The organism is Micromonospora sp. NPDC053740 (assembly GCF_040677775.1).
Lineage (GTDB): Bacteria > Actinomycetota > Actinomycetes > Mycobacteriales > Micromonosporaceae > Micromonospora > Micromonospora alfalfae.
Genome location: NZ_JBFASO010000003.1, coordinates 339264 through 394304, shown reverse-complemented (window position 1 = coordinate 394304; position 55041 = coordinate 339264). Strand labels below are relative to the sequence as shown.

The following is a 55041-nucleotide window of genomic DNA, read 5'->3' as shown; positions in this document are numbered from 1 at the left end:
CGCCCCCGGTGCCCTGTCGGCGGCGGGTGCCAGCACTGTGGACGGGCCTCGGCACCGCACCGAGCGCAAGCCGACCGACGTCGCCGCGGGCGAGGTCACCCTGGACATCGTCTTCACCCCGGCGCCGGGGCAGAAGCTTGACGAGACGTACGGGCCGTCGACCCGGCTGGTGGTCTCCGCGTCCCCGCCGGAGCTGCTGGTGGACGGTGCCGGCACGGGCACCGAGCTGTCCCGCCGGCTGGTGCTCAACGGCGAGGTCACCGCGGGCGTGCTTCAGGTGACAGCGCAGGCGGCGACCTGTGACGCGGACGTCGAGCACGCGGCGTGCCACCTGACCCGGCAGGACTGGGGAGTACCGGTCCGGGTGGTCGACGGCGCGGTGACCCGGCTGCCGCTGGTGCTTCGCGGCCTGGACGCCTGACCTGATCGGAGGGGCCCGGCGGGCCCCTCCGATCAGGCGAAGGGGGCCAGTGTGATGTCGGCGTCGATCAGGGTGGCGCGGACGAGTTCGGCGGCGGAGACCGCACCCGGGGTGTCGCCGTGCACGCAGATCGAGTCGACCGAGCACGGGATGACGGTGCCGTCGACCGCCACCACGCTGCGTTCGGTGGCCATCCGCGCCGCCCGTTCGGCGACCTGCTCGGGGTCGGTGATCACCGCGCCGGGGGTGCCGCGCGGCACCAGCGCCCCGTTGGGCAGGTAGGCGCGGTCGGCGAACGCCTCGGCAACCACCGGCAGGCCCGCGCCCACTGCGAGTTGGGCGAGCGTCGAGCCGGGAAGGCAGAGTACGGGCAACTCGGCGTCGTAACCGCTGACGGCGGCGACCACGGCCGCCGCCTGGGACTCGTCGGTGCTGGCCGCGTGGTAGAGCGCGCCGTGCGGCTTGAGGTAGCGGACCCGGGTGCGGAACAACCGGCAGAACGCGTCCAGCGCCCCCAACTGGTAGGTCACCTCGTCGCGTAGCTCGGCGAAGTCGTACGCGATGTGCCGCCGGCCGAAGCCGGCCAGGTCCCGGTAGCCGACCTGCGCGCCCACCGCGACCCCCCGTCGCGCGGCGCCCTCGACGACCCGCCGCATGGTGGACGGGTCGCCGCCGTGGAAGCCGCAGGCGACGTTGGCGGAGGTGACGAGGCTCAGCAGCGCCTCGTCGTCACCGAGTCGCCAGATGCCGAATCCTTCGCCCAGGTCAGCGTTGAGGTCCATGGAATCTGACGGTAGTACCTGGCCGGGCCTGCGCGAGCGGGGTCACGTCGGTGACCACCCCGATGACTGGGTATCCACCGGTGGTCGGATGGTCCGCGAGGAAGATCAGGGGTTGCCCGTCCGCCGGCACCTGCACCGCGCCGAGCACGATGCCCTCGCTGGGGAGTTCGCCGGCGACCGCGCGGGGCAGCGCCGCGCCGGCGAGCCGCGCGCCGACCCGGTTGCTCACCGGGCTGATGGTGTACGCGCTGCCGAAGAGCCTGTCGAACGCTGTTGGCGTGAACCAGTCCTCGCGAGGACCGGGGCCCAGCGTCAGGTGCAGCTCTTCAGGCGGCGTGGGGCACACGGTCAGGTCCACCGGTGCGGGGGTGCCGACCTGATCACCGACCGGCAGCAGGTCGCCGTCCCGCAACGGAGGTGGGCCGAGCCCGGAGAGGGTGTCGGTGGCCCGGCTACCGAGCACTGGTGACACCTCGATGCCGCCCGCCACCGCCAGCCAACTCCGTACGCCCCGCCGGGCAGGACCGATCCGCAGCACCGTTCCGGCCGGCACGCTGAGTGGGCGCCCGGTGTCACCGGGCCGGACACCCGCCTGGACGGGGACCTCGGCGCCGGTGACCGCCACCGTGGCGGCCCGGGTCAGCCGTAGGGTGCAGCCGGTCAGGGTGATCTCCAGGCCGGCCGCGTGCTCCGGATTGCCGACCAGCCGGTTGGCCAACCGCAGGGCAGCCGGGTCGAGGGCGCCGGACCGGGGCACCCCCAGGTGCGCCCAGCCGGGCCGGCCCAGGTCCTGCACTGTGGTGAGCGCACCGGCGCGGAGCACCTCGATGGCGGCCGGGTGGGTCACGCCGCCACCATCCGCACCTTGGTGCCCGGGCCGAGTCGGGTCGGCGGGTCGGCTGCCACGTCGAACAGCACCAGGTCGGTCCGACCGACCAGCAGCCAGCCGCCCGGGGAAGCGCCCGGGTAGATGCCGGCGTACGGGCCGGCCAATGCGACCGAGCCGGCCGGCACCCGGGGACGGGGCGTGGCCAGCCGGGGCAGCGCCAACTCGGCGGGCAGCCCGGTCAGGTAGGGGAATCCGGGGGCGAATCCGCAGAAGGCGACCCGGAACCGGGTGCTGGTCAACCGGTGTCGCACTGCCGACACGTCCACGCCCCAGTGTTCCGCCACCGCCGGCAGGTCCGGCCCGTCGAAGGTGACAGGCACCAACACGTCCGCCGCGTCGTCGGCTCCGTCTTCGGCTGAGGCGTTGTGGTCTTGATCTTGGGCGTCGACATTGGCTGTGGCGTGGGCGTCGGCCTGGTTGGAGCGGGTGGTCGCGGCGGTGACGGCGGACGCCCATCGGGTCAGCTGCTCGGCCGTTGTGGTCGGGTCGGGCAGGCCGTCGAGCAGCACGGTCCGGGCCGCTGGCACGATCTCCACGGCGATCAGGTCGCCCCGCTCCCGACGCCGCCACAGCTCGGCCCGCCACGCTTCGACGAACGCGGCCTCAGGGACGTCGGCGACGGCCTCGGGGGTGTCGGTGGGGGCGGTGCAGTCGAGTAGCAGGGCGTGCGCCCCGACGGGTCGGATCCGCATCCGCTCATCCTCGCCGATGTCGTGCCGATCCGGTGTTCACGTTGACGGTGCCGGGTGTCACCAACGCCACTACTTACAAGTAACCTACGGTGCCGTAACCTGACTGGGTGACCACCTCCGCCCCGCTTCGCCTGAAGCCGGTCGACATCGGTAAGCCCCGGATGCGCGGCTGGCTGCACACGTACGCCTTCTTCGTCGCAGTGGTCTGCGGCATCGTGCTCTGCTCGATCGCCGCGACCCGGCCGGGGTGGGCACCGCTGGTGAGCTGCCTCATCTACAGCCTGACGGTCTGCGGGCTCTTCGGCACGAGCGCGCTGTACCACCGTCGTGTGTGGTCAGAGCGCGGCTACCAGGTGATGCGCCGGATGGACCACTGCATGATCTTCGTGTTCATCGCCGGCACGTACACACCGCTCTGCGCGATGCTGCTCGCGCCCCGGCCGGCCACCGTGATGCTGGCCCTGGTCTGGGGCGGCGCGCTGGCCGGCGTGGCGATCAAGGTGGTCTGGCCGCACGCGCCGCGCTGGGTGTCCGCGCCGCTCTACCTGGCGCTGGGCTGGGTGGCGGTGGCCATGCTGCCGGAGATCCTGCACGGGGGCGGCGTCGCCGCATTGGTGCTGCTGATCGTCGGTGGCGCGATCTACAGCGTCGGCGCGGTCTTCTACGCGTTGCGCCGCCCCAATCCGTGGCCGACCGTCTTCGGCCACCACGAGTTCTTCCACGCCTGCACGCTGCTGGCGGCGCTCTGTCATCACATCGCGATCTACTTCGCGCTGTTCGCCTGACCCAGCAGTCCGGGGCGAACGGGCGCGGCCCACACCCGTCCATGCCGACGCTCCATGATCGTGCTCGATCCAGGATGTAGTGGCCTCGTTCGCCCCCGAGAGCCCTGTTTCCTGGATCGAGCACGATCATCGGGATCGGGCACCCACCTCAAGATCCGCGAGGGCGCGCGGGCACCGAGGCCCGGCCCGGACGCAAGCCGGGGCCCCGCGACGCTGCGGGACCCCGGAGTGTGTGGGCGAGGATCAGACCGGCCGGCCCGGCCGACGCACCTCGCGGTACTCCTGCACGACCTGGTCGTTCTGGACCGGAACGACCCGGTCGGCCACCACGCGCTCCTCGCGCACCGGCGCGGCGACCACCGCGCGGCGGCGGTTGCTCCAGAAGTAGAGGGTGGCGAGCAGGCCGGCGACGCCGGCGAGCATCAGCACCCAGCCGACGACTGACAGGTCCAGCCAGCCCAGGTCGGCTTCCACTGCGAACGCGAAGATCGCGCCTAGCGCGATCAAGAAGATGCTGCCACCAATGCCCATGTCTCGCTCCTCGGCTCTAACCTGGCGTACGTCGCGCCGCGGCCGTCGGTAGGGGTGCGGCATCCATCGACTTACCCAGGCACGGAGATCGCCAATCGGGCAAGCTGGGGGCATGACGGACGCCGACCCCGACACACGGACTCTGGTGTTGCTGCGGCACGCGAAGGCCGAGCAGGGCAGCGACGCGGCGGACGACGCGGAACGGCCGCTGAGCGCACGCGGGAACGCCGACGCGGCTGCGGCTGGGGCGTGGTTGGCGCACCAGGGGCTGCTGCCCGACGTGGTGATCTGCTCGACGGCCCGACGCACCCGCCAGACCTGGCACGGGGTGGCGATGGGGATGACCGGTTCACCGCCGGAGGGTGGCCCGACCGGTCCTCGCCCGACCGTCCGTTATGAGCCGGGTGCGTACGACGCGCATCCCGAGGAGTTGTTGTCGCTGGTCCGCACTGTGGATCCGGCGGCCCGCACGGCGTTGCTCATTGCCCACAATCCGGGCATCTCTCTGCTCTCCGCGTTCCTCGATCCCGAGGGAGTGGGCGACGAGGGTTTGCGCACCGCCGAGTTGGCGGTGCACCGCTGCCCACCCGGCTGGGTGGAGTTGAGCAGGGCGGGAGCGCCGCTCGCGGCTCGACACACCGCACGCGACTGAGCCACCCGCCGATCCGACGGGTGGCTCAGGGGTACGCGTTGCGCGGGGATCAGGACGGCGGCGCTGTTGGTGGCGGCGGGTCCGGCGGTGGCGGCATCATCGCCGTCGGATGAGACAGCCGGTTCTCCTCCACGATGAGGGTTCGAGCCCGCTTGCGCCGGTCCTGCCAGAACCAGACAGTGGTCAGCAGTACGGCCAGCCCGGCCAGGATGAACACCCAGCCGACAGCGCGTACGTCGATCCACCAGACGTTGGCTCTCAGCGCGAAGGTCAGGATCGCGCCGATCGCGATGAGAAAAATACCGCTTCCTACACCCATGTGCGCTGCACTCCCCCGTGCGGTGGCTCTGGGCGTTCCCTTTCGAGGTCACGCGACGGTTACCCGCCACGCCAGCGGCATACCCGACCGGGCTCGGCCAATACGTGCCGCCGCCGGGCGGAGACGGCGACGGCCGGCGGGGCAGAAGCCCCACCGGCCGTCGCGCGGTGCCGGGTGGTGCGACCCGGAACCGTCAAACGTGCCGTGGCCTGCTCAGAAGGCCTCCTCCGGGAGGTCCATGATGTCGAGGTCGGTGCCCTCGATGATCCGCCGGTCGGCGCCGATGCGGGGCAGCACCTCACGGGCGAAGAAGCGGGCAGCGGCCACCTTGCCGGTGTAGAACGCCTTGTCGCTGGCGGACACCTCGCCGGCCAGGGCCTTCAGCGCCACCTCTGCCTGCTTCTGGAGCAGCCAGCCGACCACCAGGTCGCCGATCGCCAGCAGGAACCGCCGGCTGCTCAGCCCGACCTTGTAGAGGGCGCGGGTGTCGCCACCCTGCGCCTCGCCCAGCCAGCCGGTCATCACACCGAGGATGTTCTGGACCTCGCCGAGGGCCTTGCCGAGCGCCTGCCGCTCCTCCTTGAGCTGACCGTTGCCCGCCTCGGAGGAGATGAACTCCTGGATCTCGCCGGCGACCGCCATGAGTGCCTTGCCGTTGTCCCGCACGATCTTGCGGAAGATCAGGTCGAGGCTCTGGATGGCGGTGGTGCCCTCGTATAGGGTGTCGATCTTGGCGTCGCGGACGTACTGCTCCAGCGGGTAGTCCTGGAGGAACCCGGAGCCGCCGAAGGTCTGCAGGGCCTCGTGCCCGAGCATCTCGTACGCCCGCTCCGAACCGACGCCCTTCACCAGCGGCAGCAGCAGGTCGTTGACCCGCTTGGCCAGCTTGGTGGCCTTCTCGTCGCCGGCCGCCTCGGCGATGGCGACCTTGTCCTGCCAGGTGGCGGTGTAGAGAACAAGGGCACGAAGCCCCTCGGCGTACGACTTCTGCAGCAGCAGCGAGCGGCGTACGTCCGGGTGGTGGGTGATGGTGACCCGGGGGGCGGTCTTGTCCGCCTGCTGGATCAGGTCGGCGCCCTGCACCCGGTTCTTCGCGTACTCCAGGGCGTTGAGGTAGCCGGTGGAGAGGGTGGCGATGGCCTTGGTGCCGACCAGCATCCGGGCGTACTCAATGATCATGAACATCTGCCGGATGCCGTCGTGCTTGTCGCCCAGCAGCCAACCCTTGGCCGGTACGCCGTGCTCGCCGAAGGTCAGCTCGCAGGTATTGGAGACCTTCAGGCCCATCTTGTGCTCGACGTTGGTGGTGTAGACGCCGTTGCGCTCACCCAGCTCGCCGGTGGTCTCGTCGAAGTGGAACTTCGGCACCACGAAGAGCGACAGGCCCTTGGTGCCGGGGCCACCGACGCCCTCCACGCCCACCGGGCGGGCCAGCACGTAGTGCACGATGTTGTCGCTGAGGTCGTGCTCACCGGAGGTGATGAAGCGCTTCACGCCCTCGATGTGCCACGAGCCGTCCGGCTGCTGGATGGCGCGGGCGCGGCCGGCGCCGACGTCCGAGCCGGCGTCCGGCTCGGTGAGCACCATCGTGGAGCCCCACTGCTTGTCGATGAAGAGCTTGGCCCACGCCTTCTGCCGCTCGGTGCCCTCGACGTGCAGCACGTGCGCGAAGGACGGGCCAGAGGCGTACATCCAGATGGGGGCGTTCGAGCCGAGCACCAGCTCGGCGAGGGCCCACCAGAGGACGCGGGGGGCGTTGGTGCCGCCCAGCGCCGGCGGCAGGTCCAGGCGCCAGAACTCGGAGTCCATGAACGCCTGGTAGGACTTCTTGAACGACTCCGGCAGCGGCGCGGTGTGCGTGGCCGGGTCGAAGACCGGCGGGTTGCGGTCGCTGTCCGTGTAGCTGGCGGCCAGGTCCTCGCGAGCGAGGCGATCAAGCTCGGAGAGGAAACTGCGGGCGGTGTCGGCGTCGAGTTCGGAGTACGGTTCCTGGCCGAACGCCTGGTCCGCCCCGAAGACCTCGAACAGGTTGAACTCGAGATCCCGGAGGTTGCTCTTGTAGTGGGTCATGCTCGCTGGCCCCGCTTCCGGACAGGTGTTACCGATCAGTAACCCCGACTGTATTACTCGCGGGTAGGCAGCGACAAGCGGATCACCCAAGTGACGGCGATTACACACCCGCGGGCGAGGTCGGCCGCTCAGCTCTCGGCGGCGCCGACCTCCCAGCTCGGGACGGCGACGGCAGCGCCGGTACGGGCACCCACATACTCCATCAGGACCAGCGCGATGTCGTCGTCGAGTCGACCGTGCACCCACTCGACCAGGGCGGTCTCCAGCGATGCCAGCCCGTCGGCGACAGTGCCATGGCCCAGCAGTCGCCAGGCCCGGTCGGCGGTCGGGAAGAACTCGCCGTCGCGCCGCGCCTCGCCGAGGCCATCGGTGAACAGCAGCAGCCGGTCCCCGGGCTCCAGGCGTTCGACCCGGGGGCGGACCACCGGCATGAACCCGAGCGGAGGCGCCGGGGCCGGCGGTTCCAGCGGGATCACCGCACCCCGGCGCAGCAGCAGCGGTGGCGGGTGCCCGCAGTTCACGATCGTGAGGGTGCCACCACGCTCCTCGACCAGTGCCGCCGTGACGAAGTCCTCGTCGCCGACGTTGCGGGCCACAGCGCGGTCCAGGTCGGCGACGACGGCCCGCAGGTCGGCCCGCTCGTACGCCACGTGCCGGTAGGAACCGAGGACGATGCTGGCCAGCCGGACCGCGTCCAGACCCTTGCCCCGCACGTCACCGATGATCATGCGGACGCCGTAGGGCGTGTCGATCGCCTCGTACAGGTCGCCGCCGATCTCCGCCGTCGCTGTGGAGGAGATGTAGCGTCCCGCTACCGAGAGCGTGCCGACCTGCGGCCCGAGCGGGCGCAACACCGCCTGCTGGGCCACTGCGGCGAGCTTGGTCAGCTCGACGATCCGCTCAGCCTGCCGCTGGCGAACCCACGCCACCGCCACTGCCATGCCGGTGGCGAGCGCGACCGCGACAACGTTGACCGAGGTGACCAACGAGACCTTCGGCGCGACCAGCGCGAAGCCGGCGCCGATCACCGTCGCCGCGACGCCCACCCCCAGAACCACCAGCCAGGACGCCAGGGCGGCGGCGAGAACCGGCGCGGCCGCCAGGAGCGCGACGTAGTGCACCTTGCGGCCGTCCGCCGCCTCCACCGCCGACACGATCGCGAGCAGAGCGAGGGCCGCGCCGAGGCCGGCGCGGGATCCGGGGCTCAGCGGGCGACGGCCCGACTGGAGGAGTCGCGTGGATACGACTGACAGTTTGCCTGATCCACGTGAACCGGTGAATGAACCTGACCCGTCGTCCGAGGAGGTTCTGTCCGGCCGGCCCAGTCGGCCGGCCGAATCGGCGTCGCCGGTCCCGCTCAGCCGAGGACCTCGTAGCGGACGGTGAGCGCACCCACGTCGACCGAGGCGATGCTGGCGAAGGCGGCCCGGGAGAGGTCCAGGCAGCGGCCGTCGATGAACGGGCCGCGGTCGTTGATCCGTACCGTCACCGACTTGCCGTTGGCCGGGTTGGTCACCCGGACCTTGGTGTTGAACGGCAGCGTCTTGTGCGCGGCGGTCAGCGCGTTCGGGTTGAACGACTCGCCGTTGGCGGTGAGCTGCCCGTCGGAGTAGAACGAGGCGCCGCACGAACCGCTGTCCAGGACCTTCGCCGCGGCGGTGGTCTTCTTGACTGTCGGCTTCGGCTTCGGCTTCGGCGACGAGGTGCGCTCCCTGCCCCGGGAGGCGGCCTGCTGCGACCGGGTCGCCGACGGGCTGGCGGTGACGCTGGGCGAGGCGCTGGCGCTCGGGGTGACGGCCGGGGAGCTGGGGGTGAGGCTGCTCGCGGCGGTGGTCGGGGTGAGGTCGAGAGCAACCTGCCCCGACTGGTCGGAGCCGGAAACCAACTGCACGGCACCTACGGTGCCTCCGACGGCGAGGGCGACGCCGACCGCCGCGGTGGCCACGATGCCCGCCGGGGAGGAGAAGATGCGGGTACGAGAGTGCTTGCCTACCACCGGCCCGGTCCTTTCGTCGTCTGAACAAACCGGGTCGGACCGTAACGAGAGAAGTACTTCCGACGTCAACGTGATCATGGTGGTATGCCCGTATTTGCACAGGTACGTGTAGCCGATCATCCGACCCCGGGTGGGCCGGGTGGCCCGGGTGCCACCGCGCCCGCCGCCCGTGCCGCAGGATGAGCGGATGCCCGCCGATCTGACCGAACGCCTGGCCGCCCTGTTCCAGTGGATCGACCCCGGCCCGGACACCAGTCACCTGGTCAGCGACATCTCCGGTTGGTGGCGGGACGCGGCGGTGCTGGCCGAGCTGGGGCCGGCCCTGGTGGCCCCGTACCGGGCCGCCCGGCCCACCGTGGTGCTCGCGCCGGCCGTCACCGGGCTGCTCCTCGGGCCGTTGGCCGCCACCGCCCTCGGCGTCGGCTTCGTGGCCGCCCACAAGGCCGGTGACGGACGACTGCCGGCCGGGCCGCTCACCTGGGCGCAGAGCCCACCGGACTACCGGGGTCGACGGGTGGACCTCGCCGTGCGGGACCGACACCTCGGCCCCGGCGACCGGGTGCTGGTGGTGGACGACTGGGTGCGTACCGGCGCGCAGCTACGCGCCCTCTACGACATCTGCGCCGCGCGGGGCGCCGAGGTGCTGGGCACCGCAGTGGTGGCAGTGGACTGCCCGCCCGAGGTCGCTGCCGACCTACGGATCACCGGCCTGATCGACGCCGCGGATCTGCCCGCTTGACCTGAAGCGAGGTTCAGCACCGACGATCGGCTGATGAGTGACGGAGTTCTCGACGAGGCGTACGAGCGACTGCACCGCACCGGCCCCGAATATCAGGGCTGGCTCTCCAACCACGGGCCGATGGCCGTCGAGGCGTTGGTCCGACACGGGCACCCACACCGGGTGCACCGGTGGCTCGACGACTACCTCGGCCGCCTCGACGAACTGCCCCGAGGGCTGCACCCGATCGACGACTGGCGGTCGGCGCTGGGCGATCCGAAGCGCGCCGGCGACTGGCTGGCCTACTTCGACCGGCAACTGCGCGAACACCAGTGGCGTGCGGTGCTCGGCACCTGGTGGCCCCGGCTGCTGCCGGGCATCGCCGCCGGTGCCACGCACGGTGTGATCCGGGTCGGGCACGCCGTACGCGCGCTCGACCCGGACGACGAGAACCCACAGCGGCTCACCGAGCTGGGCCAGGCCCTCGGCTACTGGGCGGCCCGCTGGCAGCCGATCCCCGGCACCGACCGGCTGCTCAGCGGCGATCCGGACCAGCCCGACACCGACGACATCGACGTGGCAGCCGCGCTGGCCGGGCTGCCCCGGATCGACGACCAGACCGGCGGCGTCCGGGATCGGCTGGACCAACTGCCGGGCGTACCCCGATGGGAGCCGGCACTCGCGACGCTGCGCCCCGCGCGTAGCCCGGCCGAGGCGGAGCGCGGGCTCACCACGCTGGTGCACCGGGCCGGCCTGAACTACCTGCGCTTCGGGCACACCGCGCCGGTCATGCTGGTGCACGCGGTCACCGCCCCGACCGCCGTGCTGCGTACCCTGCCGGCACTGGACCGTGGCCTGTGGGCGCCGAGCCTCACCGCGGCCTGGGCCGCGACGGCGGCCATGACCTCCGTGTACGCCCCAGCCCACGGCATCGCGCCACCGACAGTGACCCCCGCAACACCGGCGGAGGTCTTCGCCCGCGCGGCCCGCCACGGCGACGAGCACGTGGTCAAGCTCGCCGACGCGATCCTCGACGCGTACGCGACCAGTGCTGACGAACGGCTCCTCACCGCACCCGGCTACGCCGGCCAACTGATCTGAGCGGGGCGACGGGTATTGCGGCGGCGGGCCGGGCCGCCCTGGCCTAGCCTCGGCAGGATGTGGCCTCGGATCGGTGAACTGCGCGCCCTCGCCCTCGGCACCCCCGGTGAGTTGCGGGCAACCCTCAACACCCTGGTGCTGGCCGGTGTGAAGACAGCGACGGCCGGCCGGCTCGCCGAGTACGCGGAAGAAGGCGAGGAGTTGGAGCACGTCGGCGAACGCCTGGCGCTTGTCGACGACGACAACGCACTGGCCGGCGTCGTGGAGATCACCGGAGTCGAGGTGGTCCGCTTCGCCGACGTGCCCTGGGACTTCGCCCACGCCGAGGGCGAGGGCGACCGCTCGATCGAGGAGTGGCGGGCCGGGCACTCGACCTACTGGGCGCGGCTCGGCACCCCTGTCGACGGCGACACCCCCATCGTCTGCCTGCGCTTCCGCCTGGTTTCCGGCGGCGAGGGCGGTGTGGCCAGCGGCGACCTCGGCACCTGACCGGCCGCCCCAGCCGGTTCGGTGGCGGTCTCAGCCGCGTAGTTGTGGCAGCAACCGCGTCGCCACGTCCACCAGGATGGCCTCGTCACCGGCGTACCAACTGCTGGCGCGCGGCCAGTGCGTCACCACGTCGGTGAAGCCCAACTCGGCGGCCCGGCCGACCTGATCGGCGAAGAACTGTGCGCTGCTGAGCGAGAAGACCGGCCCAGCGTCCAGCGAGAGGTAGCGGTCCAGGCTGGCCGGGTCGCGGCCGGCCTCGTCCAGGGTCCGGTCCATCCGCGCTGACAGCGCCGACACACTGGCCCACCAACCCGCCAGGTCGTTGTCGTCACCGGTGCCGGTGGTCACCCACCCCTGCCCGAAGCGGGCCACCAACCGCATCGACCGTGGCCCGTTGGCGGCCACCACGAACGGCACCCGAGGCTGCTGCACACAGCCGGGGTTGTTGCGAGCATCCACAGCGGCGAACCAGTCGCCCCGCCAGGTGGCGCCGTCCTCCCGCAGGATCAGGTCCAACAACTCGGTGAACTCGGCGAACCGGTCGACCCGCTGACGCGGTGGCAGCGTCTCACCACCCAGCACCGCCGAGTCGAAGCCGCTGCCACCCGCTCCCAGACCGAGCAGCAGCCGGCCTGCGGAGACGTCGTCCAGGGTGGTGATCTGCCTGGCGAACGCGGCCGGGTGTCGGAAGTTCGGCGACGCCACGAGAGTGCCCAGTCGAATCCGCGAGGTCACAGTGGCGGCCGCGGTCAGCGTGGCCATCGAGTCGAACCACGGGCCGTCGACCAGGTCACGCCAACCCAGGTGGTCGTACGTCCAGGCATGGTCGAAGCCCCACTCGTCGACCTGCCGCCAGCGACGCTGCGACTCCGCCCACCGCTGGTCCGGCAGAATCACGATGCCAATCCGCATGATCACCACCCTAGCCGGGCCGGCCGCCCGCGCCCCGGCACCTCGTGGACCAGGCGATTCATCGATCAGGGCCGGCGTCTGACCGGTATCGGTCTGCGGATCGAGGCGACCATCCCCGACCGGCAGTCCTAGATCCACAGATGCGGCCGGCCCGTACTCTCCGGGGATGCCCACCGAAGCAGTTGCTGCCCGCGTATCTCCGGATCGCCGGGCCCGCCGGGTCCGCATGATCCGTACGGTGGCGTTGCTGGTCGGGGTGGTCGTTCCGTCCCTCATCCTCCGCGAGCTGATCGAGGCTCGATTCGGCCGTGGGCCGGTGGCCGACCTCAGTGCGGTCGCGATGCCGATGGCGGCGACCGCGTGGCTCGCGCCCTACGCCTCCTATCGGCGACGCGACGCCCTGCTCTGGCTGGTCGGCCCCGGCCTCTACTTCTTCGCGGTGATCGCCTGGCGGGTGGCCCTCTCGCCCTACCGGGACTGGAGCCCCCGCCCGGAGGAGAAGCCCCGGATGCGCTGGTCACGCGACCCGGAACACGCCGGGACGTGGTACCTGACCGAGCCCGCAAGTGGCACGCGTCACACTTCTTCCCGGTAGGGACATCACGTTCGGCTCCGACCCCTCGGGGAGCGGCACCCAGGCGGGGTGTCGCCCGAGGAGAGGATCGGAGCGCGATGACGAAGGTGACCGCACAACTGTCGGTGTCGGTGGACGGCTTCTACGCCGGCCCACAGTTCGACGGGAACGGCAACTGGATGGACTCGGCGGAGAGCGCGAAGTTCTTCCGGGTCACCCGGTGGGCGACCGAAGCGGCGGCCTGGCGCGAACGGCAGGGTTTTGCCGGCGGCGAGCAGGACACCAACTCCGAGGTGATCGCCGAGTCGTTCGGCGCGGCCGGCGCGTACGTGATGGGACGCCGGATGGCCGACGGGGGTGAGATCCCCTGGGGTGAGGAGCCGCCGTTTCGCGCGCCGGTCTTCGTCGTCACCCACCGTCCCCGCCAGCGGCTGCAGCGGGGAGGGGGCACCAGCTTCACCTACGTCACCGACGGCGTGGCCAGCGCCGTGGAGCAGGCGCGCGCCGCGGCCGGTGGCAAGGATGTCGCGGTGGCCGGGGGCGGCAGCCTGGTCCGGCAGGTGCTCAAGGCCGGCCTGCTCGACGAGTTGGAACTGCACGTCGTACCGGTCGTGCTCGGCACCGGCCTGCGGCTCTTCGACGCGGACCTCGACCTGGGCGATCGGGAGGGAGTCGAGCTGACGCCGACCCGCGTCCTCGCCACCCCACAGGTGACCCACATCCGGTACGCGGTGCGCGGTCGCGCCCCGCTCGTGCTCGACGACAGGGGCAGGGGAGGCGGCCCGACGGTGACCGCGAACTGAATCACTGCCCATCGAAGGAAGAGGGAGACACCATGGCGCAACTGTTGCGGGTGCAGTGCTTCAACGTTTCGCGCGACGGGTTCGGCACCGGGGAGGGGCAGAGCCTGGAACGGCCCTTCGGTCACGCGGACCCCACACCGCTGTTCTCCTGGCGTGCCGCCACCGCCAGCTTCGTGTATCGCACCGAGCCGGGGGGCACCCGTGGCCTGGACGACTACCTGACCCGTGACGCCGAGAGCAACATCGGCGCGGAGATCATGGGCCGCAACAAGTTCGGCCCCCAGCGTGGCCCCTGGGAGAACCATGACTGGCAGGGCTGGTGGGGGGACAACCCACCGTTCCACACGCCGGTCTTCGTGCTCACCCACCACGTGCGCCCGTCGTTCAGCCTGTCCGACACCACATTCCACTTCCGCGATGTCAGCCCGGCCGAGGCACTGGCCGAGGCGAAACAGGCTGCCGACGGTCGGGACGTACGCCTCGGTGGTGGGGTCGCCACCATCCGCGAGTTCATCGAGGCCGATCTGGTCGACACGATGCACATCGCAGTGGCGCCCGTCGACCTCCACCGGGGAGAGCGGTTGTGGGACAGCCCCGACGAACTGCTCGACCGCTTCCACCTCGAATCGGTGCCCAGCCCCAGCGGAGTCACCCATCTGCTGTTCTGGAGGCGATGACAGCCCTGGCGGCAGCCCGTTCGTCTAGAGCCGGGCCAGCACCAGCAACCGGTTGCCGTCGGGGTCGGTGACCCGCGCGGACCGTTCACCCCAGGGCTGGTCGACCGGCTCCTCGGTGACTGTCGCTCCACCGGTACACAGCGCGCCCACGGCTGCGTCGCAGTCGTCGGCGTAGACGCACAACTCCCAGCGGTGCGAGTCGGCCGGCCCGCCAGCCTCCGGGTTGGCGGCCAGGCCGAGCTCGCTGCTGCCCAGCCGCAGCGCGACGAACTCCGGGGCACCCTCGTCCGGGAACCGGTAGGTCAGCTCGAAGCCGACCACGTCCCGGTAGAACGCGATCAGTCGTGGCAGGTCAGGTGTCGTCACGATCGGAAAGGCTTCGGTGAACACGGACCACCTCCAAGCCGGACCCTAGCCGCTGGCGAGGCCCGGCAGGAACCACCACACCTCGCCGTGCTGGAGGAGGCCGACCTGATCCAGATCGAACGGGGCCACCACGGCCGCAGGCCCAAGACCTGGATCAGGATCAATCACCGAGCAGGTACGCCGCGGCGGAGGCCGGCGAGGACGAGGGTGATGACGCCGTCCGCGTCCGTTCGGTAGGTCGGGTGGTCGTAGGCCGCGCAGATGCCGTGGAGGGCCATCATGACGGCGCCGGCGCCCACGTCGTCGCGGATGGCTCCGGCGTTGACGGCGGCGGCCAGGAGGTCGTCGATGACCTGGCCCAGGGCCTGGGCACCCTCCGCCAGTGCGCCCGACTGGGTGGCCATGAGCGTGGCGAGTGTGCGGGCGAGGCCCTCGTGGCCGTGCAGGTGGTCCACGAAGCCACGCAGGAAGGACTCCAGCGCCTCGTCGGCGGGGAGGGTGGCGTGCAGCTCGCGGGCCCTGTCGCACATCGCTGTGAGTTCTTCGCGGTAGACCGCCTCGGCCAGGGCCTCCCGGGTGGGGAAGTGGCGGTAGAGCGTGCCGGTGCCCACGCCGGCGAGTTTGGCGAAGTCGTCGAAGCGCAGGTCGAAGCGGCCGTCGGCGAAGAGCTCGCGGGCCTTGGCGATCAGGGCGTCGCGGTTGCGGCGGGCGTCGGCGCGCAGTGGCTTGGCATCGGTCACGTGGGGCTCCATTGACAAGTGGAGACTATCTCCATATTTTAGAATCGGAGACAATCTCCAATTATAGGGTACGAGGTGCCGCGTGAAGATCTTGATGTTCGGCCGGGGCGTCATCGGCGCGATGTACGGATGGGCCCTGGAACGGGCCGGACACCACGTCGAGTTCTACGTCCGGCCGGGGCGGGCCGCTGCGTACGGCAATGCGATTGACCTTGACCTGCTCGACACCCGACGGCGACCGTGGGGGAAGCGGGTCGCCGAGAGGTGGCCGGTGCGCTATCGCGAGTCGCTGGAGCCGGACCACGACTTCGATCTGATCGTGCTGAGCGTGCAGCACTACAGCTTCGCGGAGGCCACCGCCTTCCTGGGATCGCGCGCGGGCAGAGCCACCGTGCTCGTCTTCAACAACCTCTGGGTCGAGCCGCTGACCGCGACCGAACACCTCCCCGCCGACCAGGTGGCCTGGGGCTTTCCCGGAGCCGGCGGTGGTTTCGGCGACGACGGTGTGCTGCGTGGGGCTCTGCTGCCCGTGGTCTTCTTCGGCACTCTCGATCGGCCGCCGACCGAGCGCGAGCGGGCCGTGCGCCAGGTGTTTCGTGAGGCGGGGTTCAGGCTCCAGGAGAACGACGACTTCCGTGGCTGGCTGTCGATCCACTTCGTTCAGAACGCGGGCCTGCACACGCAGAGCCTGAAGTCGGGCTCGTTGTCCAAGCTGACGTCCGGCAACGTACGCGAAGCGATCCTTGCCACCCGCGAACTCCTGCGGCTCGTCGAGGCTCGCGGCGTTGATCTGCGGCGGCACCGCAGCGAGCTGCTTCCTTTCACTGCGCCCGTCTGGCTGGCAGCACCGGCGATGGCCTGGCTGTTCAGGCACTTCCCGCCGATGCGCCTGGTCATGGAGGCCCACGCCAACCCCGAGGAGCTGCGCGCGGTCTGCCGCGACACCCTGGCGGAGGCGCGCAGGCTGGGCGTGGAGGTGCCCCGACTGGAGGCGGCCGAGCCCTACTTCGCCGCCGAGAGAACGATCCAGCCATCAGTACGCAGGTGCTGAAACGCCACAGGCGTGCGCGTTCACAGCCGCCCCAAAATGAGATGCGAACGGGCTCACGCAGCTGTTGGATCTCGACATGAAGCATGAGCTTGTTCGTCCCCGGAAGGCACGCCCGGGGGACCACCTCGCGGTCCTCTCACCGTCCTTCGCTGCGGCCGGTGCCTATCCCGGAATCCACGAGCAGGCCATGCGACGGCTTGCTGACCTGACCGGCCTCGTTCCGGTCGAATATCCCACCACCCGCCAGGTGGGCGCGAGCGCGGCGGCACGGGCGGCGGACATCAACGCCGCCTTCGCAGATCCCCAGGTACGCGGCATTCTCGCCGTCGTCGGCGGCGAGGACCAGATCACCGTCATCCCCCACCTGGACGGCGACCTGGCCCGAGCCGACCCGAAACCGTTCCTCGGCACCAGCGACAACACCAACCTGCACCACTGGCTCTGGGGCCTCGGCATCGCCAGCTTCTACGGCGGGTCCTCCCAGGTTCACCTCGGCCCCGGGCCTGCCGTCGACGACATCCACGTGCGCTCGCTGCGAGCGGCGTTGCTCACCGGGGAACGGCTGGAAATCACCGACCCGGGTGAGTCCGAGGACATCGGCATCGACTGGGCAGACCCGCAGGCGTTGAAGTCGCACGGAGAGCGCGAACCGACGGAGCCGTGGAGCTGGTACGGGCCGTCCCGCGCAGTCACCGGCCCCACCTGGGGTGGCTGCCTGGAAGTCATCCAGTGGATCCTGACGGCGGGACGCTTCCCGTTTCCCCCGGAGGTCCTGCACGGCGGGGTGCTGATCATCGAGACGTCGGAGGAACTCCTCCGCGCCCGCGAGGTTGGCTGGATCGTCCGCTCACTTGGTGAACGCGGTCTCCTCAGCGCCGTCGACGCGGTCCTGGTCGCCCGTCCGCCCGTCTCCGACCACACCCGTCGACCCCCCGCGGCGGAACGGGCGCTCCTTCGCGAGCAGCAGCGCGACACTGTCGTCGACGTGGTGACCCGCTACAACCCGGAGGCGGTCGTCTGCGTCGGCGTCCCGTTCGGCCACACCAAACCACAGTGGATCATTCCCCACGGCGGCCCGATCACCGTCGATGGTGTGCAACGTCGAATCTTCGCCGACTACCGATAGGAAGCCGCAGGTTATGGAGCCGACACAAACGGCCCTCATCGTGCCGATACCCGAGGCCGAGGAGGCGGTGGGCCGGTTCCGGGCATCGCTCGACCGGGCCGCCGGGTGGGGCGTGCCGGCGCACGTGACAGTCCTCTACCCGTTCCTGCCCCCGCAGCAGATCGATGAGCAGGTCATGGCGGTGCTGCGCGAGACCATTGTCGGGATACCGCGGTTCGACGTCGCACTGACGAACGTCGGCTGGTTTGGAGACACGGTCGTCTGGCTCGCTCCGCAGCCAGATCGTCCGTTCCGGGAGCTCACGACGGCGGTGTGGCAGCAGTTTCCCGAGGCGCCCCCGTATGCCGGAGCGCACAGCGACGTGGTGCCGCACCTGACCATCGGTCACGACGCCGCCAAGCCCACGCTGAGCCACGCCGCGGAAACCATCGCCGCGCACCTGCCGATCAACGCAACCATCGACAGGGTCCGGCTCATCGCCGGAACACCGGACATCAGTCCTTGGCGCACCGTCTGCGAGTTTCCACTGGGCAGCACACAGCCTGGGTCGGCTGGTACGGGACTCGCAGCGGCCACAGCGTGAAGCTGAGGCGCGGCCCCTGCTCCCGTGGCTGAGCCGCCGGGTCCTCGTGCCCAGGAACGTCGAAGGCCCTGACCGGGACTCATGTCCTGACCAGGGCCTTCGCAGTGGAGCGGGTGACGGGAATCGAACCCGCACTGTCAGCTTGGGAAGCTGATGTTCTGCCATTGAACTACACCCGCAAGCGGCACCACTGTACCCGAGTCGTCGAGCCTCTGCACCCAGGCACCCCCGCCGGTCGCGGCTGTCCGCGTACCCCTCGTCCGGGTTGATCCACTCGGCTTTCTGGAAGTCGGGGCATCCGGGGCGCTGGGACAGCGCGATTTCCATGAAGTCGAGTTGATCACCGCGGGCGGCCGGGTTGGTGCGTACGACCGGTGCCGGCTCCGTTACGACGGAGCCGGCACCGATGATCTTCCGGCCGTGGTCAGGCGGCAGTGCACTGGACGTCACGGCTGAGGCGGGTCGGACGCGCCTGCGGGACGGCGACGGGCGCCGCCACCGCCGACGGGGCGTTTGGGTCGAGCCAGACCCGAACGGCCGGCCGACCCGGCGCGAGGCCCGGGATGCCCGCGATGTGCTGCTCGCGGCGGGTGAGCATGGCCACGTCGACCGTGAACTCGAAGAGCCGCCAGTCGACCTGCGGCTCGGCCCGGGCGGTCTGCGCCAGCTGCGCCACCCGGACCGGATCGGTCACCGGACGGGCGCTCCCCGCCACGTACGCCTCGTCGTCGCTCTCCTCCGCAGGGAACGAGTGCAACGCGTAACGGCCGTCACGTTCGAGGTCGCGGCGCTTGGGCGAGTCGATGATGAAGCAGAACAGCCCCTCGGCGCTGATGACCGGGGAGACCGGATGGACGCGGGGCCCGCCGTCGGCACGGACCGTGGCCAGATAGCCGAAGCCCGGCCCGTATTGCTGGAGGAGAACGCGGATCCCGTCGGCGAGTCGGGGCTCGTCGGCGGCGAATTCGGACCAGGAAGCCATGTGGGCATTCTATCGAACAAATGTACGAGCAGCGACCTCGACGCGCTGGTCACCGCCACCGAATCCGGCCACCTTTGGCAACGCGGCTATGGTGGTCCGATGCTGCTCTCCGACCGCGACCTGGTCTCCGAGATCAAGGCCGGCACGCTGGGCTTGGAGCCGTTCGAGCCCACCCTGGTCCAACCCTCCAGCATCGACGTCCGACTCGACCGGCTGTTCCGGGTCTTCAACAACCACCTCTACACCCACATCGATCCGGCAATGCAGCAGGACGACCTGACCTCGGCGGTCGAGGTCCCCGACGGTGAGCCGTTCGTGCTGCACCCGGGGGAGTTCGTACTCGCCTCGACGCTGGAGGTCATCTCGCTGGGTGACCAACTCGCCGGCCGACTGGAAGGCAAGAGCTCCCTGGGCCGGCTCGGGCTGCTCACGCACTCCACAGCCGGCTTCATCGACCCGGGCTTCTCCGGTCACGTGACGCTGGAACTCTCCAACGTGGCGAACCTGCCGATCACCCTCTGGCCGGGCATGAAGATCGGGCAGCTCTGCATCTTCCGACTCTCCTCGCCGGCCGAGCACCCGTACGGCTCGGTGGTCTACGGCTCGCGCTACCAGGGCCAGCGGGGGCCGACACCCAGCCGCGCCTGGCAGCACTGGCGCACCTGGCCCACCCGCTAGAACCACGACGACGAGGGCCCGCCGCGACAGATCGCGACGGGCCCTTCGGTCGTCCGGGGTCAGCCGGGACGGCCGTAGCTGTGGATCGGCCCGTCGTCGACCTTCTTCATCTTGACCGGTTGACCGGCCTGCGAGGCGTGCACCACCCAGCCGCCGCCGACGTACATGCCGACGTGGTGGATGTCGCTGTAGTAGAAGACCAAATCGCCGGGGCGCAGGTCGCCCTTGCTGACGTTCTTGGTGACCCGGCTCTGGGCGGCGGCGTTGTGCGGCAGCGACACGCCGGCCTTCGCCCAGGCGGCCAGCATCAGCCCGGAGCAGTCGTACGAGTTCGGGCCCTCGGCACCCCAGACGTAGGGCTTGCCAATCTGCGCGCAGGCGAACTTGACAGCGGTGCCCGCGGCGCCGCCGGGATAGCTACCCGGGCAGGGCGCCGGGCGCAGCGGACCGCCGCCGCCGTTGCCGTACACCTTGAGGCGAAGCTTCTGCAGGCGGTCGATCTCTTCGTTGATCTGCTTCTTCTTCGCCGCCAGCTGAGCCTCGGTGCGGGTCAGCTGGGCCACCATCTCGTCCAGCGGCGCCTTCTGCGCGGCCAACTGGTCGCGCAGGTCGGCCACCTGGCGTACGTCCTTCTGCTGGTTGTGCGCGAAGCGGTCGAGCATTTCGAGCTGGCCGACCACCTCGCTGGGCGACCGGCTGCCCAGCACCGCGTTGACGGTCGAGACGTTCTCACCCTTGTAGGCGCGTACGGCCAGCGCGCTGACCTTGTCCATCGCGGCGTCGACCTGGCGCTCCAGCGGAGTGATCCGGGCGGCCAGGGCGTCTGCCTGCTTGCGCTTCGCGGCGAGGTCGGTGCGAGTGGCGTTGTGCCGTTCAATGATCGGTTCGAGCTTGTTCCAGTCGGCGTCGATCTGGCGCTCGATCTCGGCGACGGACGGGTCGGCGTGGGCCGCCGTGGCACTGCCGGTCAGGACGACGGCGATGCCCGCCAGCGCGGCGAGAGCGGTGGTGAAGCGGGACCAGCGTGGGCGCGGCACGATCGACGCCGGGCCGGCTGATGCCGACCGGTCGGACGACGGCCGCGGGGCATGGAGTGCCACCGGGGTCTCGTACTCCTTCTTCCTGACCGCCTACCGGGTTAGCTGACGGGTTCGGGCGGGAAGTCGGCGCCCTACCGCAGTGGCTGCGGATTCACCCCGAGGGACCTGGGTCCCCGGCTCGCTCGAAAACGACTCGGCGGTGTCGGTCCGTTACCGCCCGGGCTGGGCGGAGCTGCTGTCGGCCCGACGAATGACCAGAGTAGAGACGCCTGTTACCAATCCGCAACCCGTGCGGCAGTGACACTCCGTACCGATTGGACGACGTCACCGACCGTGTGTGAAGAATTCTTTCTGCAAGCTTCGATAGATGGAAAGGTATTGACCTGACCTCCCGGACGGCGCGATGGTGACCTGACCTCACTCCGCGAGAATCTAGGGGGTTCGATGCACCATCCAACCCTGTCGGCCGGCTGGCGCGCACTGCTCGCCGCCACTGTGGTAGCCGCCGCGACCACGGTGCCACTCTCCGCCGGCCCGGCCGCAGCCGCGCCCACCACCGACCGCCAGCAGCAGTACGCCGCAGCGGCCAGCGAGTACGGCGTGCCGGCCGTCGTGCTGCTCGGCGTCTCATACCTGGAGTCCCGTTGGGACACCAACGCCGGCACACCGAGCACCAGTGGCGGCTACGGCCCGATGCACCTGACCGATGCCCGGCACGTGGCCGCCCTCCCCGAGCGCGGCCACCACGACGCCGGCGCCGAGGACCCGCGCGGCGACGACTCCCGTTCCGCACTGGTGCCCGCGCCCCGGCCGGTCGAGGCACCCGCGCCGTCCACCGCCGCGTTGCAGACCGTCGACGCCGCCGCCACGCTGACCGGCGCCACCCCCGAGGCACTGCGCACCGACGCGGGTCTCAACATCCGGGGTGGGGCTGCGCTGCTGAGCGCGTACCAGAGGGATCTGGGCGCGCCGGTCGGCGCGGACACCGACCCGGCGGCCTGGTACGGCGCGGTGGCCCGCTACTCCGGCGCGGACAGCGCCGACGCCGCCGCGGCCTTCGCCGACGAGGTCTTCACCACCATCGGCGCGGGCGAAGCCCGGGTGACCGACGACGGCCAGCGGGTCAGCCTGCCGGCCCGCGCGGTGCGGCCCGAGCGTTCCTGGTTGGACCGGCTGGGCCTGCGCCGCCTGGCCCGCCCGGACGGGGTGGAGTGCCCGCGCAGCATCTCGTGCGAGTGGATCCCGGCGCCCTACGAGGCGTTCGGCGACGGGGACTACGGCAACCACGACCTCTCCGACCGGCCCGCACGGCAGAAGATCGAGTACATAGTCATCCACGACACCGAGGCGAGTTGGGCCACCACCCTGCAACTCGTCCAGGATCCGACCTACGTGAGCTGGCACTACTCGCTGCGGTCGGTCGACGGGCACATCGCCCAGCACGTGAAGACCAAGGATGTCGGTTGGCACGCCGGCAACTGGTACGTCAACGCGAAGTCGATCGGGTTGGAACACGAGGGCTTCGCGGCGCAGGGCACCTGGTACACCGAGGCGATGTACCGGACCTCGGCGAAGCTGGTCCGGCACCTGGCGTTGCGGTACGGCATTCCGCTGGACCGCCAGCACATCATCGGCCACGACAACGTGCCCGGCACCATTCCCTCGACAGTGCGGGGGATGCACTGGGATCCGGGCCCGTACTGGGACTGGACGCACTACTTCGACCTGCTGCACGCGCCTCGACTGGACACCGGCACCCCGGCCACCGGGCTGGTCCGGATCGACCCGGACTACGCCACCAACCAGCCGGCGTTCACCGACTGCGTCACAGCGGGCGTGCCCTGCGCGCCACGCGGCTCCTCCGCTGTGGTGCTGCGCAGCGCACCGTCGGCGGACGCGCCGCTGGTGAACGACATCGCGCTCCGTCCGGACGGCACCCCGAACACGATGTCCGTGTCCGACCACGGGGCCCGGGCATCCGCCGGGCAGACGTACGCGTTGGCCGGGCGGCAGGGTGACTGGACGGCGATCTGGTACCTCGGGCAGCGGGCCTGGTTCCACAACCCGGCGTCCGCGCCGACCGCCAGTTGGACAGTCGGCGTGGTGGCCACGCCGAAGCCCGGCCGAACCACCATTCCGGTCTACGGACGGGCGTACCCGGAGCAGTCCGCGTACCCGGAAGGGGTGCCCTACCAGGCGATCTCGCCGCTCCAGTACACCCTGGCCGCCGGGCAGCGGTACGCCGTCGGCGCGGTGCTGGCCGGCGAGTACTACCGGGCCAGCACGTTCGACGGCTCCTCACCCGGCGACTGGACGGTGATCCGCGGCAAGAACCGGTACGCGCAGATCCAGTTCGGCCACCGGATCATGTACGTCGACCTCGCCGACGTGCAGCTGTTGCCGTCCCCGGTGGGCGCGCCCCGCTGAGAACCACGACGGCCCCCGGTCGGTGACCGGGGGCCGTCGTGTCGCGCGAGGTGGATCAGCCGGGTCTGCGGAACCCGGCGATGGGCATTGTGGTGATGCTGGACACCTGCACCGGCTTACCGGCACGTGGCGCGTGCACCATCTGGTTGTTACCCAGATACAGCCCGACATGACTCAGGCCGGAGAAGAAGAAGACCAGGTCGCCGGGGCGGGCATCGCCCCGCGAGATGGCCTTGCCCTCGTTCCACTGGTCGCCGGTGTGGTGGGTGAGGTAGATCCCGGCCGCCTTGTAGGCGTACTGGGTCAGCCCCGAGCAGTCGAACGAGTTCGGGCCGGTGGCACCCCAGACGTACGGCTTGCCGACCTTGCCGCAGGCGGTCTTGATCGCGGTGCGGGCCGCCGCGCTGACCACCCCGTTGATGGTCGGGCAGGCCGCGGTCACCACAGTGGTCTTGGGCATCGACGCCTCGAGCTGCTTGATCTCGCCGTCGATCTGCTTCTTCTTCGCCGCCAGCTCATTCTGCTGCTTGGTCTGGGTGACGATCAGCGCGTCCAGCTTCTGCTTCTCGCCGTCGTACTTGGCCCGCACGGCCAGCACACCCTCGACCTCCTTGCGCTCCTGCGAAGCGAGCCGGTCGAGGATGGTGAGCTGCTCGGTGAGCGTGTCCGGCTTGGCGCTGACCAGCAGCGCGCCGATGTCGTGCGACGGGCCCGAGATGTAGTAACGGGAGGCGAGGTCGCCCACCCGGTTGAGCGCCAGCTCGCTCTGCAACGCCAGCGGCTCGATCTTCTTCTGCAGGTTCGCCGACTTCTGCCGGTTGACCTTCAGCTGCGCCCGGACCTTGTTGTACTGCTCGATGGTGGGCTCCAACTGCTCCCACTTCTTGTCGATCTGAGCCTCGATCTCGTCGACCGTGGGCGCGGCATGTGCCGGCGCGGTCAGCAGACCGGCGCCGACGGCCGCCGCGGCGACCAGGATCAGCACCCGGTGCGCGACGCGACGCAGGCCACCAGAGCGAGCAGACGCATTCAGGTCGTGACGATGAGGGGGCATGGTTGCCACCGGCACCGACTCCTTTGCAACCGACCGCCGGGCGCCTCGCGTGAGGGAAGGGCCGAGGCAGACGACCCACAGCGGTCGGTGCCCCACATTAGGGAAGCTCGGGGCGGTAATCAAGGCGAGCGCGGTAACCATCACTGTCGTGCAACCGCTTGCACACCAAGGGTATTGGTCCATCACCCAACGATTGCGGTCAATACATCGTCAAGAGTGACCACGCCGAGTGGCCGCCGCCCGTCGCTGACCAGCACCATGTGCCGCCGTTCGCGACGCATGGCCAGCAGCAGATCGGCCAGCGTACGGTCCGGCGGCACCACCGCCAGCGGCCGGTAGACGTCGGCCGGCACCGGGGACCGGCGGCCCTGCCCGGCATACCCGAGCACGTCTTTGACGTGCACAAAGCCGAGCACCCGACGGGTCGACCGCTGCACCACCGGGAACCGGGACCGGCCGGTCCGGGTCGCCAGCACCTCCAGTGACGCCGGCGAGACGTCCTCGGCCACCGTCACCACCGTCGACCACGGTTGCAGCGCGTCGGCCGCCGTCCGGGCATGCAGGGCCAGCGCTCCGGTGATCCGCGCGTGCTGCTCCGCGTCGAGCAGCCCTTCGGTCCGCGCCTGGGAGACCAACCCGGCCAACTCCTCGGCGGTGAACACCGTCTTCACCGCCTCCGACGCCTCGATCCGCCAGAACGCGAGCACCCGTCGGGCCGCCCATTTCATCGCGAGCAACAACGGTTTGGTGGCCACACAGAATGCCAGCATCGCCGGGCCGAGCCAGAGCGCGGAGACCTCCGGACCGGCAAGCGTGATGTTCTTCGGCACCATTTCACCGACGACCGTGTGCAAAAAGACCACCACGCCCAGTGCCAGCACGAACGCCACCGGGTGCACCGCCCGCTCCGGCAGGCCGGCCGCGTGGAACGGCGGCTCCAGCAGGTGAGCCAGCGCCGGTTCGGCGATCGCGCCGAGACCCAACGAGCAGACCGTGATGCCGAGCTGCGCGCCAGCGATCATCAGGGGGATCTGGTTCATCGCCGACAACGCCCAGCGGGCGCGTTTCGACCCGGCGGCCAGCGGCTCGATCACCGTCCGGCGGGACGCGATGAGCGCGAACTCGCTGCCCACGAAGAACCCGTTGCCGAGCAGCAACAGCACCGTCACCAGCAGCTCAGTCATCGTCGTCCGGATCCGCCGGGCGCAAAACCCGGACCTGCTCGATCCGGTGCCGCTCCACCTCGACCACCGTGAACTCCCAGCCGTCCGTCTCGACCGTCTCACCGGCCAGCGGGATGTGCCCGAGCTGAGCCATCAGGAACCCGGCCAACGTCTCGTACGGCCCCTCGGGCAGCCGGAAACCGGTCTGCTCGGCCACCTCGTCGGAGCGGAGCACACCGTCGACGAGCACCGTCCGTTCACCGCCCGGCACTGTCAGCTCGGCCGACCCGTTGTCGTCCACGCTCGCCGGGTCGAACTCGTCGGCGATCTCTCCGACCAACTCCTCGACGAGGTCCTCGACGGTCACCACGCCGTCCGTGCCGCCGTACTCGTCAACCACGATGGCCAGGTCGGCCCCGGCCGCCTTCAGGGCGGCCAGGACACCGTCCAGGTTCAGGCTCTCCGGCACGTACACCGGCTCGCGGGCCACCGAGCCGACCCGGGTCGACGCGCGGTCGGCCAGCGGCACGCCCAACGCGTCGGGCACGCCGGCCACACCGGTCACCAGGTCCAGGGTCTCCTCGTACACGGGGAACCGGGTCCGCCCGGTCCGCCGCGACTCCTCCAGCAGTTCCGCCACAGTGGCCGTGGAGCGCAGCGCGACCACGTCCACCCGGGGGGTCATCGCCTCCGCGGCCCGCTTGTCACCGAAGCGGATGGTGCGACGCAGCAGCATCGCGGTGTCCGTGGGCAGCGCGCCGGCCCGCGCCGAGATGCCCGCCAGCAGGCCCAACTCCTCCGGTGAGCGGGCGCTTGCCAACTCCTCCTGCGGCTCCACGCCGAGCGCGCGGACCAGTCGGTTCGCCGAGCCGTTCAACCCGCGGATCACCCAACCGAACGTCCGGGAGAAGGTGTGCATCGGGCCGGCCGTGGCCAGCGCCGCCGGCATGGGCCGGGCCAGCGCCGCGTTCTTCGGCACCAACTCGCCGAAGAGCATGGAGATCAGCGTGGCCAGGGCCAACGCGATGAACGGGGTGAGCCGCTCGGTGCTGTCTCCGGCCAGCGGGCGCAGCAGCGGGGTGAAGAGCCGGGCCAGCGCCGGCTCGGCCAGGTAGCCGGTGAGCAGCGCGGTGATGGTGATGCCGAGCTGCGCCCCGGAGAGTTGGAAGGAGAGTTCGCGCAACGCTGTGCGTACCGTCAGGGCGGCCTGGTCGCCCGCGGCGGCCCGCCTGTCGATCTCCGCCCGGTCGACTGTGACCAGGGCGAACTCGGCCGCGACGAAGAACGCGTTGCCGACGGTCAGCAGCACGAAACCGATCAGCGGCAGCAGCGCTAGAACAAAAAGTCCGTCGATGTGCGTGATTGTGACACGGGAGTGCCGGCGGCGGGCCCCCGCTAGCGTGGTGGCATGGACAGTCTGCTGCTCACCGATGAACTGGTCCTGCTCGCGTACGACGACGACGGCGCCAATCGGCTCGGACGCCCACAACTCGATTACGGCCTTGCCGGCGCGGTGCTGCTGGAACTGGCGCTCGCCGGCCGGGTGGAGGTGACGGACAAGCACCTCGTGGTGACCGATCCCACAGCGATCGGGGTGCCGCTACTGGACGAGGCCCTGACCATGCTGGCCGCCGGGCGGCCCCGCAAACCGAAGAACTGGATCGGCAAGCTGGCCAAGGGCCTGCCGGAGCGGGTGCTCGACGGCCTCGTGGAGACCGGGGTGCTGCGCCGGGAGTCAGACCGGGTGCTGCTGGTCTTCCCGCGTACCCGCTATCCCTCGCCGACCGGTGCCCCGCCGGCGGTGGAGACCGAAGTCCGGGAGCGGATGGCGGTGGCGCTGACCGGCAACGGCCCGGTCGACGCCCGGACGGCGGCGCTGCTCACCCTGACCCGGGCGGTAGGCCTGGACCGCAAGCTCTTCCGCGAGCTGCCGAAGGAGCGGGTGAAGGCCCGGATGGACGAGATCGCCACGGCCGACTGGGCCTCGGCCGCGGCCAAGAAGGCCATCGACGAGATGCAGGCCGCGCTGATGGTCGCGACCACCGCGGCCATCGTCACCACCACCACCAGCTGAACGAGCGGCGGCGGCACGGGTGCCGCCGCCGTCGTGGTTCAGCTTCCGCCGGGGGTACGCCTCAGCCTGCGGTCGGCGCGACCTCCGGCTCAGCGGTCGGGGCCGCCGGCTTCACCGAGCGCAGCAGGACGGTCGCCACGTCGATCACCTCGACCTGCTCGCCGGCGCCCTTGCCGTTGACCCCGTCGCTGAGCATCGTCGAGCAGAAGGGGCAACCAACGGCGACCGTCTTCGCCCCGGTGGCCATGGCCTCCTCGACCCGGTCCACGTTGATCCGCTTGCCGATCTTCTCCTCCATCCACATCCGGGCGCCACCGGCGCCGCAGCAGAAGGAGCGCTCGCTGTTACGCGGCATCTCGGTCAGGTCGCCCGCGATGGCGTCGCCGAGGACCTCTCGGGGGGCCGCGAAGACTCGGTTGTGCCGACCCAGGTAGCAGGGGTCGTGGTAGGTGACGCCACCGTCGACCGGCTGCACCGGCGTGAGCTTGCCGGTGGACACCAGGTGCGCGAGCAGTTGGGTGTGGTGGACCACCTCGAACTCCCCGCCGAGCTGCCCGTACTCGTTGCCCAGTGTGTTGAAGCAGTGCGGGCAGGTCGCGACGATCTTGCGCTTCGCCTTCTCGCGGCCCTCGAACGCCTCGTTCAGCGTCTCCACGTTCTGCTGGGCGAGCATCTGGAAGACGAACTCGTTGCCGATCCGTCGCGCCGGGTCGCCGGAGCAGGTCTCACCCTCGCCCAGGATCGCGAACTTCACGCCCGCCTCGTTGAGCAGCGTGGCCACCGCGCGGGTGGTCTTCTTGGCCCGGTCCTCGAACGCGCCGGCGCAGCCGACCCAGAACAGGTACTCGAAGTCGTCCACCTCGCCGACCCGGGGCACCTCGAAGTCCAGGCCCTTGGTCCAGTCCTCACGGGTGTTCTGCGGGGCACCCCACGGGTTGCCCTTGTTCTCCAGGTTGCGCAGCATCACCCCGGCCTCGGAGGGGAAGCTCGACTCGATGAGCACCTGGTAGCGGCGCATGTCGACAATGTGGTCGACGTGTTCGATGTCGACGGGGCACTGCTCGACGCAGGCACCGCAGGTGGTGCAGGACCAGAGCACGTCCGGGTCGATGACACCGCCCTCCTCGGCGGTGCCGATCAACGGCTTGTCGGCCTCGGCGAGGGCCAGCACGTCCAGGTGGGCGAGTTGGGCCTGGGTGGCCTTCTCCTCGCCGGTCAGGTCCTTGCCGCCGCCGGCCAGCAGGTAGGGCGCCTTGGCATACGCGTGGTCGCGCAGACTCAGGATGAGCAGCTTGGGCGACAGGGGCTTGCCGGTGTTCCAGGCCGGGCACTGCGACTGGCAGCGACCGCACTCGGTGCAGGTGCTGAAGTCCAGGAGGCCCTTCCAGCTGAACTGCTCGACGTGGGCGACGCCGAACTGGTCCTTCTCCGGGTCGGCCTCCTCGAAGTCGAGCGGCTTGCCCTGGCTCGTCATCGGGCGCAGCGCGCCGAGACCGGAGCCGGCCGGCCTGGCCGGCTCCCGCTTGAAGAAGATGTTGGGGAACGCCAGGAAGCGGTGCCAGGCGACGCCCATCGTGACGTTCAGGGAGATGACGATCAGCCAGGTCATCGAAATAATGATCTTGATGGCCGCGGCGACGCTGACGCCGTCCGCCCAGTCGGGCAGCACCGCACCGACCGCGTGGCTGACCGGGGTGGCCCAGAACGGGAACTCGAAGTGGTCGGTGGCGACCTTGAAGCCCCGGATCACGAAGCCGAAGATCAGGACCAGCAGCACGATCCACTCGACGAAGTAGCCCTGCCACATTGTCGAGCCGGTGAACCGGGACCGCCCACCCGGGCGGGTCGGCCGGTTGCGCAGCCGGATCGCCATCAGCACCAGGATGCCGACCAGACCCAGCACCCCGATGATCTCGGTGACCAGACCGAAGATCGTCCAGTGCCCGATGATCGGCAGACCGCCGTCGGTGGTGACCACCTCGAAGTACGCCTCGAGCACCAGCAGCGACAGCACGACAAAACCGACCATCACGAACCAGTGCGCGGCGCCCACCACGCCCCACTTGAGCATCCGGGTATGGCCGGCCGTCTCCACCAGCATCGTCCTGGCGCGGGCGACCTTGTCGGAGAACCGCTCCGGCGCGGGTTGCCCGAGCCGGATGACTGCCACCATCTTCAGGACCGCACGCACCGCAAGCCACACCGCCACGGCGGTGATGGCGGCTGCGAGGATCGTGGTGACGATCTGGACGCTGCCCATCGAGTTGGCCTCCCCGGTCTGCTGCCTGATGACCTCGCTCTGCTCGGTCATGCAGTGCAGCCTACGCGAAGGTTACCCGGCGGTAACGTGAGTCATCTCGCAGTAGGCCGCGCTGCCTGCGCACACCATAGGGGGCCCCACCCGATCCTGCTGGGCAGGGGCTCGACGGGGTGACGTGGGACCGCCGACGCGGCGGTCTGCCCGGATCAGCGCCAGCGAGAGAGCAACGCCAGCGAAGCGACCATCGCACCGAAGCCGACGGCGAGGTTCCAGTAACCCCACGCCATGACCGGGTACTCCTGCTCGGACAGGTAGTAGAGAACCAGCCAGCCGATCCCGACGACGATCAAGGCGACCGCGGTGATCGGCAACCACACCGGGCTAGGCTTGCGCGACGACGCCGTCGTCGTCGGACGAACGTCCGTCGGCGGGGTGTACACCTTCTTCTTACGGACCTGAGACTTGGGCACGGCGCTCTCCAGAGGGGTGACGACCTCGTCCGGCCTGACAACCGGGCGCGGGGGCGACGGTCCATGGCCAATAATGTTCGAGAGCTAGCGTAGTCCCGATTGGCCGCCTGGACCACGAATGGGGTCAGGCCGGTGCACGGAGTGACCGAAAGAGGCGGGACTGTTCGCATCACCGGCCCAGCCGGCACGGACCGATCCCCGACACGCGGAAGGAACGCTCGGTGGAGTACACATCCGGCGCAACCTCCTGGCAGAAGGTCCTCCGACGGGCCGCCGCCGGGCTGCTGCCCCGGCGACCGCGCCAACGCCGTCCGGGCTGGTCGATCGGGGTGCCACTGATCGCCGCAGCGGCCGGGTTGCTCTTCACCACCACCGCGACCACCGCAGGCGGCACCGCTCTCCGGGAGGACCGGCGACCCCAGCTCAACCAGCTCATCGAGGACCGCCGCGAACAGGTCGCCGCCAGCGAGCGCCGCGCCGCCACACTGCGTGGCGAGGTCGAACAACGGACCAACACGCTGGCCGGCTCGGACGCGCCGATCAAGGCTCAGCAGAATCGCGCCCAGGGCAGCCTCCAGAACGCCGGGTTCACCGCCCTCAGCGGGCCCGGGGTCACCGTCGAGCTGAACGACGCGCCCCAGCTCGACCAGACGCAGTCGGACGCCAGCAACGACGACCTGGTGGTGCATCAGGGGGACGTGCAGGCGGTGGTCAACGCGCTCTGGGCCGGCGGAGCGGAGGCCATGTCAATCATGAATGTCCGCGTGCTCACCACCAGCGCGGTACGCTGCGTCGGTAACACCCTGCTACTGCACGGCCGGGTGTACTCCCCACCGTTCAAGATCGTAGCGATCGGCGATCCCGCTGCCCTCCAGCAGGCCCTCGCCAGCTCTCAGGGAGTCCGGTTGTTCAAGGACGCGGTCGACGACTACCAGCTTGGCTACAACGAGACGGCCTCCACGGTGCGAGTTCCCGCATTTGAGGACTCCACCGCCCTGCGCTCGGCTACGGTGCCCAAGTGAGCGGGCCGGACGAGCAACGCGACGGGCGACACCGGGACCAGACCGACGAGCCGACCGCCTTTCTGCCCAAGTTCGACAGGCCCGAGCCGGCACCGGGCCGACCGACCCCGGCCAGCAACTGGCCCGAGCCGGTGCTGCAACCGCCACGAGCCGAGCAGCAACCGCCAACCCAGCAGCAGCCGCCGAGCGCGACCCGACCCGAGCCGAACGGGACCCCGGGCCGCCCGGGTGCCGAAGCGCCGCCGCCCTGGCCGGGCAGCGCAGCCGCCCGGCCAGGCTCACACGGCGGTCCTGCGGTTCCCCCCGCGACCACCCCCGACCGACCACCCGCCAGCAACCAGGGCCCGGTTCGGCCCGCTGCCCCAGGCAACGCCCCGACCCGACCCCCCGCACCCAGCGCCTCGTCCACCCGACCGACCGCGCCGGGTGCCGCACCGACCCGACCGCCGACCACCGGCAACCCGCCAGGTGCCGCACCGACCCGCCCGGCCACACCCGGCGGGATGCCGATGCCGACCCGGCCGGCGGCCTCCGGCACACCGAGCCGGCCTGTCTCCTCCGGGCCCTCGACGCCGCCGCTGGCCGACTCGCCGACCGCGTACATTCCGCAGGTCACCGCTCGGCCCGGCCGACCCACCGGCTCCCCGGCCGCACCGGTCTCCCCGGCCGCCCCCGACCGCGTCGCAGCGGCCGGACCGGAAGGCTTCCCGCCGAGCGGGCCGAATCGGGTCCCGCCGACCGGGCCGAGCCGGGTCCCGCCGAGCGCTGGCGGGGATCGCGGCGACGATCCGGCCGCCACCGCGTTGATTCCGGCCGTGCCCGCCACTCCTGCCAGCAGGCCGCCGACCATGGACTCGACCGCGTTGATGGGTGCCGTCCCCCGCACCGCCGTCCCGGATGAACCGGCCGGCGCCAACTCCGCCGAACCTCCCCAACCCCGACGCGGCGAGCGGGTGGTGCAACTCCGGCCGCACCAGACCGGCGAGGGCTACAAGAGCGTCTACTCCGAGCTGACCCGTCCGTCGTTCGGTTCGCGACTGCGCACCGGGGTCCGCGTCACCGGCGAAATCCTGATCACCTTCGGCCTGGTGGTCCTGCTCTTCGCCGGCTACGAGGTCTGGGGCAAGTCGGCGATCGTCGACGCCCACCAGAACGACCTCAACAACGAGTTGGCCCAGGCCTGGGGTCCCACCGACGACCCGACTGTCGCCCCGTCGGTGGGCCCGAGCGTCAAACCCTCCCCACCGGTACGCGGAAAGCCTCTCGCGGGCCTCTACATCCCCAAGCTCGACAAGAACTGGGTCGTCGTCGAGGGCGTCACCCAGCAGGACATCCGCTTCGCCCCCGGCCACTACCCGACCAGCGCGCTCCCCGGCCAGGTGGGCAACTTCTCCGTCGCCGGCCACCGCAACCGGGCCACCTTCTGGCGGCTCGACGAGCTGGACGAGGGCGACCCGATCGTGGTCGAGAGCAAGACCGACTGGTACGTCTACCGGGTGTCGCAGTCCCGCATCGTCCGGCCGACCCAGGTCGAGGTGGTGGCGCCGGTGCCCGGCGAGCCGAACAAGAAGGCAACCAAGCGGATGCTCACCCTCACCACGTGCAACCCGAAGTTCGACAACTACCAGCGCCTGATCATCCACGCCGAACTGGACCGCACCCAACCCAAGTCCGCGGGCCGTCCGGCGGAGCTGGGAGGCTGACCCGGTGTACGCGTTCATCTGGCGCAAGCTGCCGTTCGGCGTGGTCGGAAAGCTGACCGGCTCGGTGCTCCTGGTGGCCGCCACGGTGGCTCTGCTGTGGTACGTCGCCTTCCCATGGGCCGAGCCCCTGCTGCCCTTCGACGACGTGCAGGTCGAGTCCGGCGTACCCGCCGAGACTGGTGGCGGCGGCGATCCGGTGACCGGGGAGACCCCGGCCGGCGACGATCACGAACTGCCGTACGACACCGACCAGAACAACCCCGCGCCCCCCTCCCCGAGCAGGTGACCATGCGCGTCCTGGTGATCGACAACTACGACTCCTTCGTCTTCAACCTGGTGCAGTATCTGGGCCAGCTCGGCGTGGACTGCGAGGTCCGTCGCAACGACGAGATCGACGTCGCCGAGGTGGGCACTGTTGGCGCGGACGGCATCCTGCTGTCGCCCGGTCCGGGCAGCCCGGATCGGGCCGGCATCTGCCTGGACGTCATCCGGGAGTACGCGGGCCAGCTGCCGATCTTCGGCGTCTGCCTCGGTCACCAGGCGATCGGCGAGGCCTTCGGGGCGACAGTGACGCGCGCCCCCGAGCTGCTGCACGGCAAGACCTCCGAGGTACGACACCACTCGGTCGGCGTACTCGCCGGTCTGCCCGACCCGTTCACCGCCACCCGGTACCACTCGCTCGCCGTGCTGCCCGAGACGCTCCCCGACGAGCTGGAGGTCACCGGCTGGACCGGCTCCGGCGTGGTGATGGCGATGCGGCACCGGACGCTGCCCATCGAGGGCGTCCAGTTCCACCCGGAGTCGGTGCTCACCGAGGGCGGTCACCTGATGCTGGCCAACTGGCTGGCCAGTTGCGGTCACCCCGAGGCGCTGGAGCGGGCACCCGCGCTGGCCGCCGAGGTGGACGCGCGTCGTCTGGCGGCCTTCGCCACCACCTGAGGGGGCCGGACCGTCAGGGCTCAGGCACCCTGACGTCGGGAGCCGGTGCCGGTCGGGTCAGCCACGCAGCGCGTCCTGGACAGCGGAATTCGCAGGCGAACGCACCGCGGGCGGTCGGTCGCGCACCGCATCCCACGCCGCTTTGCCACTGGCGAAGTAGTCCCGAGCCGACTTCTCGGCGAGCAGGGCGGCACCGCAACCATCGCAGCGGGCGGTCACCCCGTCGGCGTCGACGCCGAGCTGCCGGCACAGCGTCACCGCCCGCGACAGGTGGTACGACTGGGTGACGATCAGGGCCCGCTCGACGCCGTACACCTCCCTCGCTCTCGCGCAGCTGTCGTAGGTGTCCAGGCCGAACGGGTCGGCCACCACCCGACGCCTGTCGACGCCGCGCTCGGCGAGGTAGTTCGCCATCACCGCCGGTTCGTCGCCTGACGCGCCTCCGCCGTCGCCCGACACGAGGACGACAGTGGCCCGCCCGCTGTTCACCAATTCGGCGGCGGTGTCCAGGCGGCCGGCGAGACGATCCCCCGGTCGCTGCCGATCGGGTGCCACTTCGGTGCCGAGGACGATCACCACGTCGGCGGCCGGCGCGTCGGCGACGGCGTACAGGTGGCCGCGTGCGGCGAGCGTCGTCCACAGCCACGGGGAGCTGGCCAGCACCAGGACGACGAGGCCCGCGACGGCCAGCCGGCGAAGGTGTCGGGGCCACCGCCGCACCGGCCCGACCGCCGACGATTCAGCCTCGGTCATGCCGATGCCCGGAGGTGGCCTAGTCCTGGGGCCGGCCCGGCGGAGGCGGGATCGGCAGACCGATGCCGCCCCCACCGCCGGGAGTGGTCGGCGTGCCCGTCGGCGTGGTCGTCGGCGTCCCTGTGGGCGTCGGGTCGGTTTCCGGCTCCGGCTGACTCACCTTGATGGTCACCCTCGTGCCGGTGGGCTTCTTCTCCTTGCCGTTCGGGCTCTGGTCGGTGACCTTCCCCGCCTGGTCGGCGGGAACCTCCGGCCCGTCCTGCACGACGACAGTGAAGCCGGCGTTCCGGAGGACGCGGGTGGCCTCCTCCTGGCTCAACCCGACGACGTCCGGCACCTCGCGGACCTTGCCGTTCGAGACAGTGAGCGTGACCTTCGTGCCCTCGGGGACGCTCTCGCCCTCGGGCGGCTCGACCTTCAGTACCTCGTCCTGGCTCGCCTCGTCGTTCACCGTGTTGATGTCGTACTTGAGCTTCGCCTCGGTGAGCCGGGCGATAGCGCTCTCCCGCTTGCTGCCCTTGAGCCCGGCGGGAACGCGCACCTCGGGCTTCCCACCACAGATCTGAATGGTGACAGTGCCGTTCTGCTTCACCTGGGTGGTCGGCAGCGGGTTCTGCTGAACGACAGTGCCCTCGGTGCAGTCACTTGCCAGCACCGGGTCACCCACCTGTGCGGACAGACCGGCTTTCTGGATCTCGGCGATCGCCACGTCCCGGGTCTTGCCGGTGAGGGTGGGCACCGACTTCAGGTCGTTGCCCTTCTGCTGGCTCCAGAGCAGTGCGGCGACCAGGGCGATCACCGCCAGTACGCCGACCGCGCTGAACATCGCTATCAGCCAGGAGGACGCCTTGCGCTGGCGGGGGTCGCCCACCCGGGCCGGGATCTGCCCGGTCTGCGGCCCACGGCCGGAAGGCGGATAGCCGCCCCCACCGCCGGCCGGGGCCATCGCCACCGTCTCCGCCTCGCGCAGCACAGGTGTGGCCAGCACGGGCCGGCCGGCGGCGGCGCGGAGCAGGTCGGCCCGCATCTCGCCAGCACTCTGATAGCGGTTGAGCGGGTTCTTCGACAGCGCCTTGAGCACTATCGCGTCGACGGCCGGGGTGACGTCCGGGTTGATGTCGCTCGGCGTCGGCGGCGTCTCCCGTACGTGCTGGTACGCGACGCTGACCGGGCTGTCCCCGACGAACGGCGGGTGCCCGCAGACCAACTCGAAGAGCACGCAGCCAGCCGCGTACACGTCGGAGCGGGCGTCGACGGCCTCGCCGCGTGCCTGCTCCGGTGAAAGATACTGGGCCGTGCCGATGACCGCGCTGGTCTGGGTCATCGTGGTCGCGCCGCTGGCCAGCGCCCGAGCGATGCCGAAGTCCATCACCTTGACCTGGCCGGTCTGGGTGAGCATCACGTTGCCGGGCTTGATGTCCCGGTGGATGATCCCGTGCCGGTGGCTGAACTCCAGTGCGGCGCACATGTCGGCGCAGATCTCCAGCGCACGGCGCGGTTGCAGTCGCCCCTCGGCGCCGAGGACCTCCTTCAAGGTCCGCCCATTGACGAACTCCATGACGATGAACGGCAGCGTCTCACCGGTCGGCGCAGTCTCCTCGCCGGTGTCGTAGACCGCCACGATGGCCGGGTGGTTGAGCGAGGCGGCGTTCTGCGCCTCCCGGCGGAACCGCATCTGGAACGTCGCGTCCCGGGCGAGGTCGGTGCGGAGCATCTTGATCGCGACGTCCCGACCGAGCCGGAGATCGCGACCACGGTGCACCTCGGCCATGCCGCCATAGCCGAGCAGCTCGCCGACCTGGTACCTGCCACCGAGCAGGCGGGCCTGCGCTGTCATCGCGTCTGTCGTCCTTCGCTCGTCGTCGCCCCGCCGTCGCCCGGCTGGAGTCGTACCTCCCGACGGTACGACGTCCGGGTCGGATCGTCGCGCCCGTCGAGTCGTAGCGCGCCGGACGTCACGGTGCGCGGCGCCAGCCCGGCGGATACACCGGCCTGCGACTGCTTCCGCAGGTTGTAGGAAATCACGCCAGAGCAGAGCAGGACCAGCACGGCCAGCAGGATGGCGAGGAGCACCATTCCAGGCCGGGACCGCTGGGGCTGCGGTGACGGTGTCGCCGGGCCGGCCTGCCGGACGTACGCCGGCGGGTGTTCCTGCCGGGGTGGCCCGGACGGCACCGCTGCCGCACCGCGCGGGTAGCCGTTCGGTGCGCCAGGTGTCCGGACGGGCTGGACGGCCGGCGTGACGGCGGTGGGGCGTGGCTGTTGGGCGGGTGCGATCGCTGTCGGCCTCGCTCCGGCCACCGGTGGGCGGGCAGTCGGCGGACGCATCTGGTGTGCCTGCGGCACCTGGGCCCGACCGGGCGCGGCGGGTGAGGCGGGCGCCGCGGAGACCGGCCCGGAGTTGCCGGCGGCCCGGGCCTGCTGGGAGAGCGCGGCCTTGAGTTGACGGGCGACCCCGGCGAGTGCGGCGGCGCTCGGCCAGCGGGCGGCCGGATCCTTCGCCAACGCCCGTTCGACAAGGGCGCGCACCTGCGGGGGGATGTCGGCCGGCAGTGGCCGTGGCGTCTCCCGGACGTGCCGCATCGCGATGTCGAGGGGGTTGTCGCCCTCGAACGGCCGCCGACCGGCCAGGCACTGGTAGGCGACCACGCCGAGGGCGTACACGTCGGACGCCGGGGTGGCCACGCCGCCGGTGGCCTGCTCCGGCGAGATGTACGAGGCGGTGCCGAGCACCGAACCGGCGGCGGTGAGCTGGCCGACCATGTCGGAGCGGGCGATGCCGAAGTCGGTGAGCACCAGCGTGCCGTTGGGCCGGACCAGCAGGTTGCCCGGCTTGACGTCGCGGTGCACGATGCCCTTCTCGTGCGCGGCGTGCAGCGCGTCGGCGGCCTGCGCGACGAGGGCCATCGTCCGCGCCGGGGTGAGCCGGCCGACCCGGCTCAACGTGGACGACAGGGCGTCACCCTCGACGTACTCCATGACCAGGAAGGCGATCTGCTGGTCGTTGCCGAAGTCGTAGACGTCCACCACGCCGGGGTGGTTGATGGTGGCCATCGTGCGGGCCTCGTGGCGGAACCGCTCACCGAAGTCGGGGTCGTCGAGCAGGGCGGGGAGCAGGCTCTTCACCGCGACCGTCCGGCCGAGCACCTGGTCGGTGCCGCGCCAGACGTCGCCCATGCCGCCGCTGGCGATCCGCTCGTCGAGACGGTATCGGTTGCCGAGCTGCACGCCGGGGCTGAGCATGTCAGCGACCCCCTGGGTCGGCGATGGCGGCCCGCATGATCTGACCGGCGATCCGAGCGGCTTCGCCACTACCACCGGGGCCGGCCTGCTCCAGCACCACGCAGACCGCGGAGACCGGGTTGCCGTTCTTGTCCAGGGCGAAGCCGATGAACCAGCCGTGGTCGGGCCGGTCCGGGGCGGACTGGGCGGTGCCTGTCTTGCCGCCGACCGTGTAGCCGTTGATCGCGGCCTTCCGCCCGGTGCCGTTCTGGACCACACTGACCATCATCTCGCGCAGGTCGGCGGCGACCGGCGGCTCGACGGGCTGGCGCAGCTCCCGCGCCTTTGCCGTGTAGTAGCTGGTGGTCCGGTCCGGCGCGAGCAGCTGCCGCACCAGGTACGGCCGCATCTGGCTGCCGTTGTTGGCGATCGAGCCGGCGATCATGGCGCCTTCGAGCGGGGTCATCCGAACGTTGTTCTGGCCGATCGAGGACTGGGCCAGCGCGGCCGGGTCGGTGCTGCCGTCCTGGTTCTGCATGGTCCCGGTCCGGCTGGCCGCCGTGGGCAGGCCGCCCTCGCCTAGCTGGCCGACGGTCAGGTCCTCCTGCTCGAAACCGAACTGCCGGGCCTTCTCCTTGAGGGTCTCCGCGCCAAGCCGCACACCGAGCTGGGCGAAGCCGGTGTTGCACGATTCGGTGACCGCCTCCAGAAGGGTGACCTGCCGGGTCGGGCAGATCGACGGATCGGCGTTGCGGATCGGGGTGCCCGAGGTGGGCGCGGTGTAGCTGGAACCGGCCGGGATCTGGGTGGTCTTGGTGACGCCGTTCTCCAGCGCCGCCGCAGCCACCACGATCTTGAAGGTGGAACCCGGCGGCAGCGTCTCGCCAAGCGCGCGATTCTTCAGCGGCTCATCCGGGTCCTTCTCCAGCTTGTTGTACGCCGCCGCTGCCTCGTTGGTGTCGTGGCTGGCCAGCGGATTCGGATCGAAGCTCGGCATGGAGACCAGCGCCTGAATGGCACCGGTACGCGGGTCGACGGCGATCGCCGCGCCCCGCTTCGCACCGACCTCGTTGTTGCGCAACTGGTCGTACGCCACGTCCTGGGCCCGCTTGGAGAGCGTGAGCAGCACGTTGCCGCCACCGGTGTCGTCGCCGGTGAACATGTCCTTCAACCGGTCGCCGATCAGCTGGTCGCTGGTGCCGGCCAGGAAGTCGTTCTCCACCTGCTCGATGCCCTGGTCGGCCAGGTTGACCGGCTTGTAGCCGAGCACATGGGCGTACTTGGCGCCGCTGGGATAGGTGCGCAGGAACTTCAGGTTGCCGGTGGTCTCCTTGCTCGTGGCCACCGCCGTGCCGCCAGCCTCGATGTTGCCGCGCTTACGGTCGTACTCGGCGACCTGGACCCGACCGTTGTAGTCGCTGGTCCGGTATTCATCCGCCTTGTATGCCTGGATCCAGTTGAGGTTGGCGAAGAGCAGACCGAACAGGACCATGACGACGACGCCAACGCGGCGCAGGGGTGCGTTCACGGCTTGATCACCTCCGTGGGAGCACCGTGCAGCTGCTCGGGCGGGCCACCGCTGGGACGGGCCGCCTTGCCGCCGCCTCCTCCGGTCACCGGTCGGCGGGCGCCGTCGGAGACCCGCAGCAGCACCGCGATGAGCAGCCAGTTGGCCATCAGCGACGACCCGCCGGCGGACAGGAACGGGGTGGTCTGACCGGTCAGCGGAATGAGCTTGCTGATCCCGCCGACGATCACGAAGACCTGGAGACCGAGGGTGAACGCGAGACCGCCGGCGAGCAGCTTGCCGAACGAGTCCCGTACCGCGAGTGCCGCGCGCAGCCCGCGCTCCACGATGAGCAGGTAGACGACGAGCAGCGCGGAGAGGCCGAACAGGCCGATCTCCTCACCGATGCCGGCGAAGATGAAGTCGTTCTGCACCTCGGGCAGGATCTCCGGCTGACCGCCGCCCGGCCCGGCGCCGAAGAGGCCGCCCGTGCCCAGGGCCAGCAGGCCCTGCACGAGTTGGTAGCCCTTGTTCGTCGGGTCGGCGAACGGGTCGAGCCAGATCTCCGCCCGCACGTAGAAGTTGGCGAACGGCCCGCCGACAGTCGAGCCGAGGACGTAGGCGAGGTACGCGCCGCCGAAGAAGAGGACCAGGCCGATCAGCAGCCAGCTGACCCGTTCGGTGGCGATGTAGAGCGTCACCACGAACATGCCGAAGTAGAGCAGCGAGGTGCCCAGGTCCTTCTCGAACACCAGCACCAGGACGCTGATCAGCCAGACGCCGACCACCGGCCCGAGGTCACGGCCACGCGGGAAGTCGATGCCGAGGAAGCGCCGGCTGGCCAGCGACAGCACCTCACGCTTGCGGACCAGGTAGTAGGCGAAGAAGACCAGCAGCGCCAACTTGGCGAACTCACCCGGCTGGATGGAGAAGCTGCCGACCCGGACCCACAGCTTCGCGCCGTTGATCTCGGAGATACTCGACGGCAGCACCGCCGGGATCATCACCAGCACGATGCCGGCCAACCCCAGGGTGTACGCGTACCGCGAGATCGACCGGTGGTCACGCATGATCGCGAGCAGGCCGGCGGCGAGGATCACCGCACCGAGCGTCCAGGCCAGCTGACGTCCGCCCTGCCCCGCGAAGACTGCCAGGCTCTCCCGCTCGGCCACCGGGGCGTCGCCCAGGTCGATCCGGCGCAGGAAGCCCACCCCGAGCCCGTTGAGCAGGGCCACCGCAGGCAACAGCGCCGGATCGGCGAACGGGGCGAGGAACCGGATGACCAGGTGCAGGCCGAGGAAGACCGCGCCGAGCGCGGCGGCCGGCATCCAGAAGTCCGAGGTGACCGTGTCCAGCAGGTTCGCCTCGACGGTCGCCCCGTACGCGGCCACCAGCACCATCGCGAGCAACAGCAGGTACAGCTCGGCGTTGCGGCGCGACCGCGCCAGGCGTACGCCGGATTGCTCGCCCGCGGTGGCGGGCGAGGGTGCCGGTGTGGCCGCTACGGTCACGGGTGGAGTCCTCAGGATCTCAGCCGACGCTCACTCAGGAGACCGGCAGCCGGCCGGGTCGAGCGCCGGCGTGGCCGAGTCGGAGGGCGTGACGTCGGGTGTGGTGGTCGCGCCGGCCCCACCGAGTGCAGTGGTGGCACCGGCGGTCGGGCTTGCGCTGACAACCCCGTTGGGGGTCGGCGACGCGTTGGCGCTCGGGCTGCCGTTCGGGGTCGGCGTCGAGCCGACCGGGGTCGGCGTCGGCGTCGGCGTGTTGACCCCGGCGGCGGTCGGGTCGAGCGGGCAGAGCGGCTTCAGGTTGGGGTTGCTCGGCGTGTCGCTGGTCAGCTCGGCGAGCTGACGCTCGGCGTCCGGCTCACTCTTGGCTCGGATGCCGACCTTGACGGTGTCCTGCGCGGCGACAGTGAGGTCGTCCAGGCGGGTGCCGCTGCGGCGGTGCACGCTGGACAGATCCATCCCGGCGATCTGACCCTGGACACCGCGGAAGACGGCAACCTGGCCCTCTTCGGTGGCTCCCACGTAGTACTGCCGCTGGGTGTACGTCCAACCACCGAACGCCGCACCGCCGACGATCACCAGCAGGGCCAGCGCCATGGCGGCGGTCCGGACCGGGCGTCGCTTCGGCCGGTCGGCGTCATCGTCGGAGGCCGCCGGTTCCTCGGGGGCGGCCGGACGCGGCGCGGAAAGCGCCGAGGCTCGGGCCGCCGGAGTCGAGTCGTCGGCGGAGGTCGCCATGCCCCGGTCCCGGGCGGCGGCGCCGCCCACGATCGGGGTCGCCTCGACGATGTCCTGGTCCGTGGCGTCGGCGATGATCACCGTGATGTTGTCCGGCCCACCGCCGCGCAGCGCGAGCTGCACGAGCCGCTCGACGCACTGCTGCGGGTCGGTGTACTCCCGCAGGGTCTCGCCGATGGTTTCGGCGCTGACCACACCGGACAGGCCGTCGCTGCAGATCAGGTACCGGTCGCCGGGCATGACCTGGCGGACCGAGTATTCCGGATCGATGTCCCGACCGTCGAGGGCACGGGTGAGCAGCGACCGCTGCGGGTGACTGCTCGCCTCCTCGGCGCTGATGCGGCCTTCGTCGACCAGCATCTGGACGTAGGTGTCGTCCTTGGTGATCTGCGCGAACTCGCCATTGCGCAGCAGGTAGGCCCGCGAGTCGCCAATGTGGACCATGCCCAGCTTGCTGCCGGTGAAGAGGGTCGCCGTCAGCGTGGTGCCCATCCCCTCCAGCTGTGGGTTGGCGTCCACCGTGTCGCGGAGTTGTTGGTTGGCGGTGCCCACTGCCGAACGCAACGCATCGACGAGAGCGTCCCCCGGGACGTCCTCGTCGAGCGGCGCCATGGCACCGATGACGATGTTGCTGGCGACGTCACCGGCGGCCATACCGCCCATGCCGTCGGCAACGGCGAGTAACCGCGGCCCGGCGTAGACGGAGTCTTGATTGCCGTCTCGGATCAGACCGCGGTCGCTGTGGGCCGCATAGCGCAGGGTCAGAGTCATGGCCGTAATTCGAGGGAAGTGCGGCCGATCCGGATCGGCACGCCGAGGGGGACGGGGGTTGGTCCGGAGACCTTAGCGCGATCGAGGTACGTGCCGTTAGTCGAGCCGAGGTCCTCGACGTACCACTGCCCCTCACGCGGCACGAGCCGGGCGTGTCGCGCGGAGGCGTAGTCGTCGGTGATGACCAGGGTGGAGTCCTCAGCCCGACCGATGGTGATCTGCGCTTCACCGAGAGTGATTTTGGTGCCGGCCAGCTGACCGGCCGTCACCACCAGCTGGTGCGCCGCTCTGCCCCGCTTCACCTTCGCTGGCTTGGCCGCCTGCCCCGTCGAGGCGCCCACCGCGCGTGGCGCGGCCACCAGACGACCCGACCGGGCGCCCGCGAAGAGGTCCCGGCGGATCACGCCGACCACAGTGAACACGAAGATCCACAGCAGGATCAGGAACCCGAACCGGGCAACGGTGATGACCAGTTCCGGCAAGGCGGGTCAGCCGTCCACGCGGAAGGTCAGCGTCGTCGTCCCGAGCTGGACCATGTCACCGGGGTTGAGCGCGACGGCGGAGACCCGCTGCCCGTTCACCATGGTGCCGTTGGTCGAGCCCAGGTCGGTCAACACGACCTGGCCCCCGTCGAAATCCAGCCGGGCGTGTCGCCGGGAGATGCCGACGTCGGGCAGACGCAGGTTGGCCTGGTCGCCGCGTCCGATCACCGTCGACCCCATCTGGAGGGGGTAGGTGCGACCGTCGCCGGAGACCAGCCGCACGTTGCGACCGCCACCGTGCCCGGGCGGCGGGCCGTAGCCACCGCCCTGGTCGTACGCGGGGTAGGCGGGCGGGCCGGCGTCATAGCCGGGCGCCGACACCGGGGCGACCTCGCCGCCGGTGTAGACCTCGGCCGTGACACGGAACATGCCCGTGTCCAGACCCTCGCCTCGCTCGATCTCGACGATCACGTCGCCGTAGACCGTCCACGCCTGCTCGCCGATGAACTCCGCCTGCGACTGGGCCAACTCCTGGGCCAGCGCGGCGGCGTACGGCGCCAGCCGGGTGTGGTCGAACGGCGAGAGATCGATCACGTAGCGGTTGGGCACCAACGTGCGCCCACCGGCCAGGATCGCCTTGTGCGCCTCGGCCTCCCGCTGCATGGCGTTGAGGATCTCCACGGGGTGGACCACCCCTTTGAAGACCTTGGCGAAGGCCCCTTCGACCAGGCCTTCCAGACGCTTCTCGAAGCGTTGCAGCACGCTCACCGGCTCCTCCTCGGGTCCCGAGGACATGATGGTATCCGGCCGGCGCGCGCGCAGCTCACACGCCGCTCGGCCGGCTGGTCTCGACCCGTTCGGAAGGGCCGGGACTGTCGTGCTAATCTTTCGTCCGCCACGAACGGTAATCGCTCGTGGCGAGCGTCAGGGACAGCGTAGTATTCCCGAGGCCCGTTGGAGACGGCGGGGCCGGGCGGCTAGAGTGTTCCGGGTTGTGCCACGGGGATGTGGCGGAATGGCAGACGCGCACGGTTCAGGTCCGTGTGCCCGAAAGGGCGTGGGGGTTCAACTCCCCCCATCCCCACCACCGACGAGGGCTCCGCTTCATGCGGGGCCCTTCCGTCATATCGGGGCGTGCTGGACGTCACGCTATGCTCCGATGGATTCTGCCTCCAATGGACCAGGAGTGGCGTGTGAGTGTCGCGTTGGTGACAGGGTCGGGTGGTCTGATCGGCTCCGAAGCGGTTCGGCATTTCGCCGGCCTCGGTCTGGATGTCGTCGGCATCGACAACGACATGCGCCGGTACTTCTTCGGCGAGGACGGCTCCACCTCGTGGAGCCTGGAACGGCTCGGCCGTGACCTGGGTAACGCGTACACCCACTTCGCGGTGGACATCCGGGACCGGGACGGCCTGGAGCAGGTGTTCAAGAAGTACGGCAAGGACATTGCCGTGGTGATCCACAGCGCCGCCCAGCCGAGCCATGACTGGGCAGCCAAGGAGCCGTACACGGACTTCGACGTGAACGCCGGCGGCACGCTCAACATCCTGGAGAACACCCGCCGGCACGCCATCGACGCGCCGTTCATCCACTGCTCGACCAACAAGGTGTACGGCGACCGGCCCAACAGCCTGCCGCTCATCGAGTTGGAGACCCGGTACGAGCTGCCCGAGGACCACCGCTGGTACCAGGGCATCACCGAAGAGATGTCGATCGACCACTCGCTGCACTCGGTCTTCGGCGCCTCCAAGGTCGCCGCGGACGTGATGGTCCAGGAGTACGGGCGCTACTTCGACATGAAGACCGCCTGCTTCCGGGGCGGCACGCTGACCGGCCCGGCGCACTCGGCGGCCGAGCTGCACGGGTTCCTGGCCTATCTGATGCGCTGCGTCATGGAGGGCCGGACGTACAACCTCTTCGGTTACAAGGGCAAGATGGTCCGGGACGCGATCCACTCGCACGACGTGCTGACCGCGTTCGAGGCGTTCTTCCGGGCCCCGCGATCCGCCGAGGTCTACAACCTCGGTGGCGGCCGGCACTCCAACACCTCGCACATCGAGGCGTTCCGGATCGCTGAGGAGATCACCGGCCGCGAGGCGCGGATCAACTACGTCGAGCAGAACCGCACCGGCGACCACCAGTGGTACGTCAGCAGCATGGCCCGGTTCGAGGCGCAGTATCCGGACTGGAAGATCACTTACGACGTGCCGATGATCCTGCGGGAGATCTACGAGGCCAACGTGGACAAGTGGGTGGCCCAGCCATGAGCGCCCGGACGAAGCGCAACGTGCTCGGCGTCCTCGTCGACGCCACCGACTACGCCACGGCGACCGATGCGGTGGTGACAGCGGCACACGAGCGGCGTCCCCTCGCGCTGACCGCGTTGGCGGTGCACGGTGTGATGACCGGGGTGCTCGACCCTGCGCACAACGCGCGGCTCAACTCCTTCGACGTGGTCACGCCGGACGGGCAGCCGGTGCGGTGGGCGCTCAACCTGCTGCACCACGCCGGGCTCAGCGACAGGGTGTACGGGCCGACCCTGACCCTGCACGTGCTGTCGAGCTTCGCCGACGAAGGGCTGCCGGTCTACCTGTACGGCTCGACCGAGGAGACCCTCGCCCGGTTGATCCCGGCCCTGGAGCGGATGTTCCCGGCGCTGAAGATCGCCGGGGTGGAGCCGTCCAAGTTCCGTGCCGTCCAACCCGGTGAGGACGCCGAGATCGCCGACCGGATCCGGTCCAGTGGCGCCCGGTTGGTGCTGGTCGGGCTCGGCTGCCCGCGCCAGGAGGTCTTCGCGTACGCCATGCGGCCGCTGCTCGACATGCCGCTGATGGCGGTCGGCGCGGCCTTCGACTACCACGCCGGGCTGCTGCGTCAGCCCCCGCCGTGGATGCAGCGCGCCGGTCTTGAGTGGTTCTGGCGTCTCGGTCTGGAGCCGAAGCGGCTCTGGCGTCGCTACGTCATCCTCAACCCGGCCTACCTGAGCCGGCTCGCCGCGCAGAAGATCGGCCTGTGGAAGGCCCGCCCGCCGGCCCCGGCCACCGAGCGACCGGCCACCTTCTCGGTCTGAGCCCGATCTGTACGACGCGAGGCCCCACCCGGCGTGCCGGGTGGGGCCTCGGTCGTCAGGGACCGGTCAGACGGTCAGGGTCCAGGTGTTGATGTAGCCGGTGTCGGCCGAGTAGGTGTCCCGCACCTGGAGTCGCCAGATGCCGTCGGCGGCCTCACCTGACACGTTGACCGTGTAGGTGGCGTTCACGTTGTCGGCGCTGTCCGAGGTGCTGCTGTTCTTCAGCCGGTACGAGCTGCCGTCCGGGGCGAGCAGGTCGATGACCAGATCACCGCGGTAGGTGTGCACGATGTTCACCGCCACTGTGGAGGTCGAGGAGGCGTTACGACCGCAGCCGGAGATGGTGATCGAGCTGGTCACCGCCGAGCCGGCGTCCGGAATCGACACGTCGGTGCCGTTGGTGCCGGTGCAGCCGGTGGGCGGCGGCGGGGTGCTGCCGGTGCCCACGTAGAGCAGCAGGTTCGGCGAGCCCGAGCCGGGGTTGCTCACCACGTTGGGCGTGGCGTTGGCCACCAGTTGGTTGCGGACCTGAGCCGGGGTCCAGCTCGGGTTGGCGCTGGCCACCAGGGCCGCCGCTCCGACCACGTGCGGGGTGGCCATCGAGGTGCCGCTGATCGTGTTGGTGGCGGTGTTGCTGTTGTACCAGGCCGAGGTGATCGACGAGCCGGGGGCGAAGATGTCCAGGCAGGTGCCGACGTTGGAGAACGACGACCGGGCGTCCGAGCTGGTCGTCGAGCCCACGGTGATGGCTTCGGTGGTACGCGCCGGCGAGGTGTTGCAGGCGTTCGCGCCGTTGTCGTTGCCGGCCGCCAGGCCGTACGTGACACCCGAGGCGATCGAGTTGCGGACGGCGTTGTCCAGTGAGCTGTTCGCGCCGCCGCCGAGGCTCATGTTCGCCACCGCCGGCTTGATCGCGTTCGCGGTGACCCAGTCGACGCCGCCGATCACACCGGCGTTGGTGCCACTGCCGGAGCAGTTCAGCACCCGTACGCCGACGAGCTGGACGCCCTTGGCCACCCCGTACGTGGACCCGCCGACAGTGCCGGCCACGTGCGTGCCGTGCCCGTTGCAGTCGTCGGCCGACCCGCCGTCCACGGCGTCGTAGCCGGAGGTGGCCCGGCCGCCGAAGTCGTTGTGGGAGAACCGGATGCCGGTGTCGATGATGTAGGCGTGCACGTTGCTCGCCGTGTTCGGGTAGGTGTAGGAGCTGTCCAACGGCAGGTTGCGCTGGTCGATCCGGTCGAGGCCCCAGGAGGGCGGGTTGGCCTGCGTGCCGGAGATCGAGACGGTGTGGTTCTGCTCGACGTACGCCACAGCCGGGTCGGCCGCGATCCGCGCCGCCGCGCTCGCGTTCACGGTGACCTCGAAGCCGCGCAGCGCCGCGCCGTAGGTGCGGGCCACAGTGCCGCCGTGGCGGCCGGAGAGCCGCTTCGCGGTGTCGCCGACCCGGTCCCGGGCAACCGCGCTGTCCTTGAGTACGACGATGTAGCTGTCCGGCACGGCGGTGGCTCCGCCGGCGGCCCGAACCACACCCACGGGTTCGGCGGCCAGGGCCGGGGTACCGACGGCCAGCACTGTCGCCGCGGCCACCCCGATCAGTACGGACCTTCGTGGAAGACCCATTTCCTACCTCCCTCTGACCGGCAGTGGAACGTGACCACCGGTCCCAACATCAATCGACACTCGCCGATCTAGCTGAGGGTAAGTCAGCCGTCGGGCAGTTGAACATGTCGAAACGGCCATAACCTTGAAGTGATGACCCCCTACGGGCCCGGCGTCCGGGGCGAACGGGGGACGCGCCCGGATTCGCCTCACCGGGATTCGGGAAAGACTCTCGAACATGGAGAGTCAGCTCACCATCCTGCTCCCGGTTGCCGCCGTCTGGCTGGCCGCCGGCGTCGTTGCCGACGGCCTTCCCCGGCTGCGCAACACCCGCATGCTGCGTCGGCGTACCGGATGGTTGCTGGTGCTGGCCCTCAGCGGCGTTGCGCTCACCGCGGCCGTGCTCGGCGGCGGACTGCTCAGCGCCGGCACCGAGCCGGTCGACCGGGCCGCCGCCGGGCTCACCCTGGCCGCCGGCCCGGCGCTCGTGGCGACTGTCTGCTCGGTACGACGGATCCGCCGGCTGTGGGCCGGCGCGGGCGCGTTCGCCAGTGCCCCCGCCACTCCCGCGCCACATGGGCTGCGCGCCGCAGCGGCCCACCCGCTCGTCGGGCTGCCGCTACAGGTCACCGCCCTGGCCACGGTGCCGGCGTTGATCGCCGCCGCCGGCACCGACCTCGGAGCCGACCCCGGCGTCACCGGGCCGGCGATCACAGTGGGTGCGCTCGCGGTGATCGCCATCGGGGTCCGGCACGCACTGCGGCACAACCGCTTCGCGGAGCGGGCCCAGCCCGCCGTCGCACTGTCAACGCGGGCGGCTGGCGCTCTGCACGTATAGCAGTTCCAGGATCGACCTGGTCGCCTCGAACCAGCGGTCCAGCCAGTCCTGCGAGGGCACGGTGCCCTTCGGCGGCAATTCCATCAGCAGGCCACGCAGCAACGGGTGGTCCGCCAGGGACTCGGGCCGCTCCATCGGCCAGCCCGTCGGCGGGAACGACGGCTCGATCAGCGGGTTCGGGTCCAGTGAGGGCAGCGATAGCGGAGGATCCGTCGTCTCGGAAGCACCCTCCCGCCCGCTCAACTCCTGGTCGGTCGAGACCACCTCGGTCAGAACCGTGTCCCGACGAGCGCCGCGGTACTTGCCACCGAACCGCTCCGGCTTCGCCGGACCGGTGGTGAGGTTGTCTGAACCGATCGTCGTCATCCGTCTCGCCTACTCGCTCGGTTGCGGGTCGGTGCGGCTGGTCGTCGACCAGTGCCGTACCGACCGGTTCAACGAGACGGGGACGCTCTGGCGACGGGAATCCCGACGGAACCTCGCCGGTCACTGCCGCGCCGCGACAGTCGGCCGCGCCAACCGCGGCGACGACACAGTCCCCGTCCGGCGAACCGGACGGGGACTGTGTTGACCAGTCGGTCAGACCGCGCCGAACACACCACCCCGGGTGCCGGCGACGAAGGAGTGCCAGTCACCCGGTGCGAAGACCAGGGCGGGGCCCGCCTTGTCCTTCGAGTCCCGCACTCCGACCGCCCCCGTCACGTACGCCACCTCCACGCAGTTGTCACAGTTCGGCCCGCTCTTCGAGCTCTTGAACCATGCTGCCTGCGTCAGGTCCACGGGGAACCCTTTGGTCGCCATTTCCACAACGGCTCCTCTGCCAGTTTTGCGATGTGTGCGACGGACTCCTCCGGACGTATGGCCGCAGCGCGGATGTGATCGAAGATGAAGCTGTACTTCTGTAGTTCGTCGCTCTTCTCGAGGAAGAGCCCACCCGTGGCGTTCTCCGCGTACACAACATCCGGATCACCGGGCTCAGGGAAGCTGAGGATCGTGAACGTGCCGTCCATGCCGGCATGCGCACCCACCTCGAAGGGCAGGATCTGCAGCGTCACGTTCGGCAACTCGGCCACCTCAACCAACCGCTTGAGTTGGCCGCGCATCACCTCGTCCCCGCCCACCGGCCGACTTACCACCGCCTCATCGAGCACCACCCACAGATCGACCGGATCGTCCTGGGTCAATAACGACTGACGGCCCAAACGGACACGCACTCTTTGATGCACCTGGTCGGCGGTGAAGTCCGGCCGAGCCGCACGGATCATGGCCCCGGCGTACTCCTCGGTCTCCAGAAGACCCGGAACGACCTGCTGTTCGTACGCCCGGATCGAACTGGCCGCCGCCTCCAGACCGACGTAAGCGCCGACGAGCACCGTGCTGTAGGGGTGCCACCAGCCCTTCTGGCGGGCCTCCCGGGCGATCTGCACGAGCTCGTCGCTCTCGGCGCCGACCACGCCGTAGATCCGCAGCATGTCCCGCACGTCGCGCGGGGTGGCGGTGGTGTGCCCGGTCTCGATCCGGGAGACCTTCGACGCCGAGCACTCCAACTGTTCGGCGACCACCTCGATGGTGATCCCGGCGGACTCCCGCTGGCGACGCAGCTCGGCCCCGAGCCGTCGCCGTCTGATGGTGGGACTGCGCCGCTCACTCATCGCGCAACCCGTGAGTCACTGGTCCCCGCCGCTGGCTGCTCGACCCCACTCGGGCTACCTCCGGTAACGCGCCACTGGGTGACACCCGCCGGGGGCGCGACCGTCGACCGGCGAGCGTTCGCGACGAAGGGGGTGGTGCCGGTCCTCGGCCGGCCGCGACGGGCGAAACCGGCCCCCAGTCTGCCGCCCGGACGCGGATGGCTTCAATAGGCCTTTCGCGCGACACGCTCACGTATCGGCAAAAGTCGACGTGCAACTTGCATGAAGCACGTCCCTGATGCACTCTGTCCGTATGGCACGGATCACTCAGCGTCTCCGTTCGGTCCCTCGCAGTGGTGACCCCACCGCCGCGGGGAAGCCGGGCACGGCGCGGGCCCGGCCGACGACAACGCGACCTGCTCCGGGGTAAGGACCCCGCCGCTGCAAGCCGGCAAGCTGCGGCGGCGGGCGCGGTTCCCGGAAGCAACCGGGTGGTGGTCGGGTGGCGGCACGTCACCAGCGGGGTACGGCCCGACCACCGCCATCCGCACCACCGGTCCACGAGGCACGACCCCGTCACCGGCCGAGACGTCCCCCGTTCAGGCACCGCCGGCGCGACCGCCGGCCGATCCTCCCCAGGAGCCCATGTGCTTCCCCGCACCGGTGACGTACTGCACGTGACACGCGCGGCGAGTGTCCAGTTCCTCAGGCCGATCAAGTTCCGGGTGATCCGGGTGCTCGACTGGCCGACCTATGACGGCTGGCTCTGGCTCGACGGCTACGAGTTGAACGCCGCGGGCGACGCTGTCACCCGACGGTCGATCTTCGTCCAGCGGGAAGGGCTGCAGCAACTGCAGGCCGCCCCCGAACCCCGCCCGCACACCGTGCGGGCCCGCCGCCCGGTCGCGCGTACCCCGCTCCGGGTGGGCTGACCGACCCGAACCGCCGCCGGTGGGCGTGCAGTCGCCATAGAATTGGTACGCCCACCCCGGCACCGTTCCACCCGCTCGTCCAGGACCCTGACCCTGGGATGGTCATGGTCAATCAGCCCGCCCTGCGGCGGCACCACCGCTCCCGTATCGCCTACGCCTTCGGACTCCTCGCCCTCCTCGGGGCGATGGCGGCACTCCTGGTCCTCGTCCGCGACCCGGCGATGTCGTCCACCCGGCTGACCGCACCGGTGCCCGCACCGGAGATCACCGTGCTCGACTCGGACCCGCCGACGGGCGACGGTCAGTCGGTCTACGAGGAACCTGGCTGGATCGACACCGGCTCCCCGGCCGACCAGGCTGGTGGCGCCGACCCGACCGGGCCGGTGTCCGGCCTGGGTGCCGGCGGCCAGTCCGACGGCCGTCAGGAACTCACCGAGGCCGCTCCGGCAGGGCACAGCGCCACCGACATCCGCCGCTCCCTCTTCTGGTCCGGCATCTTCGGCCTCGCCATCTCGCTGGCCGGCATCGGCCTCGTCGGCACCCGCCGCCGGATGTGGTGACCAGCGGTCACGGCGTGCTCGTCACCGTGGGGCTCGGTGTGGTCGGGCTCGCCCCGGTCGGCGGCTCGGCCTGCGAGATGATCAACAACACCTCGTCGTCGGTCGACACCGACGTGCCCGCCTCCGGCTCGGTGCCCACCACCGTCCCCGGTGGCAGCTCCGACGGGCGGTACACCACCCGGTAGGCCAGGCCGAGCCGAGCCAACAACCCTTCGGCGGTGGCCTGCGGCAGGCCGGCGAGCGGTGGCACCGGCAGCTCGTCCGGCGCGTCAGTGGTCGGCGAACTGCTCGGCGACTCACTGGTGGGCGTCGCCGATGTCGGGGCTGCGCTGGTCGGCACGGCGCTGGGGGCACTGGTCGGCGGAGGCGACGGGGTGGGCCCACGCTCGTCCCGGTCGTCATCCTGCTGGGCGAGCACCACCCACAGCGCGCCCCCGAGCAGGCCGGCGAGCAGCAGCGCCAGTACGCCCCAGAGGATCGGCGACCACCACCGCCGACCACCCTGCTCCTCGACGTACCACTCACCGCCGGCGTCATCCGGTCGCGGCGAGCGCACCTCGGCCCGACCGGACCAGGCCGGTGGTATCGGCGCCGTCCGGTCGGCCTGCGGACCCGGCCGGGTGCCGGCGGACCGGTCGATCGGCATGGTCTGGTCGGGCGACAGATCGGGACGAGCCGGAACAGTCCGATCGATCGGTGCCGTCTCGTCCGGTCCGTCGGCGGCGGACCCGGTCGGGGCCGGCCGATCAGCGGCGGAGGGCAGCGGTCGGGTCCGGTCGTCGTCGTGATCGTCGGCGGGAGGCTCCTGGCGGTCGTCGCTCATCGCACGTCCTTTCCCGAACCCGGACGGGCGTCATGGCCCTCGACCGCCAACCTAGTCGCCCACACCGCCATCAGCGGGGATCAGCGTGCCGAGCCGCGCCGGCCGTTGGCGGGACAGTGCGGCGGGCAGGGGCCGGTAGGCTCGAACCCGCCGGCCTGGAATCAGGGCGTGGGTTTCGCGGTCGGCTGGCCGTCGGAGCCACACCAGATGCTGACCTGGTCGTTCCACCGGGCCGGGCCGTCCTCGGCGGGCTCCTGCCGGCTGACCTTTCCAGTACGTCCGCTGAGGTAACGCGGGTAGAGGCCCTCGTCGACCAACTCGTCGGCGGCGTCGGCGCAACTCTTGCCGACCACGTCCGGCACCTCGGCGGCCGGTGCCGGCCCGGCGACCTGTAGTTGCACAGTCGTCCCCCGGACGACCTCGGTGCCCACGTCCGGTGTGGTGCTCTCGACAGTACGGCCGACGCCACCACCGAAGACCAGCCGCCAACCCAGCCGCTGCTTGCGCAGCGTCTCCCGGGCCTGCTCGAAGTCGTCGCCGATCACCGGCGGCACGGTCAGGCCAGCCCCCTTGGTCGAGGTGGCGGAGGTCTGGACCGCCGACGGTGTCGGCCGCCCGGTGCTCGGTCGGGGTGCGGTGGCCCGGGTGGTCGACGCGCCAGCAGTGGTCGCGACGGCCAGCGGATCACCAGAGGGTGCGTCGTCCTCGCCGGCCAGCAACCAACCGCCGGTCGCACCCACGGCGGCGAGCAGCACCGCCGCCAACCCACCACCGAGCACGACGCTGGCCCGGCCCGCACCGCCACCGGCGGCATTCTGCTGGCCCGTGTTCGTATCCGTCATAACGCCCACCGCCTCATCACCGGCGACCGTACCGCCCGCCGCCCAACCCGCCCGCACCGGCGGTCCACACCGGCGGGTCTTTGCGACTCGCCGCGCCGACGACGGGACGTTACGCTGCCCGGCATGGCCAGACAGGGCTGGGGAGTATCGATCGCGACGGCGATCGGGGTCGCTGCCGGCGCGGGTGCCGCACAACTGGGCTTCGGCTACGGGCTCGGCGTCATCACCTGGACGCCGACCGATGCCGGTGCGACAGACACAGCCTGGGCGGACGGCCTCGCCTGGGCCACCTGGCTCGCCGCCAGCTCGACGGTCCTCGGCGCGGTCTGCGCGCAGCGGCTGCACCAACGCAACGCCCCCGCGAAGACAGTGATCGCTCCGGAAACGTCGCCCGGCGATGGTGCCCGCCACGAGGGCCCACAGCTCGACGACCGGAGGCCGGAGCACGAGAGCCCGGTTGACGGGCCCTCACCGGCCGTCGACACCGCCCGCCCGGAGGTGGCGGGCACGCCACCACCGGCGGCCGAGCCGCCGGTCCACGATCGCAATGGCCTGCTGCGCCGGGTGGCCCTGGCGCTTGGCGCCGGGCTGGGTGGGCTGGTCACGGTGCTGTTGATCGCGGTACCCGCGCGGGTCGCTACCGGCGCGGACACCGGCGCTCCGCAACGGACGGCCGCCGTGCAGGCGACACTGGGCATCCTGATCGGCGTCCTCGTCGCGATCTGGGCGCTTCGCTCCCGCGCCGCCGCTGTCAACGTGACCGTGACGGCCGCCTGGCTCTGGCTGCTCGCGGTGATCTCCGTGATCGACGGGGTACGCGTCGGACGAGGTCTGACCGGCGCGCAACTCGGTACCTGGCAGTTCGACCCGGACCACGCCCGGTACTGGATCGGGGGCCAGCTCTACTGGCCCGGCGCGCTGCTGGCACTGGTGCCCGCGCTGCTGATCGGCGTACTGGCCGCCCGGCGGTCCGCCCGCTCGGTCGGGCACCGCGTGGGTGCGGCGGCCTCCGGCGCTGCGGGTCCGGTGCTCGTTGCGCTCGCCTACCTGACCACCCTGCCGCACTGGTCGACGCTGGGCCCCGCGCAGCTGTCCACCCAGCTGATCGCCCCGTACGCGGTGATCGCCGGTATCGGCGGCTCGGTGCTGGCCGCCCGCCTCGGCGAGCGAAGTGAACGGAACCACGCGGCCGAGCAGAGCCGCCCCGCCGATCGGGGTGCGGTCACTCGGGACGCGGCGGCCGACCCGGCCCCGATCGCCGAGACCGAGCCCACGCCGCCGGTCTCCGGCTCGGCTGCCACAACCTCAGCGTCAACCGCCAGCACCGCGGCCTCGACGGCCAGCACCCCAGCGTCGACGGCCGGCACCGCAGCGCGGCGCAGGAGGGCCGACGCCGCACCGCAGGCACCCAGGGCAGGCTCACTGCCCGGCGAGGCCACCGCCGCACCGCACGTGCCGGCCCCCCGTACGGACCCAGACCGTCCCACCGAAGCAGCAGCGGAGGACCCGGCCCCCGACAGCCGGCGCACCCGAGCCTCCCGCCGCACCACCCGCCCCACCACCAACTAACCCACCCCCACCCCCACCCCCACCCCACCCACCCCCAGGGCCGACCCCGACCCTGTTGATCATGAAGTTATTGCCACCCCGACCGGCGTGTCGAGGCCTTAACT

Annotated in this window: 57 protein-coding genes, 2 tRNA genes and 1 riboswitch (1 of these 60 cut by a window edge); of the genes, 26 read left to right on the top strand and 33 right to left on the bottom strand. The window is 70.7% G+C overall.

The window, feature by feature from the left end:
* Positions 1–421: the 3' portion of an NHL domain-containing thioredoxin family protein gene (locus AB0K35_RS10665; protein ID WP_363884872.1), read on the top strand. 1412 nt of this gene lie to the left of the window's left edge; 421 of the gene's 1833 nt are visible here — the last part of the coding sequence; the start codon falls outside the window, past its left edge; it ends in the stop codon at positions 419–421.
* A gap of 32 nt (positions 422–453) precedes the next feature.
* Here the strand turns inward: AB0K35_RS10665 and AB0K35_RS10660 are convergent, their stop codons facing one another.
* Genes AB0K35_RS10660 through AB0K35_RS10650 form a run of 3 tightly spaced genes read right to left on the bottom strand, consistent with a single transcriptional unit; the run spans position 454 to position 2784 of the window.
* Entirely contained in the window at positions 454–1203 is a 750-nt protein-coding gene (locus AB0K35_RS10660) for a 5-oxoprolinase subunit PxpA (RefSeq protein WP_238669739.1), read from the bottom strand.
* Positions 1187–2050 carry a biotin-dependent carboxyltransferase family protein gene (locus tag AB0K35_RS10655; protein ID WP_363884870.1) on the bottom strand — a complete coding sequence of 288 codons (864 nt, stop codon included), beginning with the start codon at positions 2048–2050 and terminating at the stop codon, positions 1187–1189. The genes AB0K35_RS10660 and AB0K35_RS10655 overlap by 17 nt, the downstream gene beginning before the upstream one ends.
* Positions 2047–2784 (bottom strand): allophanate hydrolase subunit 1, encoded by a 738-nt coding sequence (locus AB0K35_RS10650; RefSeq protein WP_363884868.1) that lies wholly within the window; start codon positions 2782–2784, stop codon positions 2047–2049. Before AB0K35_RS10650 ends, AB0K35_RS10655 begins: the two co-directional genes overlap by 4 nt.
* Positions 2785–2891: 107 nt before the next feature.
* On the opposite strand from AB0K35_RS10650, the gene AB0K35_RS10645 reads away from it, so the two are divergent.
* The gene (locus AB0K35_RS10645; protein ID WP_238669736.1) at positions 2892–3569 is read left to right on the top strand and encodes a hemolysin III family protein; all 678 of its coding nucleotides are present in this window, start codon (positions 2892–2894) and stop codon (positions 3567–3569) included.
* A gap of 243 nt (positions 3570–3812) precedes the next feature.
* On the opposite strand, the gene AB0K35_RS10640 is transcribed toward AB0K35_RS10645, so the two are convergent.
* The gene (locus AB0K35_RS10640) at positions 3813–4100 is read right to left on the bottom strand and encodes a DUF6458 family protein (RefSeq protein WP_238669735.1); all 288 of its coding nucleotides are present in this window, start codon (positions 4098–4100) and stop codon (positions 3813–3815) included.
* A 112-nt stretch (positions 4101–4212) separates the two neighbouring features.
* On the opposite strand from AB0K35_RS10640, the gene AB0K35_RS10635 reads away from it, so the two are divergent.
* A complete protein-coding gene (locus tag AB0K35_RS10635; protein ID WP_238669734.1) occupies positions 4213–4752 on the top strand; it encodes a histidine phosphatase family protein in 540 nt (179 codons plus the stop codon).
* 49 nt (positions 4753–4801) lie between these two features.
* Here AB0K35_RS10635 and AB0K35_RS10630 read toward each other — a convergent pair whose 3' ends face one another.
* From AB0K35_RS10630 to AB0K35_RS10615, 4 genes are all read right to left on the bottom strand, one after another.
* Positions 4802–5071 carry a DUF6458 family protein gene (locus tag AB0K35_RS10630; RefSeq protein ID WP_030487564.1) on the bottom strand — a complete coding sequence of 90 codons (270 nt, stop codon included), beginning with the start codon at positions 5069–5071 and terminating at the stop codon, positions 4802–4804.
* A 213-nt stretch (positions 5072–5284) separates the two neighbouring features.
* Positions 5285–7141 (bottom strand): acyl-CoA dehydrogenase, encoded by a 1857-nt coding sequence (locus AB0K35_RS10625; protein ID WP_363884865.1) that lies wholly within the window; start codon positions 7139–7141, stop codon positions 5285–5287.
* A gap of 128 nt (positions 7142–7269) precedes the next feature.
* The gene (locus AB0K35_RS10620; RefSeq protein ID WP_238669762.1) at positions 7270–8394 is read right to left on the bottom strand and encodes a PP2C family protein-serine/threonine phosphatase; all 1125 of its coding nucleotides are present in this window, start codon (positions 8392–8394) and stop codon (positions 7270–7272) included.
* A gap of 104 nt (positions 8395–8498) precedes the next feature.
* Entirely contained in the window at positions 8499–9137 is a 639-nt protein-coding gene (locus tag AB0K35_RS10615; protein ID WP_238669732.1) for a septal ring lytic transglycosylase RlpA family protein, read from the bottom strand.
* Positions 9138–9324: 187 nt separating this feature from the next.
* Here AB0K35_RS10615 and AB0K35_RS10610 point away from each other — a divergent pair, with 187 nt between their 5' ends.
* From AB0K35_RS10610 to AB0K35_RS10600, 3 genes are read left to right on the top strand one after another with little or no spacing between them, the layout of a single operon-like run.
* A complete protein-coding gene (locus AB0K35_RS10610; RefSeq protein ID WP_363884862.1) occupies positions 9325–9876 on the top strand; it encodes a phosphoribosyltransferase family protein in 552 nt (183 codons plus the stop codon).
* Positions 9877–9909: 33 nt separating this feature from the next.
* Positions 9910–10956 (top strand): questin oxidase family protein, encoded by a 1047-nt coding sequence (locus AB0K35_RS10605; protein WP_238669730.1) that lies wholly within the window; start codon positions 9910–9912, stop codon positions 10954–10956.
* A gap of 57 nt (positions 10957–11013) precedes the next feature.
* Positions 11014–11445 carry an ASCH domain-containing protein gene (locus AB0K35_RS10600; protein WP_238669729.1) on the top strand — a complete coding sequence of 144 codons (432 nt, stop codon included), beginning with the start codon at positions 11014–11016 and terminating at the stop codon, positions 11443–11445.
* Positions 11446–11475: 30 nt separating this feature from the next.
* On the opposite strand, the gene AB0K35_RS10595 is transcribed toward AB0K35_RS10600, so the two are convergent.
* Positions 11476–12363 (bottom strand): LLM class flavin-dependent oxidoreductase, encoded by an 888-nt coding sequence (locus tag AB0K35_RS10595; RefSeq protein WP_238669728.1) that lies wholly within the window; start codon positions 12361–12363, stop codon positions 11476–11478.
* 220 nt (positions 12364–12583) lie between these two features.
* On the opposite strand from AB0K35_RS10595, the gene AB0K35_RS10590 reads away from it, so the two are divergent.
* The 3 genes from AB0K35_RS10590 to AB0K35_RS10580 all read left to right on the top strand — a co-directional run bounded on the left by AB0K35_RS10590 (position 12584) and on the right by AB0K35_RS10580 (position 14411).
* A complete protein-coding gene (locus AB0K35_RS10590; RefSeq protein WP_363884860.1) occupies positions 12584–12952 on the top strand; it encodes a hypothetical protein in 369 nt (122 codons plus the stop codon).
* 77 nt (positions 12953–13029) lie between these two features.
* Positions 13030–13734: a dihydrofolate reductase family protein gene (locus tag AB0K35_RS10585; RefSeq protein WP_363884858.1), complete on the top strand. Its 705-nt coding sequence runs from the start codon at positions 13030–13032 to the stop codon at positions 13732–13734.
* Between the two features lie 32 nt (positions 13735–13766).
* Positions 13767–14411 carry a dihydrofolate reductase family protein gene (locus tag AB0K35_RS10580; RefSeq protein WP_238669725.1) on the top strand — a complete coding sequence of 215 codons (645 nt, stop codon included), beginning with the start codon at positions 13767–13769 and terminating at the stop codon, positions 14409–14411.
* 24 nt (positions 14412–14435) lie between these two features.
* Here the strand turns inward: AB0K35_RS10580 and AB0K35_RS10575 are convergent, their stop codons facing one another.
* Together AB0K35_RS10575 and AB0K35_RS10570 are read right to left on the bottom strand one after the other, a co-directional pair.
* Entirely contained in the window at positions 14436–14777 is a 342-nt protein-coding gene (locus tag AB0K35_RS10575) for a VOC family protein (RefSeq protein ID WP_258400558.1), read from the bottom strand.
* 164 nt (positions 14778–14941) lie between these two features.
* Entirely contained in the window at positions 14942–15517 is a 576-nt protein-coding gene (locus tag AB0K35_RS10570) for a TetR/AcrR family transcriptional regulator (RefSeq protein ID WP_238669723.1), read from the bottom strand.
* 82 nt (positions 15518–15599) lie between these two features.
* Between AB0K35_RS10570 and AB0K35_RS10565 the strand changes: the two genes are divergently transcribed.
* From AB0K35_RS10565 to AB0K35_RS10555, 3 genes are all read left to right on the top strand, one after another.
* Positions 15600–16568, top strand: coding sequence for a 2-dehydropantoate 2-reductase N-terminal domain-containing protein (locus tag AB0K35_RS10565; RefSeq protein ID WP_363884855.1), 969 nt, complete (start codon positions 15600–15602; stop codon positions 16566–16568).
* Between the two features lie 187 nt (positions 16569–16755).
* Complete coding sequence (locus AB0K35_RS10560; protein ID WP_363884853.1) at positions 16756–17694, top strand: LD-carboxypeptidase; 939 nt, start codon at positions 16756–16758, stop codon at positions 17692–17694.
* A complete protein-coding gene (locus AB0K35_RS10555) occupies positions 17657–18277 on the top strand; it encodes a 2'-5' RNA ligase family protein (protein WP_238669720.1) in 621 nt (206 codons plus the stop codon). The genes AB0K35_RS10560 and AB0K35_RS10555 overlap by 38 nt, the downstream gene beginning before the upstream one ends.
* 105 nt (positions 18278–18382) lie before the next feature.
* On the opposite strand, the gene AB0K35_RS10550 is transcribed toward AB0K35_RS10555, so the two are convergent.
* Positions 18383–18456 (bottom strand) — tRNA-Gly (locus tag AB0K35_RS10550).
* A 245-nt stretch (positions 18457–18701) separates the two neighbouring features.
* Positions 18702–19259: a pyridoxamine 5'-phosphate oxidase family protein gene (locus AB0K35_RS10545; RefSeq protein WP_363884851.1), complete on the bottom strand. Its 558-nt coding sequence runs from the start codon at positions 19257–19259 to the stop codon at positions 18702–18704.
* A 99-nt stretch (positions 19260–19358) separates the two neighbouring features.
* On the opposite strand from AB0K35_RS10545, the gene dcd reads away from it, so the two are divergent.
* Complete coding sequence (gene dcd, locus AB0K35_RS10540; protein WP_030332009.1) at positions 19359–19937, top strand: dCTP deaminase; 579 nt, start codon at positions 19359–19361, stop codon at positions 19935–19937.
* 59 nt (positions 19938–19996) lie between these two features.
* On the opposite strand, the gene AB0K35_RS10535 is transcribed toward dcd, so the two are convergent.
* Entirely contained in the window at positions 19997–20974 is a 978-nt protein-coding gene (locus AB0K35_RS10535; protein ID WP_363884849.1) for an NlpC/P60 family protein, read from the bottom strand.
* A gap of 76 nt (positions 20975–21050) precedes the next feature.
* A riboswitch (cyclic di-AMP (ydaO/yuaA leader) is annotated at positions 21051–21186 on the bottom strand.
* A 235-nt stretch (positions 21187–21421) separates the two neighbouring features.
* On the opposite strand from AB0K35_RS10535, the gene AB0K35_RS10530 reads away from it, so the two are divergent.
* Positions 21422–23404: a peptidoglycan recognition family protein gene (locus AB0K35_RS10530; RefSeq protein WP_363884847.1), complete on the top strand. Its 1983-nt coding sequence runs from the start codon at positions 21422–21424 to the stop codon at positions 23402–23404.
* Positions 23405–23459: 55 nt separating this feature from the next.
* Here AB0K35_RS10530 and AB0K35_RS10525 read toward each other — a convergent pair whose 3' ends face one another.
* The 3 genes from AB0K35_RS10525 to AB0K35_RS10515 form a co-directional block, all read right to left on the bottom strand.
* Positions 23460–24473 (bottom strand): NlpC/P60 family protein, encoded by a 1014-nt coding sequence (locus AB0K35_RS10525; RefSeq protein WP_357360924.1) that lies wholly within the window; start codon positions 24471–24473, stop codon positions 23460–23462.
* A 167-nt stretch (positions 24474–24640) separates the two neighbouring features.
* Positions 24641–25642 carry a hemolysin family protein gene (locus AB0K35_RS10520; RefSeq protein WP_112601088.1) on the bottom strand — a complete coding sequence of 334 codons (1002 nt, stop codon included), beginning with the start codon at positions 25640–25642 and terminating at the stop codon, positions 24641–24643.
* Positions 25635–26948, bottom strand: a complete 1314-nt coding sequence (locus AB0K35_RS10515) for a hemolysin family protein (protein WP_363885264.1) — start codon at positions 26946–26948, stop codon at positions 25635–25637. The genes AB0K35_RS10520 and AB0K35_RS10515 overlap by 8 nt, the downstream gene beginning before the upstream one ends.
* A gap of 81 nt (positions 26949–27029) precedes the next feature.
* Here AB0K35_RS10515 and AB0K35_RS10510 point away from each other — a divergent pair, with 81 nt between their 5' ends.
* On the top strand, positions 27030–27695 hold the full coding sequence (locus tag AB0K35_RS10510) for a GPP34 family phosphoprotein (protein ID WP_363884845.1): 666 nt from the start codon (positions 27030–27032) through the stop codon (positions 27693–27695).
* A gap of 61 nt (positions 27696–27756) precedes the next feature.
* Here AB0K35_RS10510 and AB0K35_RS10505 read toward each other — a convergent pair whose 3' ends face one another.
* Together AB0K35_RS10505 and AB0K35_RS10500 are read right to left on the bottom strand one after the other, a co-directional pair.
* On the bottom strand, positions 27757–29955 hold the full coding sequence (locus tag AB0K35_RS10505) for a (Fe-S)-binding protein (RefSeq protein WP_238669760.1): 2199 nt from the start codon (positions 29953–29955) through the stop codon (positions 27757–27759).
* Between the two features lie 206 nt (positions 29956–30161).
* Positions 30162–30425 carry a cell division protein CrgA gene (locus AB0K35_RS10500; RefSeq protein WP_238669715.1) on the bottom strand — a complete coding sequence of 88 codons (264 nt, stop codon included), beginning with the start codon at positions 30423–30425 and terminating at the stop codon, positions 30162–30164.
* Positions 30426–30646: 221 nt separating this feature from the next.
* Here AB0K35_RS10500 and AB0K35_RS10495 point away from each other — a divergent pair, with 221 nt between their 5' ends.
* From AB0K35_RS10495 to AB0K35_RS10480, 4 genes are read left to right on the top strand one after another with little or no spacing between them, the layout of a single operon-like run.
* Positions 30647–31447, top strand: coding sequence for a DUF881 domain-containing protein (locus tag AB0K35_RS10495; RefSeq protein ID WP_238669714.1), 801 nt, complete (start codon positions 30647–30649; stop codon positions 31445–31447).
* A complete protein-coding gene (locus tag AB0K35_RS10490) occupies positions 31444–33150 on the top strand; it encodes a class E sortase (RefSeq protein WP_363884842.1) in 1707 nt (568 codons plus the stop codon). The genes AB0K35_RS10495 and AB0K35_RS10490 overlap by 4 nt, the downstream gene beginning before the upstream one ends.
* A gap of 4 nt (positions 33151–33154) precedes the next feature.
* The gene (locus AB0K35_RS10485; protein WP_238669712.1) at positions 33155–33436 is read left to right on the top strand and encodes a hypothetical protein; all 282 of its coding nucleotides are present in this window, start codon (positions 33155–33157) and stop codon (positions 33434–33436) included.
* 2 nt (positions 33437–33438) lie between these two features.
* Positions 33439–34089, top strand: a complete 651-nt coding sequence (locus tag AB0K35_RS10480) for an aminodeoxychorismate/anthranilate synthase component II (protein WP_112621287.1) — start codon at positions 33439–33441, stop codon at positions 34087–34089.
* Positions 34090–34146: 57 nt separating this feature from the next.
* On the opposite strand, the gene AB0K35_RS10475 is transcribed toward AB0K35_RS10480, so the two are convergent.
* Genes AB0K35_RS10475 through AB0K35_RS10440 form a run of 8 tightly spaced genes read right to left on the bottom strand, consistent with a single transcriptional unit; the run spans position 34147 to position 43865 of the window.
* Positions 34147–34842 (bottom strand): ElyC/SanA/YdcF family protein, encoded by a 696-nt coding sequence (locus AB0K35_RS10475; RefSeq protein WP_238669711.1) that lies wholly within the window; start codon positions 34840–34842, stop codon positions 34147–34149.
* A gap of 19 nt (positions 34843–34861) precedes the next feature.
* Entirely contained in the window at positions 34862–36679 is a 1818-nt protein-coding gene (gene pknB / locus AB0K35_RS10470) for a Stk1 family PASTA domain-containing Ser/Thr kinase (protein WP_238669710.1), read from the bottom strand.
* The gene (locus AB0K35_RS10465; protein WP_363884839.1) at positions 36676–38085 is read right to left on the bottom strand and encodes a protein kinase; all 1410 of its coding nucleotides are present in this window, start codon (positions 38083–38085) and stop codon (positions 36676–36678) included. Before AB0K35_RS10465 ends, pknB begins: the two co-directional genes overlap by 4 nt.
* 1 nt (position 38086) lies before the next feature.
* On the bottom strand, positions 38087–39592 hold the full coding sequence (locus AB0K35_RS10460; RefSeq protein WP_238669708.1) for a penicillin-binding protein 2: 1506 nt from the start codon (positions 39590–39592) through the stop codon (positions 38087–38089).
* Positions 39589–41082 (bottom strand): FtsW/RodA/SpoVE family cell cycle protein, encoded by a 1494-nt coding sequence (locus AB0K35_RS10455; RefSeq protein ID WP_238669707.1) that lies wholly within the window; start codon positions 41080–41082, stop codon positions 39589–39591. Before AB0K35_RS10455 ends, AB0K35_RS10460 begins: the two co-directional genes overlap by 4 nt.
* A 30-nt stretch (positions 41083–41112) precedes the next feature.
* Positions 41113–42588: a PP2C family serine/threonine-protein phosphatase gene (locus AB0K35_RS10450; protein ID WP_112583979.1), complete on the bottom strand. Its 1476-nt coding sequence runs from the start codon at positions 42586–42588 to the stop codon at positions 41113–41115.
* The gene (locus AB0K35_RS10445) at positions 42585–43070 is read right to left on the bottom strand and encodes an FHA domain-containing protein (protein ID WP_030487599.1); all 486 of its coding nucleotides are present in this window, start codon (positions 43068–43070) and stop codon (positions 42585–42587) included. Before AB0K35_RS10445 ends, AB0K35_RS10450 begins: the two co-directional genes overlap by 4 nt.
* Before the next feature lie 6 nt (positions 43071–43076).
* Complete coding sequence (locus tag AB0K35_RS10440; RefSeq protein WP_238669705.1) at positions 43077–43865, bottom strand: DUF3662 and FHA domain-containing protein; 789 nt, start codon at positions 43863–43865, stop codon at positions 43077–43079.
* Between the two features lie 206 nt (positions 43866–44071).
* Here AB0K35_RS10440 and AB0K35_RS10435 point away from each other — a divergent pair.
* From AB0K35_RS10435 to AB0K35_RS10425, 3 genes are all read left to right on the top strand, one after another.
* A tRNA-Leu gene (locus tag AB0K35_RS10435) sits at positions 44072–44157 on the top strand.
* Positions 44158–44221: 64 nt separating this feature from the next.
* A complete protein-coding gene (locus tag AB0K35_RS10430; RefSeq protein ID WP_357267930.1) occupies positions 44222–45337 on the top strand; it encodes an NAD-dependent epimerase/dehydratase family protein in 1116 nt (371 codons plus the stop codon).
* A complete protein-coding gene (locus tag AB0K35_RS10425; RefSeq protein WP_363884835.1) occupies positions 45334–46140 on the top strand; it encodes a WecB/TagA/CpsF family glycosyltransferase in 807 nt (268 codons plus the stop codon). Before AB0K35_RS10430 ends, AB0K35_RS10425 begins: the two co-directional genes overlap by 4 nt.
* A gap of 66 nt (positions 46141–46206) precedes the next feature.
* On the opposite strand, the gene AB0K35_RS10420 is transcribed toward AB0K35_RS10425, so the two are convergent.
* Positions 46207–47763, bottom strand: coding sequence for a S8 family serine peptidase (locus tag AB0K35_RS10420; RefSeq protein ID WP_238669702.1), 1557 nt, complete (start codon positions 47761–47763; stop codon positions 46207–46209).
* Between the two features lie 217 nt (positions 47764–47980).
* Between AB0K35_RS10420 and AB0K35_RS10415 the strand changes: the two genes are divergently transcribed.
* Positions 47981–48580 (top strand): hypothetical protein, encoded by a 600-nt coding sequence (locus AB0K35_RS10415; RefSeq protein ID WP_363884833.1) that lies wholly within the window; start codon positions 47981–47983, stop codon positions 48578–48580.
* Here AB0K35_RS10415 and AB0K35_RS10410 read toward each other — a convergent pair.
* The 3 genes from AB0K35_RS10410 to AB0K35_RS10400 all read right to left on the bottom strand — a co-directional run bounded on the left by AB0K35_RS10410 (position 48548) and on the right by AB0K35_RS10400 (position 50232).
* The gene (locus AB0K35_RS10410; RefSeq protein ID WP_238669700.1) at positions 48548–48946 is read right to left on the bottom strand and encodes a hypothetical protein; all 399 of its coding nucleotides are present in this window, start codon (positions 48944–48946) and stop codon (positions 48548–48550) included. The genes AB0K35_RS10415 and AB0K35_RS10410 overlap by 33 nt on opposite strands.
* A 213-nt stretch (positions 48947–49159) precedes the next feature.
* Positions 49160–49381, bottom strand: a complete 222-nt coding sequence (locus tag AB0K35_RS10405; protein ID WP_091396369.1) for a DUF397 domain-containing protein — start codon at positions 49379–49381, stop codon at positions 49160–49162.
* Positions 49351–50232, bottom strand: a complete 882-nt coding sequence (locus AB0K35_RS10400) for a helix-turn-helix transcriptional regulator (RefSeq protein WP_091396372.1) — start codon at positions 50230–50232, stop codon at positions 49351–49353. Before AB0K35_RS10400 ends, AB0K35_RS10405 begins: the two co-directional genes overlap by 31 nt.
* A gap of 626 nt (positions 50233–50858) precedes the next feature.
* On the opposite strand from AB0K35_RS10400, the gene AB0K35_RS10395 reads away from it, so the two are divergent.
* Both AB0K35_RS10395 and AB0K35_RS10390 read left to right on the top strand, forming a co-directional pair.
* On the top strand, positions 50859–51143 hold the full coding sequence (locus AB0K35_RS10395; protein ID WP_091396374.1) for a hypothetical protein: 285 nt from the start codon (positions 50859–50861) through the stop codon (positions 51141–51143).
* A 98-nt stretch (positions 51144–51241) separates the two neighbouring features.
* Positions 51242–51703 (top strand): hypothetical protein, encoded by a 462-nt coding sequence (locus AB0K35_RS10390; RefSeq protein ID WP_363884831.1) that lies wholly within the window; start codon positions 51242–51244, stop codon positions 51701–51703.
* Positions 51704–51710: 7 nt separating this feature from the next.
* Here AB0K35_RS10390 and AB0K35_RS10385 read toward each other — a convergent pair whose 3' ends face one another.
* Positions 51711–52526 carry a PASTA domain-containing protein gene (locus tag AB0K35_RS10385; RefSeq protein WP_238669698.1) on the bottom strand — a complete coding sequence of 272 codons (816 nt, stop codon included), beginning with the start codon at positions 52524–52526 and terminating at the stop codon, positions 51711–51713.
* A 161-nt stretch (positions 52527–52687) separates the two neighbouring features.
* Positions 52688–53368, bottom strand: a complete 681-nt coding sequence (locus tag AB0K35_RS10380) for a PASTA domain-containing protein (protein ID WP_238669697.1) — start codon at positions 53366–53368, stop codon at positions 52688–52690.
* 123 nt (positions 53369–53491) lie between these two features.
* Here AB0K35_RS10380 and AB0K35_RS10375 point away from each other — a divergent pair, with 123 nt between their 5' ends.
* Positions 53492–54937 carry a hypothetical protein gene (locus tag AB0K35_RS10375; protein ID WP_363884828.1) on the top strand — a complete coding sequence of 482 codons (1446 nt, stop codon included), beginning with the start codon at positions 53492–53494 and terminating at the stop codon, positions 54935–54937.
* The last annotated feature ends 104 nt before the right edge of the window (positions 54938–55041 follow it).

Bases quoted from the DNA above. Each gene is read 5' to 3' on its own strand.
- AB0K35_RS10660 (WP_238669739.1), bottom strand. From the start codon at position 1,203: ATGGACCTCAACGCTGACCTGGGCGAAGGATTCGGCATCTGGCGACTC.
- AB0K35_RS10650 (WP_363884868.1), bottom strand. From the start codon at position 2,784: ATGCGGATCCGACCCGTCGGGGCGCACGCCCTGCTACTCGACTGCACC.
- AB0K35_RS10640 (WP_238669735.1), bottom strand. From the start codon at position 4,100: ATGGGCATTGGTGGCAGCATCTTCTTGATCGCGCTAGGCGCGATCTTC.
- AB0K35_RS10635 (WP_238669734.1), top strand. From the start codon at position 4,213: ATGACGGACGCCGACCCCGACACACGGACTCTGGTGTTGCTGCGGCAC.
- AB0K35_RS10630 (WP_030487564.1), bottom strand. From the start codon at position 5,071: ATGGGTGTAGGAAGCGGTATTTTTCTCATCGCGATCGGCGCGATCCTG.
- AB0K35_RS10625 (WP_363884865.1), bottom strand. From the start codon at position 7,141: ATGACCCACTACAAGAGCAACCTCCGGGATCTCGAGTTCAACCTGTTC.
- AB0K35_RS10610 (WP_363884862.1), top strand. From the start codon at position 9,325: ATGCCCGCCGATCTGACCGAACGCCTGGCCGCCCTGTTCCAGTGGATC.
- AB0K35_RS10605 (WP_238669730.1), top strand. From the start codon at position 9,910: ATGAGTGACGGAGTTCTCGACGAGGCGTACGAGCGACTGCACCGCACC.
- AB0K35_RS10600 (WP_238669729.1), top strand. From the start codon at position 11,014: ATGTGGCCTCGGATCGGTGAACTGCGCGCCCTCGCCCTCGGCACCCCC.
- AB0K35_RS10590 (WP_363884860.1), top strand. From the start codon at position 12,584: ATGATCCGTACGGTGGCGTTGCTGGTCGGGGTGGTCGTTCCGTCCCTC.
- AB0K35_RS10585 (WP_363884858.1), top strand. From the start codon at position 13,030: ATGACGAAGGTGACCGCACAACTGTCGGTGTCGGTGGACGGCTTCTAC.
- AB0K35_RS10580 (WP_238669725.1), top strand. From the start codon at position 13,767: ATGGCGCAACTGTTGCGGGTGCAGTGCTTCAACGTTTCGCGCGACGGG.
- AB0K35_RS10560 (WP_363884853.1), top strand. From the start codon at position 16,756: ATGCGACGGCTTGCTGACCTGACCGGCCTCGTTCCGGTCGAATATCCC.
- AB0K35_RS10555 (WP_238669720.1), top strand. From the start codon at position 17,657: ATGGTGTGCAACGTCGAATCTTCGCCGACTACCGATAGGAAGCCGCAG.
- AB0K35_RS10545 (WP_363884851.1), bottom strand. From the start codon at position 19,259: ATGGCTTCCTGGTCCGAATTCGCCGCCGACGAGCCCCGACTCGCCGAC.
- dcd (WP_030332009.1), top strand. From the start codon at position 19,359: ATGCTGCTCTCCGACCGCGACCTGGTCTCCGAGATCAAGGCCGGCACG.
- AB0K35_RS10530 (WP_363884847.1), top strand. From the start codon at position 21,422: ATGCACCATCCAACCCTGTCGGCCGGCTGGCGCGCACTGCTCGCCGCC.
- AB0K35_RS10520 (WP_112601088.1), bottom strand. From the start codon at position 25,642: ATGACTGAGCTGCTGGTGACGGTGCTGTTGCTGCTCGGCAACGGGTTC.
- AB0K35_RS10510 (WP_363884845.1), top strand. From the start codon at position 27,030: ATGGACAGTCTGCTGCTCACCGATGAACTGGTCCTGCTCGCGTACGAC.
- AB0K35_RS10505 (WP_238669760.1), bottom strand. From the start codon at position 29,955: ATGGGCAGCGTCCAGATCGTCACCACGATCCTCGCAGCCGCCATCACC.
- AB0K35_RS10480 (WP_112621287.1), top strand. From the start codon at position 33,439: ATGCGCGTCCTGGTGATCGACAACTACGACTCCTTCGTCTTCAACCTG.
- AB0K35_RS10475 (WP_238669711.1), bottom strand. From the start codon at position 34,842: ATGACCGAGGCTGAATCGTCGGCGGTCGGGCCGGTGCGGCGGTGGCCC.
- pknB (WP_238669710.1), bottom strand. From the start codon at position 36,679: ATGACAGCGCAGGCCCGCCTGCTCGGTGGCAGGTACCAGGTCGGCGAG.
- AB0K35_RS10465 (WP_363884839.1), bottom strand. From the start codon at position 38,085: ATGCTCAGCCCCGGCGTGCAGCTCGGCAACCGATACCGTCTCGACGAG.
- AB0K35_RS10450 (WP_112583979.1), bottom strand. From the start codon at position 42,588: ATGACTCTGACCCTGCGCTATGCGGCCCACAGCGACCGCGGTCTGATC.
- AB0K35_RS10440 (WP_238669705.1), bottom strand. From the start codon at position 43,865: ATGTCCTCGGGACCCGAGGAGGAGCCGGTGAGCGTGCTGCAACGCTTC.
- AB0K35_RS10430 (WP_357267930.1), top strand. From the start codon at position 44,222: ATGCTCCGATGGATTCTGCCTCCAATGGACCAGGAGTGGCGTGTGAGT.
- AB0K35_RS10425 (WP_363884835.1), top strand. From the start codon at position 45,334: ATGAGCGCCCGGACGAAGCGCAACGTGCTCGGCGTCCTCGTCGACGCC.
- AB0K35_RS10420 (WP_238669702.1), bottom strand. From the start codon at position 47,763: ATGGGTCTTCCACGAAGGTCCGTACTGATCGGGGTGGCCGCGGCGACA.
- AB0K35_RS10415 (WP_363884833.1), top strand. From the start codon at position 47,981: ATGGAGAGTCAGCTCACCATCCTGCTCCCGGTTGCCGCCGTCTGGCTG.
- AB0K35_RS10410 (WP_238669700.1), bottom strand. From the start codon at position 48,946: ATGACGACGATCGGTTCAGACAACCTCACCACCGGTCCGGCGAAGCCG.
- AB0K35_RS10405 (WP_091396369.1), bottom strand. From the start codon at position 49,381: ATGGCGACCAAAGGGTTCCCCGTGGACCTGACGCAGGCAGCATGGTTC.
- AB0K35_RS10400 (WP_091396372.1), bottom strand. From the start codon at position 50,232: ATGAGTGAGCGGCGCAGTCCCACCATCAGACGGCGACGGCTCGGGGCC.
- AB0K35_RS10390 (WP_363884831.1), top strand. From the start codon at position 51,242: ATGGTCATGGTCAATCAGCCCGCCCTGCGGCGGCACCACCGCTCCCGT.
- AB0K35_RS10385 (WP_238669698.1), bottom strand. From the start codon at position 52,526: ATGAGCGACGACCGCCAGGAGCCTCCCGCCGACGATCACGACGACGAC.
- AB0K35_RS10380 (WP_238669697.1), bottom strand. From the start codon at position 53,368: ATGACGGATACGAACACGGGCCAGCAGAATGCCGCCGGTGGCGGTGCG.
- AB0K35_RS10375 (WP_363884828.1), top strand. From the start codon at position 53,492: ATGGCCAGACAGGGCTGGGGAGTATCGATCGCGACGGCGATCGGGGTC.